This window comes from Pseudomonas sp. PA27(2017) (genome assembly GCF_001945445.1).
Classification (GTDB): domain Bacteria; phylum Pseudomonadota; class Gammaproteobacteria; order Pseudomonadales; family Pseudomonadaceae; genus Aquipseudomonas.
Window position 1 is genome coordinate 209,624 of record NZ_MSXW01000038.1, and the last position, 56,179, is coordinate 265,802.

The window sequence follows — 56,179 nt, forward strand, 5'->3', positions numbered from 1 at the left end:
TTTCCGGCGATGCCCTGGCGCAGCGCCAGGACGAGGAATTGCTGCTAGTCAGCCTGCCCCACAGCCAGCGCCGCGTGGCCCTGCCCTACGCACGCCTGAAACCCTTGCTGGCCGCACTGGGCGAGCTGTTCATCGGCGATGCCGACGAGATCGGTGCCCGCGTGCGCCTGGCGCGGGCCGATGCCGCTCGCCTGAATGCCCTGCAGCAGGGGCCGGCGTTGAACTGGCACGGCGGTATCGAGCTGCGCGAGTTCGCCAGGCGCCTGCAGCACACCAGCCAACAGGCGGTGAGTGCGCCCGACGATCTGGCCGCGCAGCTGCGCCCTTACCAGCTCCAGGGGCTGGGCTGGATGCAGGCGCTGGGGGAGCTGGAGGTCGGCGGCGTGCTGGCCGACGACATGGGCCTGGGCAAGACCTTGCAGACCTTGGCGCACATTCTCCTGGAGAAGCAGAGCGGTCGCCTGCAGCAGCCGGCGTTGATCGTCATGCCCACCAGCCTGATCCCCAACTGGCAGGACGAGGCTGCGCGTTTCGCGCCGACCCTCAAGGTGCTTGCCTTGCACGGCAGCAAACGGCGTAGCCAGTTCAAGCTGATCGCCGAGCACGATGTAGTGCTTACCACCTATGCGTTGCTGCCGCGCGACCTCAAGACGCTCACCGCCCAACGCTTCCACCTGCTGATTCTCGACGAAGCCCAGAGCATCAAGAACCCGCGCAGCAAGGCCGCCCTCGCCGCCGGTCAGATCAACGCCCGCCAGCGCCTGTGCCTGAGCGGCACGCCGCTGGAAAACAACCTGGGCGAGCTGTGGTCGCTGTTCAACTTCCTGATGCCCGGCTGGCTCGGCGACGCCAAGCGCTTCACCCGCGACTACCGCACACCTATCGAGAAGCACGGCAGCGAGCAACGCCTGGCGCACCTGCGTGGGCGAATCAAACCATTCGTGTTGCGCCGCAAGAAGGAACAGGTCGCCCGCGAGCTGCCGCCCAAGACCGAAATCACCCAGTGGGTGGAACTGACGCCTGCCCAGCGCGACCGCTACGAGATCCTGCGCCTGGCCATGGATCGCAAGGTGCGCGAGGAGATCACCCGCCAAGGCCTGGCGCGCAGCCAGATCGTGATCCTCGAAGCGCTGCTGCGCCTGCGCCAGGTGTGCTGCGACCTGCGCCTGCTCGACGATGCGCCAGCCGAACTGAGCAGCAGCGACTCCGGCAAGCTCAGCAGCCTCCTGGACATGCTCGAAGCACTGATCGGCGAAGGCCGCCGCGTGCTGCTGTTCTCGCAGTTCACCTCGATGCTGGCACTAATCGAAAGCGAGCTGCAGGCGCGCAGTATCGGCTACGCCAAACTGACCGGCAGCACCCGTGACCGGCGCACGCCCGTGGAACAGTTCCAGGCCGGGCAGTTTCCGGTCTTCCTGATCAGCCTCAAGGCCGGTGGCGCAGGCCTGAACCTGACCGCTGCCGACACGGTGATCCATTTCGATCCCTGGTGGAACCCGGCAGCCGAGGCCCAGGCCAGCGACCGCGCCTACCGCATCGGCCAGGACAAGCCGGTGTTCGTCTACAAGCTGATCGCCCGCGGCAGCGTGGAAGAAAAGATCCAGCACTTGCAGCAGGCCAAGGCCAACCTGGCCCACGGCCTGCTCGAAGAAGGCGGCAGCCAGAGCAGCTGGCAGCTCAGTGAAGACGACCTGCAGGCGTTGTTCGCGCCGCTGGCTGACTGAGCGCCCTCAGCGCTCGCTGTAGTTGTCGCCCACCACCTCGCCGGTGGAATCGATGGCCTTGCTGGACGGGAACTTGTACGACGCGAAACGCACCGCCAGCACCGACAACGCCAGGAAGAAGATGCCGCCGCACAGGTAGAGCAGGCCGATGTCCGGCGCCTTGTGATGGGATACGTCGCCAATCAGGTAGCGGGTCAGCGCGGTGATGGCGATATACAGCAAAAAGCGGATCGGCAAATGGTTGGTCTTGAAGTAGATGCCGACCATCGCCCCCAGCTCCAGATAGATGAACAGCAGCAGAATGTCATCCACGCTGGCACTGCCCTTTTCCACCATGCCGATGAACGCCGCGACCGACGCCCAGGCGGTCGCCGCGCCGATGGCGAACAGCCCCAGGTAATGAAAGCCCTCGACGAACAGATTACCGATCGAATTCGCGCCCCTGTGCATCCGCTTGCGGCTATCGTCCACCCACTTCATGGCATTCCCCTTTCCGATTGATGCAGCCTGGCGCCGTGATCATGACGCGCCCGCATGACATTCCCATGCAGGAACAAGACCAGCGAGCCGACTGCGATGGCATACAGAAGCCTGCTGGGGCGGAGAAGGCACATTGCCCCCGTTGAGCGAGACGGGATGCCGCGCACGTTCGGCATCTCAGGTTTACGCTGTTCAAACGCAGCGCAGTTGATTATGCTTGCCAAAACTGTATGTATGAACAGTATTTTTCGATTATCAGCGAAGGCGTAGAGGTGATGAATGGCCGTCGAAGTGGTGTACCGCAGCAGTCGCGACCCGGAGCGTTTGTTTATGGATAAGGCCGAAGCAGATCGTCATGACAAGATGCTGGAGCTGGCCGAACTGCTCAGCGATGTATTGCGCAACGCGGTACCGTCGCTCAGCGAGGATCAGGGCGAGGAGCTGGGTATCTACATGGCCAGAAATCGCGATGTATTCGCCAAGGCGTTCAAGAATCAGCCCGATGCTCTCGGTGAATTGAGCAGTCAACCGGAAGCGGAATGACCGCCCCGCACGCCCATTAACATCTCTTCGCTCTTGCGGGCTGGACGGCCGACGCGCGCGCAGCTACAACAGGCTCATCCCCCGGGAGGTGACCATGAGCGCGCGCGATCACTGCCTTGCCTGTCTGAACGGCGAACAGCCGGCGCTGTTCGAAGCCGCACTCTGGGTCGCGGCCGAGCATGACTCCTCGGTACAGCCCGAGCAGGTCATGCACGAACTCGAGAACCTCAGGCATCAGGTCAGTGCCGGCCTGCCCAACTTCCCGCCCCAGGAATTGGCGCAACCCTTGTTGCGACACCTCAGCGATCTGCACTTCCATGACGATGACGACAGCCCGGTGCGCCCGCAAGCCGCGCTGCTGCACAAGGTGCTGCAGCGACGTCGCGGCCAGCCGCTGAGCATCGCGCTGATCGCTCTGGAACTGGCGCGTCGGCTGCAGATTCCGCTACAGGGCGTCAGCTTTCCCGGCTACTTTCTGCTGCGTGTGCCTGGCGCCGATCACCTGCTCGACCCCTGCGGCGGGCGGCGTCTGTATACCCGCGATTGCCGAGAACTGCTGTTGCGCTACCTCGGCCCCCGTGCCCAATTGAGCGCCGAACACATGCTGAGCTGCGATGCCCGCAGCATGATCGTGCGTCTGTCGCGCAACCTGCGCCACCTGCATACACAGGCCGAGGATTACCTGAGCGCGCTGAAGGACGCCGAACGCGTGCTGCAACTGGCGCCTCCCAACGCCAACGACCACCTCGCCAGGGCCGATCTCTACGGGCATCTGGAGTGCTCCCATGCCGAGCGCTTCGACATACAGCGTGCCCTGCTCTTGTGCGAAGAGCCAGCTCTGCGCCTCAAGCTCAGCGAGCGCTTGCGCCAATCCAGTACGCAGCCCGCGTTTCATTGAGGCCCCCGCGGCGGGGGTAGCCGATCCCAGCCAACCGTACTGATTCCAATACGCCGTATCCAATACGACACACGCGTAGCCAAAGGCGACACACGGGGGGCCGCTGAGTGCTAGTGGTCCGGGCACGCAATATTCGTATCGAAATCAATACAGCCCTATGAGCACTCGATCAAAAAATATCCTAATTTATTGAATTTAAAAGATATTTTTAAATGGCACTGAGTTTGCTACGCAGTTTCCGATAATCGCGCCCACCCAGATGGGCACAAAGGCCAACAAGGGAGCCCCCATGAGCGAATTGCGTTTCACCGTCGAACACGAATGGCTGCGTCAGGAGGCCGATGGCCTGGTCACCGTAGGGATCACCGCCTACGCTCAAGACGCACTGGGTGACGTGGTGTTCGTGCAGTTGCCCGAACTGCAGGCTTATGCCGCCGGCGATGAGGTGGCGGTGCTGGAGTCCGTGAAAGCCGCCAGCAACATCGGCATGCCACTCGATGGTGAAGTGGTCGAAGTGAACCCCGATCTCGAGGCCAGCCCCGAGCTGGTCAATGCCGAGCCCTTGGGCCAGGGCTGGTTCTTCCGCTTCCGCCCAGCCGATGCCAGCGCCCTGGCTGGTCTGCTCGATCAGGACGCCTACGAGCGCCTGCTCAACGCCAAAGCCGACGCTTGAGAGAAAGCCATGACTGATCTGAATACCCGCAACGAATTCATCGCCCGGCATATCGGCCCCCGCGATCAAGACACCGCCGCGATGCTGGAAACCTTGGGCTACAGCGACCTGGAAGCGCTGACCGCCAGCGTCATCCCGGGCAGCATCAAGGGCACCAGCGTACTGCCAGCCGGCGACGGCCAGAGCGAAGCCGATGCCCTGGCCGCCATCAAGGCCATCGCTGCCAAGAACAAGCTGTTTCGCAACTACATTGGCCAGGGTTACTACGGCACCCACACACCCTCGCCGATCCTGCGCAACCTGCTGGAAAACCCGGCCTGGTACACCGCCTACACGCCTTACCAGCCGGAAATCTCCCAGGGCCGCCTGGAGTCGCTGCTCAACTTCCAGACCCTGATCAGCGACCTCACCGGCCTGCCGATCGCCAACGCTTCGCTGCTCGACGAAGGCACCGCCGCCGCCGAGGCGATGACCTTCTGCAAGCGCCTGTCGAAGAACAAGGCCGCCAACGCCTTCTTCGCCTCCCAGCATTGCCACCCGCAAACCCTCGACGTGCTGCGTACCCGGGCCGAACCCTTGGGCATCGAGGTAGTGGTCGGCGATGAGGCGGCCATCGACGATACCAGAGCCTTCTTCGGCGCCCTGCTGCAATACCCGGCGAGCAATGGTGACATCTTCGACTACCGCGAAGTGGTCGAGCGCTTCCACGCTGCCAATGCGCTGGTAGCCGTTGCCGCCGACCTGCTGGCCCTGACCCTGCTGCAGGCACCGGGCGAATTCGGCGCCGACGTTGCCTTGGGCAGCGCCCAGCGCTTCGGCGTGCCACTGGGCTTCGGCGGCCCGCACGCTGCCTACTTCGCCACCCGCGATGCGTTCAAGCGCGACATGCCGGGGCGCCTGGTCGGCATGTCGGTAGACCGCTTCGGCAACCCGGCCCTGCGCCTGGCCATGCAGACTCGCGAACAACACATCCGTCGCGAGAAGGCCACCAGCAACATCTGCACCGCCCAAGTGCTGCTCGCCAACATCGCCGCCATGTACGCCGTGTACCACGGCCCACAGGGGCTGACGCGGATCGCCGAGCGCGTCCACCAGTTGACCGTGATTTTCGCCCGCGGCATGCAGAGCCTCGGCCTTGCTGTCGAGCAGCAGACGTTCTTCGACACCGTCACTCTGCGCACCGGCGCGCAGACCACAACGCTGCACGACAAGGCCCGCGCCGCCGCCATCAACCTGCGTGAAGTGGATGCCGAGCGCCTCGGCCTGTCGTTCGACGAAACCACTACCCAGGCGGATATCGAGCAACTCTGGTCGCTGTTCGCAGACGGCAAGCCGGCGCCGGATTTCGCTGCGTTAGCTACTCAGGCCGACAACAGCCTGCCCGCCGGGCAACTGCGCCAGTCAGCGATTCTCGAACACCCGGTGTTCAATCGCTACCACTCGGAAACCGAGCTGATGCGCTATCTGCGCAAGCTCGCCGACAAGGACCTGGCGCTGGATCGCAGCATGATCCCGCTGGGCTCCTGCACCATGAAGCTCAACGCGGCCAGCGAGATGATCCCCGTCACCTGGGCCGAGTTCGGCAACCTGCACCCGTTCGCCCCCGCCGAGCAGAGCGCCGGTTATCAGCAACTGACCGACGAACTGGAAGCCATGCTCTGCGCCGCCACCGGCTACGACGCCGTGTCGTTGCAGCCCAACGCCGGCTCCCAGGGTGAATACGCCGGCCTGCTGGCGATTCGCGCTTATCACCACAGCCGCGGCGACGACAAACGCGACATCTGCCTGATCCCGCAATCGGCCCACGGCACCAACCCCGCCACTGCCCACATGGCCGGCATGCGCGTGGTGGTGACCGCCTGCGACGCCCGCGGCAACGTCGACATCGACGACCTGCGCGCCAAGGCCGAGCAGCATCGTGACCAGCTAGCCGCGATCATGATCACCTACCCGTCCACCCACGGCGTGTTCGAGGAAGGCATCCGCGAGATCTGCGCCATCGTCCACGACAATGGCGGCCAGGTGTACATCGACGGCGCCAATATGAACGCCATGGTCGGCCTCTGCGCACCGGGCAAGTTCGGCGGCGACGTTTCTCACCTGAACCTGCACAAGACATTCTGCATTCCCCACGGCGGTGGCGGCCCGGGCGTCGGCCCGATCGGCGTGAAGGCCCACCTGGCGCCGTTCCTGCCCGGCCACGGCCACATGGCCCGCAAGGAAGGTGCAGTCAGCGCCGCACCGTTCGGCAGCGCCAGCATCCTGCCGATCACCTGGATGTACATCCGCATGATGGGCGGTACTGGCCTGCGCCTGGCGTCGCAGATGGCGATCCTCAATGCCAACTACGTCGCCCGTCGCCTGGAAGAGCACTACCCGGTGCTGTACAGCGGTGAAGGCGGCCTGGTGGCTCACGAATGCATTCTCGACCTGCGCCCGCTGAAGGACAGCAGCGGCATCAGCGTCGACGACGTGGCCAAGCGCCTGATCGACTTCGGCTTCCATGCTCCGACCATGTCCTTTCCGGTGGCCGGTACGCTGATGATCGAGCCGACCGAGAGCGAGTCCAAACAGGAGCTGGATCGTTTCTGCGACGCCATGATCGCCATCCGCGAAGAAATTCGCGCGGTCGAGCGCGGCCAGCTGAATGCCGACGACAACCCGCTGAAGAATGCCCCCCACACCGCCGCCGAACTGGTGGGTGAGTGGACGCACCCGTACAGCCGCGAACAGGCGGTCTATCCGACCCGCAGCCTGATCGACGGCAAGTACTGGCCGCCCGTGGGCCGCGTCGACAACGTGTTCGGCGACCGCAACCTGGTCTGCGCCTGCCCGTCTATCGAAGCCTATCAGGACGCCTGATCGCGCCTGGGCTGCCAACTGCTTCGGCAGCCCTATCCCTCTATGCCCGCACGCGGTTGCGGGCCGCTCACGACCTATACAGGAGAGCGCAATGAGCTCTGAAATTCTGGCGAAAACTCCCCTCCACGCCTTGCACCTAGAGTTGGGTGCACGCATGGTGCCGTTCGCCGGTTACGAAATGCCGGTGCAGTACCCGCTCGGCGTGATGAAGGAACACCTGCATACCCGTGAAGCCGCCGGCCTGTTCGACGTTTCGCACATGGGCCAGATCATCCTGCGTGGCGCCGGTGCAGCCAAAGCGCTGGAGAGCCTGGTGCCGGTGGATATCGTCGACCTGCCAGTGGGCATGCAGCGCTACGCCATGTTCACCGACACCAACGGCGGCATCCTCGACGACCTTATGGTCGCCAATCTGGGCGATGACACTTTGTTCCTGGTGGTCAACGCCGCCTGCAAGCATCAGGATCTGATGCACCTGCAACAGCGCATCGCCAACCAGTGCGAGGTCGAGTCGCGCTTCGAGCGTGCCCTGCTCGCCCTGCAAGGCCCCAAGGCAGTCGAGGTGCTGACCCGCCTGGCGCCGGAAGTCGCCAAAATGACCTTCATGCAGTTCAAGCCCGTGCGCCTGCTCGGCGTCGATTGCTATGTGAGCCGTTCCGGCTACACCGGCGAGGATGGTTTCGAGATTTCCGTACCCGCCAGTCACGCCGAAGCACTGGCGCGCAGCCTGCTGGCCGAGCCGGAGGTGCAGCCCATCGGCCTCGGCGCTCGAGACTCCCTGCGCCTGGAAGCCGGCCTGTGCCTCTACGGCCACGACATGAGCGCCGACACCACGCCCATCGAAGCCAGCCTGCTGTGGGCGATATCCAAGGCACGCCGTGCCGACGGCGCTCGCCCCGGCGGCTTTCCGGGCGCGGAGCGGATCTTCGCCCAGCAGCGCGATGGCGTCGCTCGCAAGCGCGTTGGCCTGCTGCCCCAGGAGCGTACGCCAGTACGCGAAGGTGCCGAGCTGGTGAACGCCGAGGGCGAAGTCATCGGCCAGGTATGCAGTGGCGGCTTCGGACCGAGCCTGGGCGCTCCACTGGCCATGGGTTACGTGCCGAGCAGCCATGTCGCCGTGGATAGCGAGGTCTGGGCACTGGTGCGCGGCAAGCGTGTCGCCATGAAGGTCGCCAGGACACCATTCGTGGCCCAGCGCTACTACCGGGGTTAAGCCATGCGGGGCGGCAATCCCTGCCGCCCTTTTACGCTTAGCCAGCGTCCAGGCAGCTGCGGCGGTTACTGAACGCTTCGCGGCGCATGTCGCGTACATCTACCGACAGGCTTTGAACAGCCGGCAGGCGTTCCAGCAGCGCACGTACGATGGCCATGGACAGCGCTTTCTTCTGTTCGTCGGTACGACCGGCCAGCAGATAGGCGATCACGTGCACGAAATCCTCCTCGCTGCCGCCGACCGTGAAGTGATCGTAAAGGCTTAGTCGCACCTTCACCTCGCCCTCCTTGAACAGTCCGCTGCCCATGGCGGCAGCGTGAACCCTCGTTACCAATTCGCTACCGGTCACGCTTTGCAGCAAGGAGCGGGAACCTTCGATCAGGCAATGTGGCATGTCGCTTCTCTTGTTTTGATGTCGTCATCCGTTATCGCACAACATTGATCCACTGACGAGGGCGTCTGTAAATCATCCGCGCAGCGACGTGGGAAAGCCTTCCAGAGCGCGCCGCTATAACCTGAAAGCCACTATCCATAGGGATCCGGCTATAGGTGGCGAGCACCGACCTGGCTCAAATGGAAATATCAGGTGATCTTTTCATCGGCTTGCGTTGACAAGCCGATTGGGAGCTGTCGATAATCGCCGCCAATGTTGTATGACAACAAAGCCTTATAAAAACAAAAAAGGTCGCATCATGAAGCCAGCCTTCACGTCCCCTGCATACCGTCTTCCGGGCACCCGCGTCCGATCCGTCGCATTCATCTCGATACCTGCGCGCCACTTATTCGCCGATGGCTAGGGCCTGAGGCAGAGCCCTGCGCATCGCGCAGGTCTGCGCCCTGTAAGGGGCATTCCACACCGACCTCACGGCATGTCGATCAGCGATTGGCAGAGGGCGGGCTGTTCAAAAATCGGGAGCACAACAACAATGACCGCACGCAAAATCATCTCGCTGGGCCTGATCGGGGCCGGAACCATGGCCCTGGCCGTGCCGTTCGCCGCCCATGCCGAAGGCTTCGTAGACGATGCCAAGGTGTCGCTGAACCTGCGTAACTACTACTTCAACCGTAACTACCTCAACGGTACCGACCCGGTCATCAATGGCGAGCGGCAAGGCCAGGCAGAGGGCTGGACGCAGAGCTTCATTCTCGATGCTCGCTCCGGCTACACCGCAGGCCCCGTGGGCTTCGGCATCGATGTGCTGGGCCTCTACTCGGTCAAGCTGGACGGCAATGCCAACACCAGCAACAGCGGCCTGCTGCCAGAGCATGGCCCCGCTGGCAATCGCAACGTTCCTGACGACTTCGGCCGTACCGCGGTAGCCGCCAAGGCCAAGATCTCCAAGACCGAACTCAAGGTCGGCGAGTGGTTCGCCGTGCTGCCGATCCTGCGTGCCGACGACGGTCGCTCGCTGCCCCAGACCTTCCAGGGTGCCCAGATCACTTCCGCTGAAATCGACGGCCTGACTCTGTTCGGCGGCCAGTTCTGGAAGAACAGCCAGCGCAACGACGCCAGCCGTGAAGATATGTCCTACAGCGGCATTTCCGGGGGCGACTTCAACTTCGGCGGTGGCGAATTCAAGTTCAACGGCAACAACACCCTGATCGGCCTGTGGCATGCCCGCCTGGAAGACATCTACAAGCAGAGCTACCTGCAGCTGACCCACAGCCAGCCGGTTGGCGACTGGGTACTGGGTGCCAACCTCGGTTACGTCACCGGCAAGGACGAAGGTTCGGCCAAAGCCGGCGATCTGGACAACAAGGTCTATCAGGCCGCTCTGTCCGCCAAGCACGGCAACAATACGCTCCTCGTGGGCTATCAGCGCATGGGTGGCGATACCAAGTTCATGCGCGTGGACGGTGCCAGCGGCGGTACGCTGGTCAACGATGGTTTCACCACCAGCTTCGACAGCCCTGAAGAGCGCTCCTGGCAGGTTCGTCACGACTACAACTTCGCAGGCGTAGGCATCCCTGGTCTGGTGCTGATGAACCGCTACATGAGCGGCTCGAACATTCACACCTCGGGCCGCAGCGATGCTGAAGAGTGGGCTCGTGAATCCGAACTGGCTTACACCGTGCAGGATGGCACCTTCAAGAACCTGAGCATTCGCTGGCGTAACTCCAGCGTCCGCCGTGACGTCGGCCAGGACGCCAGTGAAAACCGCCTGATCTTCAACTACCCGTTGTCGATCCTGTAACACGCACATCGTATCGCTGACTCCAGTGGCATAGTTGGCCCGTCCTCGTGACGGGCTTTTTTATGCGCCACGAAGCGGCCCTCCCCCCATGAGCCACCGATAGCTTTGGTTTACACTGCCGCGCCCCGCCTGCCGATAACTGCGCACCATGAATGCCAACCACCTCGCCCTGCTCCAACAACATCTGAGCGACGCTCTGCTCAACCCGCCCAGGGAAACGCGGCGCCTGTTCCACGGCCGTGGCCGCTGCTGGGAGGGGCTGGAGCACATCACGGTCGACTGGCTGCAGGGGATCGTGCTGGTGTGCCTGTTTCGCCAACCCCAGGCCGATCAGTTGCAAGCCCTGCAGGACATGCTGCGGCAGTTGAGCGAATCGGATCAGTGGCGAGGCAGCAGTGCCCACAGCCTGCTGCTGCAGCAGCGCTATCTGCCCGACAGCCCGATGCAGTGCCTGGTCGGGGAGTTGCCTGAAGAATGGGTCATCGAGGAAAACGGGCTGCGCTTTCTACTCGACCTGGGCCGCAAGCAGAACACCGGCCTGTTTCTCGATATGCGCCTGGGAAGGCGCTGGGTGCGCGAACAGGCCAACGGCCAGCGGGTGCTCAACCTGTTCGCCTACACCTGTGGCTTCTCGGTGGCCGCGCTTGCCGGCGGTGCCGAGCATGTGGTGAACCTTGACATGGCCAAGGCCGCGCTGAGCCGCGGCCGCGACAACCACCGCCTCAACGAGCACGACCTGAGCCGGGTGAGTTTCCTCGGCCACGAGCTGTTCAAGTCATGGGGCAAGGTCAAGCGCCACGGCCCGTACGACCTGATCATCATCGACCCGCCCTCGTTCCAGAAAGGCAGCTTCGCCCTGACCCGCGACTACGGGAAGATTCTGCGCAGACTCCCCGAACTGCTCAGCGCCAAAGGCTGCGTGCTGGCGTGCGTCAACGACCCGGATACCGCCAGCGACTTCCTGGTCGCCGGCATGGCCAGCGAAGCACCCGAGCTGCGCTTCGAACGACGCCTGGAAAACCCGCCGGAGTTCCCCGATGCGAGCCCCGAAGGCGGGCTCAAGGTCCTGTTGTTCAGGCGCGGTTGAACCAGTCCCACAGCCCCAGGGAAAAGCCGGAGAACAGATTGATGCCCAATGCCGACTTGATCAGGTAGAGGAACAGCAGGCCGATCGCCAGGGAAATCATCAGGAACAGGCTGACGCCCAGCGCCTTGGCGGTCAGCGACAGCTCCTGCTGGGCGCGACTGAGGTCGCGCTTGTTACGCCCGGCCAGAAACACGAAATAGTAGCGCCAGCGCCACAGCTTGAGCGTGCCGCGCAGATCCACCGGGTGGCGGCCCCACTGCCGTGCGCCGAAGGCCACCTTGAGCGCGGCGAGCTGCTCGGCGGTGAAGGAATTCTTGAGATCCTCGGGCAGGCGATCCTTTAGGCCGGTGATGAAGGCGTCTTGCTCGTTCACGTCATTTCTCCAAATCGCTGGAAGCTTAGCAGCCCCCACAACGAAAACGGGCCCCGTCATCGGTGATGACGGGGCCCGCTCGATTCGCTCGTCAAGACTCAGCGCGAGGCAAATGCCGCACAGAAACCGCTGACGTTGTCGACGCCACAGATGTGGTTGACCGAAGTCATCAGCATCTGGCTCGGCGTGGCCTGGAAGTCCACCGACATCATCACGCTAAGCGCGGTGATGGTGACGATGGAGAACACGAACAGCTTGCGTGCCCAGACCTTGTCATCGACGGCCTTGTAACCCGACACCCCCATCCACAACCAGTAGGCGCCGCTGACTGCCGCTACCACGAAGTAGCTATAGCCCGCGTAACCACTGATGGTCAGCATTAGGGTGGCGACCAGGAACGCGGCGATGTACAGGACGATGCTGCGCTTGGCAGCGGGAACGCCCTTGATCACCGGCAACACCGGAATGTTGGCGGCCTGGTAGTCGTTGAAACGAAAGATGGCGATAGCGTACGAGTGGGGCATCTGCCAGAGGCTGAAGATCAGCAGCAGAATCGCTGCCCCCATGTCGAACTCGTTGCTTACAGCGCAATAGCCCACAACAGGCGGAGCGGCGCCCGACAGACTGCCAACCAGGGTTCCATAAACCGAATTGCGCTTGAGGTACAGGCTGTACAGCCCGACATAGACGACGAAGCCCATCAGGACCAAGGCGACTGCAAGCAGATTCGTGGCTTTATAGAGCAAGGCAACGCCTGCAATCCCGAGGATGCAGGCGTAAACGATGGCATGAGTCGGCGGAACCAGGCCTTTTACCAGCACCCTGTTCTTGGTCCGCTCCATCTTTTCATCGATGTCCATATCGATGTAGTTGTTGAACACGCAACCGGAAGCAATCACCAGAGCGACGCCGAATGCTGTTGCCAGGAACAGCATCAGGTCGATATCCCCCTTCGAAGCCAGGAAGAAGCCACCGGCCACGGAAATCATGTTCCCGAAGACGATGCCCGGCTTGGTCAGGAGCAGGTATTGCTTGAACATCAGGCTGCTCTCTTTTAATTGGCCATCATGTAGTAGTGCATGCTCCAGATGATCCAGATGGAGAGCGCTACGACGATGATGGTGATCAGGATGGTGAACACGAAGGCAACCGTGTTCCAACGCTGCTCGGACGAGGTGTTCATGTGCAGGAAGTACACCAGGTGCACGTAGATCTGCACGACCGCGAACGCGACGATGGTGAACAACGTGGCCGCTTTCGACATGACGGGGTTCATCACGATCGCGAACGGGATCACGGTGAGGATTACCGACAGCACGAAGCCGACGACGTAATCCTTGGTGCTGCCATGGCTCTCGCCAGCGACAGAGTGGTGATCATGAGCCATTACAGAGCCCCCATCAGATAAACAACGGTAAACACGCAGATCCAGACCACGTCGAGGAAGTGCCAGAACAGGCTCAGGCAGCTCAAGCGAGTCTGGGTGACCGGAGTCAGGCCACGGCTGGCGACCTGGTGCATCATCACAGCCATCCACACCAGGCCGGCACTGACGTGCAGACCGTGGGTGCCGACCAGGGTGAAGAACGCGGACCAGTAGGCGCTGACCTGCGGCGCGGCACCTTCGTGGATCAGGTGGTGGAACTCGTACAACTCGATCGAGATGAACACCACACCGAACAGGAAGGTCGCGGCAAGCCAGGACAGCACTTTGCCCTTGTCGCCACGGTACATGGCCAGCATGGCCATGCCGTAGGTGATACTGGAGAACAGCAGGGCGAAGGTTTCGACCAGAACCAGCTTCAGGTCGATCAGATCCTTCGGAGTAGGACCGCCGGCGTACGCGGTGCTGAGCACCGCGAAGCCTGCGAAGATACTCGCGAACAGGATGCAGTCGGTCATCAGGTAAATCCAGAACCCGAAGACCTTCATTTCACCCGCGTCGTGGTGATGCTCGTGCTCATGATCATCGTCATGAGCGGCGTGGTTGCTCAAAACTTCACTGGACATGGTTTACGCCTGCTTAGCCTTTGCTTGAATGTGTGCATTCTCGATGCGCTCGATCTCGTCGGGCTGCACGTAGTAGTCGACATCCGTGTTGTAGCTGTTACGGATCAGCACCACGAAGGTCGCGACGAAGCCCAGCGCAGCCAGCCACCAGATGTGCCAGATCAGGGCGAAGCCGAAGACCATTGCACCAATGGACATGATCAGGCCGACACCGGTGTTCTTCGGCATGTGGATCGGCGAGTACTTGCTCGGCGCAGGCTTGAGGCCGTCACGCTTCTGCTCGTGGAACTCGTCGATGCGATCACCACGCGGGGTGACGGCGAAGTTGTAGAACGGAGGCGGCGAGGAAGTCGACCACTCCAGGGTGCGAGCATCCCATGGGTCGCCAGTCACGTCGGCCAGTTCCTTGCGCTTGATGATCGATACAGCGAACTGGATCAGGGTGCACAGGATACCGATACCGATCATCACGGCGCCGACCACGGCCACGTACAGCCACGGTTCCCACTCGGGGTTGGTGGTGCTGTTCAGACGACGGGTCATGCCCATGAAGCCCAGTACGTACAGCGGCATGAAGGCGAAGTAGAAGCCGACGATCCAGAACCAGAAGGACGCCTTGCCCCAACCTTCGTGCAGCTTGAAGCCGAACGCTTTCGGGAACCAGAAGGTGATACCGGCCATGTAGCCGAATACCGCACCGCCGATGATCACGTTGTGGAAGTGGGCGATCAGGAACAGGCTGTTGTGCAGCAGGAAGTCAGCACCCGGAACGGCCAGCAGTACGCCGGTCATACCACCGATGGAGAAGGTGATGATGAAGCCCAGGGTCCACAGGATCGGCGAAGTGAACTCCAGGCGACCGCGGTACATGGTGAACAGCCAGGTGAAGATCTTCACACCGGTCGGGATGGCGATGATCATCGTCGCGATACCGAAGAAGGCGTTGACGCTGGCGCCAGAGCCCATGGTGAAGAAGTGGTGCAGCCATACGACGAACGACAGTACGGTGATCGCCACGGTAGCCCAGACCATCGAGGCATAACCGAACAAACGCTTGCGAGCGAATACCGCAGTGACTTCGGAGAACACGCCGAAAGCCGGCAGGATCAGGATGTACACCTCAGGGTGGCCCCAGGCCCACAGGAGGTTGACGTACATCATCGGGTTGCCACCTGCTTCGTTGGTGAAGAAGTGGAAATCCAGGTAACGGTCCAGAGTCAGCATGCCTAGCACGGCAGTCAGGATCGGGAACGCGCCGCAGATGATCACGCTGGTGCACAGGATGGTCCAGGTGAAGATCGGCATTTTCATCAGGGTCATGCCAGGGGCACGCATCTTGATGATGGTCACGAAGAAGTTGACACCGGTGAGCAGCGTACCGATACCGGATATCTGCAGCGCCCATATGTAGTAGTCGACCCCGACCCCCGGACTGTACTCGATGCCCGACAATGGCGGATACGCGACCCAGCCGGTCATGGCGAACTCACCCACGAACAGGGAGATGTTGGTCAGCAGCACGCCAACCACGAACAGCCAGAAGCTCAGCGAGTTCAGGAACGGGAAGGCAACGTCGCGCGCACCGATCTGCAGCGGCGTGACGATGTTCATCAGACCGACCACCAGTGGCATGGCCACGAAGAAGATCATGATCGTACCGTGAGCGGTGAAGATCTGATCGTAGTGGTGCGGTGGCAGATAGCCTTCGGAGCCACCCGTGGCGATCGCCAGCTGGGTACGCATCATGATCGCGTCAGCGAAGCCACGCAGCAGCATGACCAGGGCGACGAGAATGTACATCACGCCGATTTTCTTGTGGTCGACCGAAGTCAGCCACTCGGTCCACAGGTAGCCCCACTTCTTGAAGTAGGTCAGGGCGGCGACCACCCCGAGACCACCCAGCACGACTGCAATCATCGTGACGACGAGGATGGGCTCGTGCAGGGGTATTGCATCTAGTGTCAGCTTTCCGAACATCGTTTATTCCTCCGCACCTGAAGCGTGCGCGGCTTCGCTCACAGGGTTGCTCTTGTAATCGATGTACTGGCCGAGGATCTGCCGGAACAGACCTGGCTGAGCATTGAAGTACTCGACTGGGTTGTTTTCACTCGGTTTGGCGAGCATCTGGTAGCTGCCGTTGAAGTCCAGCGTGTTAGGCGACTGCTTGACCTTGGCCACCCACTGCTCGAACTCTTCCTGGCTGGTCGCGTGGGTCTGGAACTTCATGCCCGAGAAACCGTGACCGCTGTAGTTGCCCGAGACGCCGAAGAACTCGCCCGGCTCGTTGGCAATCAGGTGCAGCTGGGTGCGCATGCCGCCCATGGCGTAGACCATGCCGCCGAGCTGCGGGATGAAGAAGGTGTTCATCACGGTTTGCGAAGTGATCTGGAAGCTGATCGGCGTATTGGCCGGGATGTACAGTTCATTGACCGAGGCGATGCCTTGCTCCGGGTAGATGAACAGCCATTTCCAGTCTAGCGAAACCACTTCGACGGTCAGCGGCTTGTTCTCGTGCTCGATGGGCTTGTAGGGGTCGAGCGAGTGAGTGGTCTTCCAGGTGATCACCGCCAGCACGATGATGATCACGCAAGGGACGCCCCAGACGATGGCCTCGATCTTGTGCGAGTGAGCCCACTCAGGCGCGTAGGTCGCGTCCTTGTTCGAGGAGCGGTAGCGCCATGCGAACAGAATGGTCATGAAAATGACGGGTACCACCACGATCAGCATCAGCAGAGTGGCGGTAATGATCAGGTTGCGCTGCTCGATGCCGATTTGGCCTTTCGAATCGAAAAGAACCCAGTCGCAGCCACTCAGGGAGACGGCCACGACAATCGTCAGAAGCGTGCGGAACAAGCGGTGGTACTTCTCTTCTCTCATTTCACGACCTTCAGCAAAGTGATATCCCACATAGCGTTCTGTTCAGCCTGACGCCCAATACCGCAGGGCATGCCAGGAAAACGATGCGCCGAGGCACCGAAATCGTTTCAGCTTCGAAACTACTAAACGGAGGGGGCGACATTTTCGGTTAGGCGGCCAAAAAAACCAACCTCATAACGACGATGGGCCTACAAATAGTCGGGGTGTATTGCTCGCCCCGGCCTGCCCCGACCCAGCCAACCCAGCCGCTATCCGGCAGCTGGTCACAGCTCGCTCAACTCGCAAAGCCCCACATGACCGCAGCTGTAGCCCCAGAGCGAAGGATCGCTCGCAGGCAGAGCGCGAATCACCAGGAGAGTTGCGACTCATAATAGTGGCTCATATCCGCGCAATTGCGCGGCAATATGTCGCACAGCAATAACCACATATACCTCATGGATTACTGCGGTAAATCAACGACCCTTGTCCGCTTGCCAGTCGCAGTAGCAGCCCACCGCCATGGTGTTGGCGGCCGAGACGCTGCGGTTGGCCGACAGCGCATCGAGAATCGGCTCGACGAAGCTGTTCGAGGAGTTGCATACCAACCCCTCGCTATAGGGACCAGCGTAGGCCAGGTTCCCTTTCTGATCCCAGATGGCGATGGCCGGGCTGGCCGGAATCGACTCGATGCCCTCGATCGATTCCAGCTCCGTCAGCTTGCCTCGCAAGAACGGTAGCATTGCGCCAGTGCTGCCCGGTTTCTGCACGCTGTAGAACTCGACGCCGGAATAACGATAAAGACCGATCAGGTAATTGAGGTGCGCGTCGGTTTCCTTGTGGCATGGGCACTGCGGGTCCCAGAAATGAACCACGCGAATCTTGCCCGGCCCGGCCAGTTCGTCAGGCAGCTTGAGGCCTCCGCCCTGAAAGAACACCGCCTGCTGCTCCTGGTCGCCGAACGGCCGCAGATAAGACACTCCGAAACGGCTCCATGCCCAGGCTGCCATGGCTACGACGATAACCAGCACCAGCAGGCACAGAATCAGCAGAAAGCGCTTTGACGGCGCGGCCTGTTCCTGGCTCATCACTGGGGATCCCGGTCGTATTTGATGCGGAACTGCTTTTCCATCTCCTTGCAGCTGTCGGTGGCGAAGGCGCGCGACGTGGGCGTGGCGGACGGGTCGTTAGCCTTGACCCAGCAGGCCTGGATGGCGCGCTGCTCGTTGGCCTGCACATCGGCGGTCTGCTCACGGGTGATGGCGAAGATGATGATGCCGAACACCAGGACGATGAAGCCGAGCCCCAACAGGGTCAGCCACAGACAACCGCCGCGCTTGCCGTCGTCCGAGTGCTCGGGGGATCGAGTATGTGCCTTGTCGTCGCTCATGTTCTGGCCCTGCCTAAGAGGGTGCGCAACATAGCACTTTTGCCCCACCCAAGGCAGGGGCCAAAGAGCACACAGAAAACATAGGGCTTTGAGCCCTCCCCTCCCCTGCCGCTTCGCCGGGGCGCACGACTGCAGGGCTCTGCGTTCGTGACTGCCGACGCATTTCCAGCCTGGCTGGACATACCCCGTTACGACCCATCACCGCTCACCTGCGAGCATGGCGGCGCCCCGCCAGACGCGGCCTTGAACGCTGCGCCGCAGATCATGAAAAGACCGCACGCGCAGCAGCGTTGAATTTCTGGTCAAACCTATTGCGGTGAACTTCACTCATACCTGTGAGGGCTGAATTGAATGGCACTTGCCGCACAATCCAGGCTGATCAGCTCTCGGGGATCTCATGCCGGCGCGATGCTGGAGTCAGAGGAGAAGAGTCATGATCAATCACATTTGGGGGCTGCTGGCCAATCCGGGCCGCGAGTGGCGCAACATAGATCGGGAAAAGGAAAGCATCACCAACCTTTATGCCCGTCACGTTCTGCTGATGGCACTCATTCCCGTCGTCAGCGCTTTCATCGGTACCACCCAGATCGGCTGGCACCTGGGCGGCGAGGCATACAAGGTGGCGGTGCCGACGGCCGCGGCGCTGGGCATCGTGTTCTACATCCTGATGCTGATCGGCGTGGCCATCATGGGTAACGTCATCCACTGGATGTCCGACTCTTTCGCCAGCCGCCCGAGTCGTCGCCGCTGCATCGTCTTCGCCGGTTACGTGGCTACGCCGCTGTTCATTGCCGGTATCGCTCTGCTCTATCCGAAGGCCTGGCTACTGCTGATCGTCGGCCTCATCGCACTGGCCTACAGTGCGCGCCTGCTTTACGTGGGCATGCCAGCCTTCCTGCGCATCCCGGTCAACGAGGGGCTGACCATCTCTGGCGGTACCCTGGCCATCGGCGTGCTGGTGCTTGAGCTGCTGCTGGCGCTGACCGTGGCGCTGTGGGGCCTGGGCTTCAACGACTACGCAGTGAGCTGGTCGCTGTTCCGCTGATCCGGCGCAGTATGGAGAAAACCCGCCTTTTGGCGGGTTTTCCATTTTTGTCGCGAAGAAACTCACAGGAACCAGCGGTATTCGCGGGCGTTGATGTGCGCCATGAACGCCAGGTGATCCTGACGTTTGTTCTCGCAGTAGACCATCACGAACTCTTCGCCCAGCCCGACATTGACCGCCGGGTGATGGCGCATCTGCGCCACGGCACCGAGCATGTCCATGGGAAAGTCGATGCCGCTCTGACGATTCTCGTTCAACGGCGCGATGGGTTCGGCGCGCTGCTGCATGCCATCTTCCATGGCCGCCAGGATCGCTGCCAGGACCAGATATGGGTTGGCATCGGCGCCGGCCAGGCGATGCTCGATGCGCAGATTGCGGGCGTCGGAATCGGGAATCCGCACGCAGGCATCGCGATCCTCATAACCCCAGCTGGCGCGGCTGGCGGCGTTGACCCGCGAGCCGTAGCGGCGATAGGCATTGTGATGCGGCGCGAAAATCGGCATGCAGTGCGGCAGCCAGTCCAGGCAACCGGCCACTGCGTGGCGAAGCGGCTTGCCGTCGTCCGGCGCCAACAGGTTGTTGCCCTGCCGGTCATAGAGGCTCACGTGCACGTGCATGCCGCTGCCCGGCGCTTCCAGGTAAGGCTTGCTCATGAAACTCGCGCGGTGGCCGTGCTTGAGGGCCACACCGCGGGTCAGACGGGTGAACAGCGCGGCCCAGTCGGCTGCCTGCAGGCCGTCCTCGCAGTGGCCGAAATTGATCTCGAACTGCCCAGGACCGATCTCCGCGGTGATCACGTTGGCGTCGATACCCTGCTCATTGGCCACCTCGACGATCTCGTGAAGAACCGGGGAGAACCGCGACAGGCGCTCGATATGCAGGTTGGGCTGGTCGTCCTCGTCGCCGCACAACGGGTCGCGGGGGAATTGCGGTAAACCGTCCCTCAGCGCCCGGTCGAACAGATAGAACTCCAGCTCGAAGGCAACCACCGGATGAATGCCCTTGGCCGCCAGGCGCGCCAGCACGCGAGCCAGCACTTCCCGGGGCTCGAACTCGATGGGCGATTCGGTGCCGTCCGAGCTGATCAGCATCTGCCCAAGCGGCTGTTGCTCCCAGCGCACGGGTTTCAGCGTGCCGGGAATCAGCCGCCGCGTGGCATCCGGGTCACCGTCGTTGAAGCAATAATCGCCGATCTCGTGCAGGCCGCCCTGGGCACCCAGCAATACGCAGTTCTGCGGCAGCTTGAGCAGGCTGCCGGCGGCGACCTTCTCCAGCATGGAGATGGGGTAGCGCTTGCCATAGAAATGCCCGGGGATGTCCAGACAGATCAGGTCGACATAACGCACGTCGGGGTGAGCGGCGCGAAAGGCGCGGACTTCGTCGGACAGGCTGGTAAAGGTCATGTGTGATTTCCCGTGTCCGCCTAGCGGAACACCCAGAGTACCCGTGCGGGCTGGTCGGTAAGGTTGGCGTAGCGAAACTGGCTGTGCGCTGGCAACTGGAAGCTGTCATTGGGGCCGAGGGTCACCGGCTCAGGCTGATCGTCCAGCCAGATGCTCAGTTGGCCTTCGAGCACGAAGCCGCCCTGCTCCGAGCTGTCGGTCAGGTGGCCCTCGCCGCTGGTGGCGCCAGGCGCCAAGTGGCTTTCCAGCATGGAGAAGCCGGCTGACATGCTTGGCGAAGCCAGCACATCGGTGATGCCACCTGCGTAATAAAGGGTGCGACGCTCGCCCGGGCGGGTGACCCATGGCAGTGCCCTGGGTTTTTGCAGGCTGTAGAAATAGGTGGTCGATACGCCCAGGGTTTCGCTGATGGCGGTCAGATCCGCCACGGTCGGCTTGGACAGGCCGCGCTCGACCTGGGACAGGAAGCCCACCGAGCGCCCGATGCGCGCGGCCAGCTCGCCGAGCGTGAGGTTCTTGTGCTTGCGCAGGTCGCGGATCAGGATCGCGAGACCTTCGATTTCTTCCTGCATGTCCATGCCGGTCGAGCCCTTCATAGAAAGTCACGCAGCCGATACCAGGCTTTGCCTGCGGCCTCCAGCGGCGCCGCCAGCCAGCTGCCGCCGGGAAAACGGGGGTTGCCGATGCGCTGGTAGAGCGCCAGCAAGTGGTCGTCGCCGGCAATCGCATCGGTGACCGCCCGTGCCGCGGCCAGGGTCGGCAGCACGCCATGGCCGGAGAACCCCTGCAGCCAGTAACGCTGGCCGCTGCGCCCGACATCCGGGGTGCGCTTCATGGTGACGTCGATATGCCCGCCCCAGCCGTATTCGATGGCCACGCCCTTGAGCTGGGGAAATACGCGCTCCAGATACGGGCGGGTCGCCGTGGGCACGTCTTTCGGCAAGCCGCCGAGATAGGTGCAGCCACCGCCGAACAACAGGCGGTTGTCCGGGGTCAGGCGCAAGTAATCGGGAACGAACTGGTTGTCGATCACGCAACTGTTGTGCGGCAGCAGCGAACGCCCCAATTGTGGGTCGAGCGCTTGGGTGGCCACCTGATAGGAGCCGACCGGTAGCACGCGCCGGGATAGCGACTCGTCCAGCGTGTCGAGGTAGGCATTGCAGGCCAGAACCAATACATCAGCGCGCACCTCGCCATGCGCGGTGCGCACGCGGTAGCCTTCCGGCAGCGTTTCGTAGGCCAGGGCTCGGGTCTGCTCGTAGATACGGCCGCCGGCCTTCTCGATAGCAGCCGCCAACCCCTGGGCCAGCTTGAGCGGGTCGAGGTGGGCACCCCTGGCGTCATGCAGCGCCGCCACGTAACGCGGGCTGTCGATCCATTCGCGCAGCTCCGCGCCTTCGATCAGCCGCAGATCGTGGTAGCCCCATTTTTGCAGCGCCTCATGCTGCGCCTCACGAAGCTGCCCGACCCGGCGCGGCAGTACCGCCGTCCACAGGCTGCCGACACGGTAATCCACCTCGAAACCATGGCGCGCCGGCAACTCGCGAAGCTCATCGGCGGCCCAGCACATGCTGTCCCAAAGCTGCCGGGCACCGTCGAGGCCAAGGGCCTTTTCCAACGGCGGCATATCGCATGACCAACCCAGCAGCGCCTGCCCACCGTTGCGCCCCGAGGCCGCCCAGGCCACGCGGCTGGCCTCCAGCATGATCACCCGTTTGCCGGCCTCCGCCAGGCGCAGGGCACAATGCAAACCGCTGAAGCCGCCTCCGACGATCATCACGTCGCAGTCCAGGTCCTTTTCGAGGCGAGCACGCTCGGGGATAGGGCCTGGATAACAGCCTGCATAGTAGGTGGCGAGATGCCGAGGGGACTGCCGGAACATGGAATGAAATTATCGAGCGATTATTTCATGAAAAAATACACGATTAATTTCACACAACCAAGCAGCATCGTTCACCGGCTGGCGAACGGTTTGCCGACCAGCAGGTCGAACCTCGACAATAATCGCAGCACCGACGGCTCTCGACATGAGGCGCAAGCCGTCCTTCCCGGAGCCCAAGCATGACCCCACTGTCCGTATTCACCACGCCGTTGCTGCTCGCCAGCGTTCTCGCCCTGCTTGCCGGTTGCGCCAACCACCACCAGCCCCAGGCGCCTGCGAATCAGAGCCCAACAGGCGCGGCGTCCCCCGAGCAGCAGGCCGCCGAAGGTGACTTCCAGCGCCTGACCGCCCTGGCACAACGCGGCGACCTGGACAGCCAGTTCAAACTGGGCAGTTTCTATTTCGTCGGCAAGCCGCAAAAGGACCTCAAGCAGGCCGAATACTGGTGGAAACAGGCAGCCGACCGCGGCCACGCCGAGGCCGCCGTCAGCCTGGCTTACCTCTACACCGGCCGGGACAACCCGGAGTTTCGCAACCCACCCGCCATGCTCAAGTACCTCAACCAGTCCGCCAGTAGCGGCAACCCCATGGCGCAGCATATTCTCGGCAACCTATACATGCGCGGCATCGACGGCGTTCAGCGCGACCCAGACCAGGCCCGCCGCCTGTTCCAAAGCGCCTGCAAACAGAACTATGCGGCCAGCTGCAAGGCCTTGGATAGCAAACCCGGCGCCTGAGCCCCGTTTTATGACATGGATGTAATTAAAAGATGAGCCGCGACGAAACCAGCAAATTCCTCAGCTACGTGCTGCGTCATGAGCCCCAAGCCATAGGTCTGCAGCTGGACAGCGAAGGCTGGGCCGACATCGACGCACTGATCGAAGGCGCAGCACAAAGCGGTCGCGCGCTGGATATCGAAACCATCGAAGACGTGGTTGCCAGCAGCGACAAGAAGCGCTTCAGCTTGTCCGCTGACGGCCGCAGGATCCGCGCTGCCCAGGGTCATTCGACCGCCCAGGTGCAACTGCAGCACGTTCGGAAAAAGCCGCCCGAACGCCTCTACCACGGCACCGCCAGTCGCTTTCTGGAATCCATCGAAGGCCAGGGCCTGATCGCCGGAGCGCGCCATCATGTGCACCTGTCTCGGGATATGGAAACTGCCCAGCAGGTCGGCCAGCGCTACGGCAGCCCGGTGATCCTCGAGATCGACGCGCTACGCATGCACGAGCAGGGCTTCGCGTTCTTCCAGGCCGACAACGGCGTCTGGCTGACCGAAGCGGTGCCCGCCGAATTCCTTCGGCGGGCCTGAGCGGCTCACACCAAGGCCTGCAAGGCCTCATCCAATGCATCGATCAGCAAATCCGCATGCGCCTGCTCGAACGCCAGCAACGGCCGAATCTTCAGGATGTTCTCCAAGGGCCCGGCCGCGCTGATCAGCACGCCGCGCTCGCGCATGCCGTTGACCACCCGCTTGGCCTGCTCGGCCGCCGGCGCCTTGCTGGCCCGATCACTGACCAACTCGACGCCGATGAACATCCCCGCCCCGCGCACATCGCCGATCAGCTCGTGGCGCCCGGCCAGGCGGCGTATACCCGCCAGCAGGTAATCGCCGACCTGCGCCGAGCGCTGCAGCAGCCCCTCGTCGCGGATCACGTCGAGCACGGCCTGGCCGGCGGCGCAGGACACCGGGTTGCCGCCAAAAGTATTGAAGTAGCGCATGCTGCGACCAAAGGGTTCGAGTACCTCGGGGCGCACGACCACGCCCGCGATCGGCTGGCCATTGCCCATGGGTTTACCGAGACTGACCAGATCCGGCTGCACGCCATGACGCTGAAACCCCCACATGTGCGAACCGGTGCGAGCGAAGCCGCACTGCACTTCATCGGCGATGTACAGCAACCCCTCTGCCTGGGCGACCGCAACCGCTTCGGCGATACAGCCTTCGGGCCCTGCGAAGATGCCATCGCTGGCGAAGATGCCGTCGATCAGCAGCGCCGCCGGCTTGATGCCGTGGGCGCGCAGATCGGCGATGGCGGCCCGCACGTCTTCAGCGAACAGCTTGCCCGCCTCGGGCCCGAGGCGATAGACATCCGGGGGGCGCACGGTACGGGCATGGCCGGGAAGCTGGATACTGGCGCCCAGCGATGGCGACAGCGCGGAAATATCGCCGGTCACCCCGTGGTAGGCGAAACGGGTGATGATCACTCCGGTGCCGCCGGTGTAGTGGCGGGCGATGCGCAGCGCCAGGTCATTGGCCTCGCTGCCGGTGCAGGTGAACATCACCTGTTCGAGCCCGGCCGGGAAGGTCGCCAGCAGCTGCTCGGCATAATCGAGAATGCCTTCCTGCAGGTACCGGGTGTGGGTATTGAGCACCGCCGCCTGCTCGGCAATCGCCTGCACCACGCGCGGGTGACAATGGCCGATGGATGCCACGTTGTTGTAGGCATCCAGGTAACGCCGCCCCGCAGCGTCGTAGAGCCATACACCCTCGCCGCGCACGGTGTGCAGCGGGCGCTCGTAGAACAACCGGTAGGCCGGGCCGAGCAGCCGTTCGCGGCGCTCGATGAGGCTGCGCTCCCTTTCACTCAGCCGTTCGGCATCCGCCGCACTGAAGCCGTTGATCATGCTCATGGCTGCAAGGCTCCCCGGCAGGCTTGATGGATTCGTTGGCGCACCAGCGCCGGTTCGCTGGCCGCCAGACCGCGCAGGCTGGCGCTGGCCTGGGGTACGTTGCGCAGGATGTAATCGCGATTTTCCGGGTGCAGGCTGGCGCGCCAGGCGGTGATGGCGATGGTCATCACCAACCGCGTGGCGATCAGCTCACCGAGGATATCCAGTTCCTCGTCACGCAGCGGGTTGCGTCGGTGATAGGCGGCCACGAAGTCCAGGGCCGGCGCCAGCACGTCTCCCCCATGGCCAAGCTGGTACGCCGCGGCGACGCCGACCTCGTTGATCAGCGGCGCCTCGACCATATCGCCGAAATCGAGGATGTTCAGCACACACTCGGGCCGCTGGGGGTCGACGATGACGTTATGCGGGTTGAGGTCGTTGTGGATCACCTGACGACGCAGCGCTGGAAAACGTGGCAAGGCCTGAGCCTCGAAGGCGTCCAGTGCCTTGCCCACCAGCGTTCGCAACGGCTGGTCATCGATATGCGCCAGCAGCGGCCGCAGCCGGGCGGCTTGCTGCATGTCCCAGAGCAACTCGTGTTCAGATGCGGGATGTCGGAAGTCGGCCAGCGCCCTGTCGAGCCGCGCCATAGCGTCGCCCAGGTTATGGCGCAACCGGGCGTTGCGCGCGCTGACCTGATGCAAAGGCAGCCCATCGACGAACGACAGCAGACGCACCAGCATGGTCTGGCCATCGATATCGACCGCGGCCTGATAGCGACCGTCACGCGCGGCATACACACGCTGCACCGGCAGCTCGGGATCGGCGCGCTGGATCTGCAGCAGCGCCTGGTTCTGGAAATCCACCACCTGAGGGTTTTCCAGCGGATGGGAAATCTTCAGCAGATAGGACGTACCGTCCGCGCAGGCGAGCTGGAAATTCAGGTCGCGTTCACCGGCCAACGGGCGAACGCCGCCCAGCACGCCAAAGCACTCGCTGGCGATGATACCGGCGCGCACCGCGCTGACCTGCGCCGGCTGCGCCTGCAATAAGGGGTCATGCACAACCTGGGTATTCAGCGACACATCCATACACTCCGCCAGGATCTGGCCCTCGTTAAATTCACGTACTGCCTGTTGTGACAAAACAAGACCCCAAGGAGCAATCCGGCCGTACCCGAATTTTGCGGCATGGCCCGCTGCCACTCCTGGGGCCTGTTACCTCTTTTATTTGCTGGCCCAGGCGTTGAAACGCTGCTCCAGGTCTTCGCCATGGTCGATCCAGAACTCGATATCCATGGCGCGGGCGTTCTTGAGGTTCTGCGGCGCCGTCGGCAGGCTGCCCTGTATGGTCGGGTCGATCAGCGCCATGGTATGGGTGTTGGTCGGGCCATAGGGAATGCCCTCGGCATAGACCTTCTGCAACTCGGGCGTGCTGGCCATGGCGATGAACTTCTCGGCCAGTTCCTTGTTCTTGCTGCCTTTGACGATGGCCCAGTGATCGAGGTCGTAGAGGCTGCCGTTCCATTGCATGACGAAGTCGCGGCCTTCCTTCTGCGCCGTGGTCACGCGGCCGTTGTAGGCCGAGGTCATCACCACGTCACCGGCGGCCAGCCATTGCAGCGGCTGCGCGCCGGCTTCCCACCACTGGATGTTGGGCTTGAGCTGATCGAGCTTGCGGAACGCCCGCTCGACGCCTTCTTCGGTGCCCAGCACCTTGTACAGATCGGCCTGCGCCACGCCGTCGGCAAGCAGGGCGAACTCCAGGGTGAACTTGGCGCCACGACGCAGGCCGCGCTTGCCCGGGAATTTCTGCACATCCCAGAAATCCGCCCAGCCCGCGGGGGCGCCTTTGAGCTTGCTGCCGTCGTAGGTCAGTACCGTCGACCAGATGAAGATCCCGGCGCCGCAATCGCTCACCGCCTCGGGAATGAAATCCTCACGCTTGCCGATCTTCGCCCAGTCCAGCGGCTCGAACAGCCCTTCACTGCAACCACGGATCAGTTCCGGGGTCTCCACTTCGACGACGTCCCAGGAAACCTGCCCGGTATCGGCCATGACCTTGATCTTGGCCATCTCGCCGTTATACGCGGAGGCTTCGATGCGCACCTTCTCGCGCGCCTCGAAGGGTTTGTAGAACGCTGATTCCTGAACCACCTTGTTGTCACCGCCAAAGGAAACCACGGCGAGTTTTTCAGCCGCTTGCGACATGGCGGCGCTGCTGGCGAGGGCGATCAGTAGTGCGGTTTTCTTGAACATTGAGGGTTGCTCCTGGCAGGGCCGAGGCTCTGGTTGGGTAAGGGCAGCTTCAAGGAAGAAACACCGGTGCTTTACCGACAAGAACCATTGGCACGGCGCTGGGGAGCTGAGCAGGTCCACTAGGCCATCTATTTGTTGTTATTGGCGTGCACGGCGGAATCATTAAAGCATCCTGAAATTTATGATGCATCATATTTTTCATTGAGCGATGATTTGCCCAGCTACAGTGCTTGCGCAAGCCCCACCACTGCGGAGAAATGCCATGAGCGATCAGAAAACCCTGCTGCTGACCGGCGCCAGCCGGGGCATCGGCCATGCGACGGTCAAACACTTCAACGCGGCGGGCTGGCGCATCTTCACCGCCTCGCGCCATGACTGGGTCGCCGAATGCCCCTGGGCCGAGGGCAAGCTCAACCATATTCATCTGGACCTCGAGGACATCGAGCACTTGCAGGAGAGCCTGCCGCTGATCCGCGAGAAGCTCGGCTGGCGGCTGGATGCACTGGTCAACAACGCCGGCGTGTCGCCCAAAGGCAGCGAGGGCGAACGCCTGGGCGTGCTGGGCAGCGACTACGCCACCTGGACCAAAGTGTTCAACGTCAACCTGTTCTCCACCGCCCTGCTCGCCCGCGGGCTGTTCGAGGAACTGAAGGCAGCCCAGGGCAGCATCATCAACGTCACCTCCATCGCCGGCTCACGGGTGCATCCTTTCGCCGGCTCCGCCTATGCCGCCTCCAAGGCGGGGCTGGCGGCACTGACCCGCGAGATGGCCCACGAATTCGGTTGCCACGGGGTGCGCGTGAACGCCATTGCGCCGGGCGAAATCGACACCTCGATCCTGTCGTCGGGTACCGAGCAGATCGTCGAGCGTGATATTCCCATGCATCGCCTGGGCAAACCCGAGGAAGTCGCCTCGCTGGTGTATTTTCTCTGCACGTCCGGGGCGACTTACGTCAATGGCGCAGAAATTCACGTCAACGGTGGCCAGCACGTATGAAGCCTCGCAAGGTAGAATCGCCTGGCCTGCGCCCTGGAAGTCACCACCATGAAATACCCCATCGACGGTCTCAGCCACACCTACCTGGGTAGTGGCGTTTACGCCTTGCTGCGCGAGGCCTTGATCACCGGCCGTTTCCAGCCGGACGACCGCCTGCGCATCCGCGACCTGGCCGAGCAGTTGGGCACCAGCGTCACCCCGGTACGCGACGCGATCCTGCAGCTGGCGAAGGAAAAGGCGCTGATCCTGAAGACCCCGCGCGACATCCGAGTGCCGGTGCTGACCTTGGAGCAGTACGCGGAAATCCGCAGCATTCGCCTGGCGCTCGAAGGCCTGGCCGCCGAAACCGCGGCCGGCAAGGTAAGCGCCGAACAGTTGCAGATGCTCGAGCGCAACATCCGCGACAACCTGGAGGCGGTGCACGACGGCGACCTGATCGCGGCACTGAAGCTCAACCAGGCATTTCACTTCGCCCTGGCCGATATCGCCGGCATGCCACTGCTGCGCGACGTACTCGACAGCCTGTGGATGCGCACCGGGCCGCTGATCGCCCGTGCCTATGGCGACTTCAGCGAACGCATGGCGATCGAGCATCACTGGGAGGTTTTTCATGCCCTGCAGAAGGGTGATGGCGCGGCGGCGCGCCAGGCGATCTGCACCGACATTCTCGATGGCAACCAGCTGATGGCGGCATTCATTGCAAGGCGTGAGGCCACGGAGGCCTAGAGAACCGGTGCGCTTGTGGCGCACCGGGTGTCGCTCGAGGGTAGAAACCGCGTTCGGGCTTGTGGCCCGGCGCGTATAAGCGAAGCCGCTTGCGCGGCTCGCCTATTCGGTTCGAACATGCTCACGATCTAGCGAGCTAGAGCCATGCAAGGCAAAAGCAGGCGAGGACGCGGAGTTTACGAGCTGTAAATGAGCAGTCCGAGCGGGCTTTTAACGCCGCAGGGCCGACGCGCAGCAGATCGTGAGCATGTTCTCAGAGCGGGGTGATCAGCTCACCACGCTCAATAAAGGCATCGAGATTATCGAACACCAGGTTCTCCATGGCCAGCCGGGTTTCCTCGGTGGCGCTGCCTACGTGGGGCAACAGCACCACATTGGGCATGGCGAACAGCACCTCGGGCACCCGCGGCTCGTCCTCGAAAACGTCCAGCCCTGCGCCGCCGAGCGTACCGGCCTGCAGCGCGGCGACCAGCGCCTGCTCGTCCACCACGCTACCGCGGGAAATGTTGACCAAAATGCCGTCAGCGCCCAGGGCAGCGAGCACCTCGGCGTCGATCAGGTGATGGGTGGACGCACCGCCAGGGCAGGCCAGCACCAGAAAGTCGGCCCAGCTTGCCAGTGCCTTGAGGTCGGCCTCGTAACCGTAAGTGGTGCTCGGGTCAGGCCGGCGGTTGTGGTAGCGGATGTCCAGGTCGAACCCCGCGGCGCGCTTGGCGATTTCCTTGCCGATCCGCCCGAAGCCGACGATGCCCAGCTTCTTGCCACTGACCTTGCGGGTCAGCGGGTACTGGCCCTTGAGCCATTTACCCTGGCGCACGTGCTGGTCGGATGCAGCGAACTGCCGGGCGGTGTCGATCACCAGGCCAATGGCCGTGTCGGCCACGCATTCGTTGAGCACGTCCGGCGTGGTGCTGATGACGATGCCACGGGCCTTGGCCTCATCGACGGCAATCGAATCATGGCCGACACCGAAACTGCAGATGGCCTTGAGGTTGGGCATCTGCGCCAGTTGCTCGGCCGAGCAGCCGTAGCGCGCCGAGGTCACGACGATATCGATCTCGGCACCGCGCTCGGCGAGAAACTCCTTCTGCTCCCACAGGCGGATCAGTTGATAGTCGCGCTGCAGGCGCTCATTGAAACGTGGCGGGAAACGACCGACCTGAAGCACGGTGGGACGACTCATGCAGCTCTCCTATCGTGGATATCGAAGTGCGGATGATACCTGCCTCGGCACGGGCGAAAGCGAGGCGGCTCGGGATCTCTTCAGAAAAGAACCCGCTTCAAGTCTTGCGAGCTAGAGCCCTGCAAGGCAAAAACAGGCGAGGAAGCGGAGTGTACTGGTGTACATGAGCATTCCGAGCCTGTTTTTAACGCCGCAGGGCCGACGCGCAGCTGACTTGGGGCGGGTTCTCAGGTGACTGGGGCGGGATTGAATAGCACCAGATCGTTATGCAGGCGATGCTTCTCGGCCCAGGTCTGCTGCTTGCCGCTGGCGATGTCCAGGTAGAGCTGGAAGATGTGCCAGCCCATTTCCTCGAGGGACATGCGCCCCGAGGTGATCTGCCCGGCGTCGACATCAATCAGGTCCGGCCAGCGTTCGGCCAGCTGGGTGCGGGTGGCCACCTTGATCACCGGCACCATGGACAGACCGTAGGGCGTGCCGCGGCCGGTGGTGAAGATGTGCAGGTTCATGCCGGCGGCCAGTTGCAGGGTGCCGCAGATGAAGTCGCTGGCCGGGGTGGCGCAGAACCACAGGCCCTTGCCGCGAATCCGCTCGCCGGGCGAGACCACGCCGACGATCGGGCTGTTGCCGGACTTGGCGATCGAGCCCATGGCCTTTTCGACGATGTTGTTGAGGCCGCCCTTCTTGTTGCCCGGCGTGGTGTTGGCGCTGCGATCAGCCATGCCACGCTCGAGATAGCGGTCATACCAGTCCATTTCGCGGATCAGCGCATCGGCCACTTCGACGCTGGCGGCGCGCGGAGTCAGCAGATGGATTCCATCACGCACCTCGGTGTTCTCGGAGAACATCACGGTGGCGCCGGCCCGTACCAGCAGGTCGGCCGCTACGCCCAGCGCCGGGTTGGCGGTGATGCCGGAGAAGGCGTCGCTGCCGCCGCACTGCATGCCCACCACCAGCTCGGAAGCCGGCACGGTTTCGCGGCGACGCTGATCGAGCACCTTCAGGCGATCTTCGATCATGCCCATGATCTGCTCGATCATGCCGGCGAAACCGGTGCCCGAATCCTGCAGGCGGAACAGCCACTCTTCCTCGTCCTGGCCGCAGGTCAGGGCGTCACCGTCCATCAGCTGGTTGGCCTGCAGTTTCTCGCAGCCCAGGCTGATCACCAGCGCCTGGCCGCCCAGGTTGGGGTTGCGGCTGATGTTGTAGAGCGTGCGGATCGGCACCACGGCGTCCGGTGCGTTGATCGCCACGCCACAGCCGTAACTGTGCGACAGCGGCACCACGTCATCGACATTCGGGTACTTGGGGAGGATTTCCTTGCGCACGCGCTCGACGCAGTGGTCGAGCACGCCGACCACGCACTGCACCGTGGTGGTGACGCCAAGGATGTTGCGTGTGCCGACGGTGCCATCGGCATTGCGGAAGCCTTCGAAGGTGTAGCCGTCCAGCGGTTCGGGCGTCGGTGCCTTGATGGTCGCCTTGGGCAGGTTGTCCAGCACCGGCGGCTCGGGCATGCGCAACAGCGCCTCGGTCACCCAGGTGCCGGCAGGAATAGGATTCAGGGCGTAGCCGATCACTTCCCCGTAGCGCACCACGTTGCCGCCTTCGGCAATCGCCACCAGCGACACCTTGTGGCTCTGGGGAATGCCCTCCAACGCCTCCAGGCCGTCGGCAAAACGGCCACCGGCCGCCACCCCCTGTTCGTTGACCACCACGCCGACGTTGTCATCGGGATGCAGGCGGATGTATCGCGGGGAGTCCTGATGTTGAATGAGATCCATGGGGCTAATCCTTTTCTTGTTGTAAAAGCACGGTCATGGCCTCGCCTGCCGGTGCCAGACGAGGCCGCGAGCGGTCAGGTTGCCGGAGCGGGCGAAGCCTGTTCGCCAAGCGCCTGGCCATTTTCATCCTTCAGCACCACGCGCTGAATGCGACCGACGATGAACAGGTAGCTGAACACCGCGACCAGGGCGTTGGCGCCAACGTACACCAGTGCCCACTTGAACGAGCCGGTGGCGCTGATGATGTAGCCGATGACGATGGGCGTGGTGATCGAGGCGATGTTGCCGAAGGTGTTGAACAGGCCGCCGGACAGGCCCGCGATCTGCTTGGGCGAGGTGTCCGAGACCACGGCCCAGCCAAGGGCGCCGAGACCTTTGCCGAAGAAGGCCAGGGTCATGAAACCGACCACCATCCATTCGGCCGACACGTAGTTGCACAGCACCATGCTGGTCGACAGCATCAGGCCGCAGACGATAGGCAGCTTGCGCGCCAGGGTCAGGCTATTGCCACGGCGCAGCAGCCAGTCGGAGATCACCCCGCCGAGCACGCCGCCGACGAAACCCATGATCGCCGGCAAGGAGGCGATGAAGCCGGCCTTGAGGATGGTCATGCCACGCTCCTGCACCAGGTAAACCGGGAACCAGGTGAGGAAGAAGTAGGTGATGGCGTTGATGCAGTACTGGCCCAGGTACACGCCGACCATCATGCGGTTGGTCAGCAATTGGGTGATGTAGTGCCACTTCGGCCCACCGCTGCCCTTGGTCTGATCCATGTCGACCAGGCCGCCATTGCTGGCGATGTGCTCGACCTCGGCAGCGCTGATACGCGGGTGTTCCTTGGGGTTGTAGATGGTCTTCATCCAGATGCCGGCGAAGACGATGCCCAGTACGCCCATGACCACGAACACGTGCTCCCAGCCGAAGGAATAGACGATCCAGCCCATCAGCGGCGCGAACAGTGCGGTGGCGAAGTACTGCGCCGAGTTGAAGATCGCCGATGCGGTACCGCGCTCGGCCGTCGGGAACCAGGCCGCGACGATACGGGCGTTACCCGGGAACGACGGCGCTTCGGCGAAGCCGACCATGAAGCGCAGCACGAACAGGGTCACCACCGCCCAGGCCACCGGCATCATGCCGACAAAGCCCTGCAGCAGGGTGAACAGCGACCAGATGAAAATGCCGGCGGCATATACGCGCTTGGAACCGAAGCGGTCGAGCAGCCAGCCACCCGGGATCTGCCCGATCACGTAGGCCCAGCCGAAGGCGGAGAAGATGTAGCCGAGGGTTACCGCATCGATACCCAGATCCTTCTGCATGCTGGAGCCTGCGATGGAAATGGTGGCGCGGTCGGCGTAGTTGATGGTGGTTACCAGAAACAGCATCAGCAGTATCAGGTAACGGACGTGGGTTTTCTTTGTGTCTCCCATGGAGATCTCACCTCGATGTTATTTTTATTGCTGACAGGCGCGTACGGACGCGCCAGCCGCCCAAGGGCGGGGTCATGAAGTTTGAAAACGGAGTTGTATCTGGCCGGTTAGCTCGTGGCAGGAGGCGTCGCGACACCCGGGTAGGGTTTCGAAGCGTTGGACGCAGACAGGGACGAACGGAAACTGCCCGTGTTGGGGCATGGAGAGGACGTGCGGATACTGTTTTTCACGGTTTTATTATCCTTATTGGCTGACGGCGCCTGGCTGGCAGATCGGCAATCGATGATTGCGCAATCAATGCAGCATTCGATACGGCACTACGCAGTTCGCTACACAGCCGACTTTACTATGATTGCGCAATCATTCAAGCAATTTCTTGTTACGTTGTCAGTTGTCTGATGAGAGGTTGATTCGGGTCAGGTGGTTTCGCGGTCGATCAGCGTGAAACCGGTGTCCAGCCGCACCGGCTGCTGCTCGTCACCGTCGCGAAAACGCTGCAGCAGCGCACTGGCGACGTGCTTGCCCATGCGCCGACCATCGATGTTGACCGTCGACAGTGCCGGATGAAGATGGGCAGCACTGGACAGATCCCCGAAGCCCATGACGGCCAGCTGACCCGGCACCTCGATGCCCCGGCTCGCCGCCTCTGCCAGGATGCCCTGAGCCACGGTATCCGAACTGCAGACGATCACCTGCGGGGCGTGCCCGTCGGCAAGCAGCTGGCGCAGCCCTTCCCTGCCGCTCTGCAGGGTGGCAGGCGCGGCGAGCACCGCCATGGGCACCTCGTCGATGCCCAGCGCCTTGAGCTGGTCGATCACGCTGCCGCCGCGCTTGAGCGCCCGGGAGTCATCGACCGAAACGATGGCGAAGCGGCGGTAGCCCTTGCCGTGCAGGTGATCGGCAATCGCCTGGCCGACCTTCTCATGGGAGAACCCCACCTGCATGTCGATGGGCGATGCGCCCAGGTCCCAGGCCTCGACCACCGGAATGCCCGCCGCCTGCAAACGCAGCCGGCTTTCCTCGGTGTGCAGGGTGCCGGTCAGCACGATGCCATCGGGGCGCCGACCAAGCACCGCGCCGAGCAGCCGCTCTTCCTGCTCGGCCGAGTAGCCAGTCAGGCCGATCATCGTCTGGTAGCCCGCGGTGGTCAGGTGATCCATCAGCGATTGTACGGTTTCGGCGAAGATCGAGTGGGCGATGGTCGGCACGAAAATCGCCACCAGCCGGCTCTTGTTCGAGGCCAGTCCGCCAGCCAGCATGTTCGGCACATAGCCGGTCACCCGCACGGCTTCGAGCACCTTCTTGCGGGCGCTTTCGCTGACCACGTCGGGCCGGTGCAGAGCGCGGGACACGGTGATCGGCGAAACGCCGGCCACCTTGGCCACGTCGATCAGCGTCACGCTCGCGCCCTTGCTCGCAGGCGTGGAGGAAGATGAAGCGCGAGATTTCTTTGCCATGACGGGCCGCTGGCTGCGTGAAGGATCGCGCATCTTAACCAGCCGGCCGGGCAGTAACCAGAGATCCCGCGGTAATCGGATGGCGCCTGGCAGAACGAAAAAACCCGGGCACGAGGCCCGGGCTTGTGGAGCGGCAGCGTCGCCGACTGGCCGACGCGCAGCCAGTCGTGGATGACCGTTACTGCGCGCCCTGGGCGTCGATCAGCGCCGCAAGCTGCTCGTACTCGCCTGGCAGCAGCTCGGTCAGCGGGGCGCGGACCGGGCCGGCGTCGTAGCCGGAGATCTTGGCGCCCGCCTTGACGATGCTCACCGCGTAGCCGGATTTACGGTTACGGATGTCCAGGTACGGCAGGAAGAAATCGTCGATGATCTTGCCGACGGTGGCGTGATCTTCGCGGGCAATGGCGTGGTAGAAGTCCATCGCGGTTTTCGGGATGAAGTTGAATACCGCCGAGGAATAGACCGGCACGCCCAGGGCCTTGTAGGCGGCGGCGTAGACTTCGGCGGTCGGCAGGCCGCCCAGGTAGGTCAGGCGCTCGCCCAGACGGCGACGGATGGAAACCATCAGCTCGATATCACCCAGGCCGTCCTTGTAGCCGATCAGGTTCGGGCAACGCTCGGCCAGCTGTTCGAGCAGATCGGCATTCAGACGGCAAACGTTACGGTTGTAGACTACCACACCGATCTTCACCGATTTGCAGACCTGCTCGACGTGAGCCGCGACGCCTTCCTGGGAGGCTTCGGTCAGGTAGTGCGGCAGCAGCAGCAGGCCCTTGGCACCCAGGCGCTCGGCTTCCTGTGCGTACTGGATGGCCTGGCGGGTGGAGCCACCGACGCCGGCGAGAATCGGCACGCTGCCTGCGCAGGTATCGACGGCAGTCTTGATCACCGACGAATACTCGTCAGCGGCCAGGGAGAAGAACTCACCGGTGCCGCCGGCGGCGAACAGCGCGGTGGCGCCGTACGGGGCCAGCCACTCCAGGCGGCGGATGTAACCTGCCGGGTTGAATTCACCGGCAGCGTCGAAGTCGGTCAGCGGGAACGACAGGAGGCCGGAGGAGAGGACGGTTTTTAATTCTTGTGGAGTCATTCTTCTTACACCCTTGGATGAGGACATGGAGGCCGTTACCGGCAACTGAAGTCATACGTTATCGTACAACTATAAAAAATCCAAGCATCTCGATGCATTTTTCTTTGTAAGCAATGCCATCGACCGGCTCGGTGTACGACCCCCCGAATTGTCCAAAAATTAGCCAAAACCTTAATAATTCTCCAATTACATGGCTAATTGCATGCTTTAGATTGAAGAAAAGTCGCTTTCCAGCCTGCGGGAAAGGTTGCCGCAGATGTGAATCGCTTCGTACGACTAGCAACCAAGTCGTACGACGACATCTCTTGGTTTGCCTCGACATTCGAACAATCAAAACGGTGCGCTACATGACGGCACTCGCTTCCCGCCCCATTCAGCCACTGCCCTCTCCTACGCAACCCCGAGTGGCCGCATTTGCCTTGCAACAACCACCCAAAAACGCAAAAGCCCAGGCACAAGGCCTGGGCTCTTTCGTATCGCCGCTCGCGCGTGAAGCTTACTGAGCGCCTTGCTTCTTGATCAGCGCAGCCAGCTTCTCGTACTCGTCCGGCAGCAGATCGGTCAGCGGGGCGCGGACCGGGCCGGCGTCGTAGCCGGAGATCTTGGCGCCGGCCTTGACGATGCTCACGGCATAGCCGGCCTTGCGGTTACGGATGTCCAGGTAAGGCAGGAAGAAGTCGTCGATGATCTTGGCGACGGTAGCGTGATCGTCCTTGGCGATGGCGTGGTAGAAATCCATCGCGGTTTTCGGGATGAAGTTGAACACCGCCGAGGAGTATACCGGCACGCCCAGGGCCTTGTAGGCCGCAGCGTAGACTTCAGCGGTCGGCAGACCGCCCAGGTAGCTGAAGCGATCACCCAGACGACGACGGATGGAAACCATCAGCTCGATATCACCCAGGCCGTCCTTGTAGCCGATCAGATTCGGGCACCGCTCGGCCAGTTGCTCGAGCAGCGGCGCGTTCAGGCGGCAGACGTTGCGGTTGTAGACCACCACACCGATCTTCACCGATTTGCACACCTGCTCGACGTGAGCAGCAACGCCTTCCTGGGAAGCTTCGGTCAGGTAGTGCGGCAGCAGCAGCAGGCCCTTGGCGCCCAGGCGCTCGGCTTCCTGTGCGTACTGGATGGCCTGCCGGGTGGAGCCACCGACGCCGGCGAGAATCGGCACGCTGCCTGCGCAGGTATCGACGGCGGTCTTGATCACCGACGAATACTCGTCAGCGGCCAGGGAGAAGAATTCACCGGTGCCGCCGGCAGCGAACAGCGCGGTGGCGCCGTACGGGGCCAGCCACTCGAGGCGGCGCACGTAGCCTTCAGGATTGAATTCGCCTTGGGCATCGAAATCGGTCAGCGGGAAAGACAGCAGACCGGAGGAGAGGACGGATTTTAATTCTTGTGGGGTCATTCTTCGAACACCTGTAGCGCATGTGGAAAGAGGCAGCCGCTGGCTGTAGAGATACGTTATCGTACGACAATAACTAAAACCATCCCCCTCTGCGACCTTTTATACGCCAAGGGTTCGCAAAAGTCGTCGCTCGAAGCACCGCTGACTGCCGATAAATGCCCGTGACCAACCAGTCATTTCCTGGCTGTCGACATTGCGCAAAACCATGCGCAAACGCACCACGTCTGCGGTTTCTGGCATACCAGATGGATTGCCGAGGTTTTTTACGGCGTCGCGTTGACAGCGCAATCGGAGGCTGTTGATAATCCTCTCACGTCATACGACAACCGATAACAAGCTCTCCATAAAAACAAACCAGAGACCGCTTCCGCCATGACTACCTCTTCCAATGCGCAACCGCCCTTCCATCGCCTGCTGCTCACTGGCGCGGCAGGCGGATTGGGCAAGGCGCTGCGTGAGCGCCTGCAGCCACTGACCGAGATCCTGCGTCTTTCCGACATCGCCGAAATGGCGCCGGCCGAAGGCCCGCACATCGAGGTGCAGATCTGCGATCTGGCCGACAAACAGGCCGTTCACCAGTTGGTCGAAGGCGTCGACGCCATCCTGCACTTCGGTGGCGTATCGGTGGAGCGTCCGTTCGAGGAAATCCTCGGCCCGAACATCAGTGGCGTGTTCCATATCTACGAAGCGGCGCGTCGCCATGGCGTCAAACGCGTGATCTTCGCCAGCTCCAACCATGTCATCGGCTTCCACAAGCAGACCGACACCATCGACGCCGACGCGCCACGTCGCCCGGATGGCTACTACGGCCTGTCGAAGTCCTACGGCGAGGACATGGCCAGCTTCTACTTCGATCGCTACGGCATCGAGACCGTCAGCATCCGCATCGGCTCCTCGTTCACCGAGCCGCTGAACCGCCGCATGATGAGCACCTGGCTGAGCTACGACGATCTGGTACAGCTGATCGAACGCAGCCTCACCACGCCTAACGTCGGCCACACCGTGGTCTACGGCGCCTCGGCGAACAAGACCCTGTGGTGGGACAACAGCAAGGCCGCCCACCTGGGCTTCGCACCCAAGGACACATCGGAAGTCTTCCGCGACAAGGTCGAGGCCCAGCCCCCAGTGCCGGCGGATGACCCGAATGCGCTCTATCACGGCGGCGCCTTCACGGCAGCCGGCCCGTTCGGCGACGACTGAGACCGCACCCTCCCCCGACAACAATAACAAGAGGTCGGACATGCCCAAGCAAGCCGAACTGATTCTCGATGCCCGTAATGCCGTGGGCGAAAGCCCGGTGTGGAGCGAGCGGGATCAGGCCCTGTACTGGGCCGACATTCCCAACAAGCGCCTGTACCGCTGGAACTTGGCGGACGCCAGCACGCAAAGCTGGGAAGCCGACGAAATGCTCGCCTGCATCGCCCAGCGTGCCGATGGCAGCTGGGTCGCTGGCATGCAGAGCGGCATCTTTCAGCTCACCGCTGGCGACGACGGGCGCCTGAACGGCGAGCGCCTGGTCGAGGTCAGCCATGCCCGCGAGCAGATGCGTTTCAATGACGGCCGCTGCGACCGCCAGGGGCGCTTCTGGGCCGGCAGTATGCTGATGGACATGGGTGCGGGCGCCAACGTCGGCGCGCTGTATCGTTACGATGGCGCCAGCCAGGCCAGCCTGCCGGTGCTGCTCGACGACCTGATCGTGCCCAACGGCCTGGGCTTCAGCCCGGACGGCCGCATCATGTACCTTTCCGACTCGCATCCTTCGGTGCAGGCCATCTGGGCGTTCGACTACGACATCGACAGCGGCACCCCGCACAGCCGGCGCCTGTTCGTCGACATGAACGACTACCCCGGCCGCCCCGATGGCGCCGCGGTGGACGCCGATGGCTGCTACTGGATCTGCGGCAACGATGCCGGCCTGATTCACCGTTTCACCCCGGCCGGGCGCCTCGACCGCTCCCTGGAAGTGCCGGTGAAAAAGCCGACCATGTGCGCCTTTGGCGGCCCCAACCTCGACACCCTGTTCGTCACCTCGATTCGCCCGGGCGGCAACCTGGACGATCAACCACTGGCCGGGGGCGTGTTCGCCCTGCAACCGGGTGTCAGTGGTCTGGCAGAAACCCCGTTCGGGCACTGATAACAACCCTGGCCCCGGCGATTCGCGGGGCGCCAGCCGTTACACAACGCTGCAAACCAACAACAACAAAACGGAGCTTCACATGAACTTCAAGCGCAAGTTGCTCATCGCCGCACTCCCGCTGGCATTCGGCCTGTCCAGCCTGGCTCAGGCGGACATCACCCTGAAGATCGCTGAAATCCACCCGGCCGGCTACCCGACCGTGGTGGCCATGGAAAACCTCGGCAAGAAACTCGATACCGCCACCAACGGCGAGATCAAATCGCGCATGTTCGCCGGTGGCGTACTGGGCTCCGAGAAGGAAGTGATCGAACAGACCCAGATCGGCGCCGTACAGCTGACCCGCGTCAGCCTCGGCTCGGTCGGCTCGGTGGTACCGGCCACCAACGTCTTCAACATGCCGTTCGTGTTCCGCGACATCGACCACATGCGCAAGGTGGTGGACGGTGAAATCGGCCAGGAAATTCTCGACTCCATCACCAACTCCGACTTCAACATGGTCGGCCTGGCGTGGATGGAAGCCGGCAGCCGCAGCCTCTACACCAAGAAGCCGGTACGCAAGATCGAAGACCTCAAGGGCATGAAGATCCGCGTGATCGGCAACCCGCTGTTCATCGACACCCTCAACGCCATGGGCGGCAACGGCATCGCCATGGACACCGGTGAAATCTTCAGCGCCCTGCAGAGCGGCGTGATCGACGGCGCCGAGAACAACTCGCCGACCCTGCTCGAGCACAACCACTTCCGCGAAGCCAAGTACTACACCCAGACGCACCACCTGATCCTGCCCGAGCCGCTGCTGATGTCCAAGGCCACCTGGGAGAAGCTGACCCCGGAGCAGCAGACCCTGGTCAAGAAGCTGGCCAAGGAAGCGCAACTGGAAGAGCGTGATCTGTGGGTCGCCAAGGAAAACGCGTCCAACGAGAAGCTCAAGGCCGAAGGCGTCGAGTTCATCGAAATCGACACCAAGCCTTTCTACGACGCGACCGCTCCGGTACGTGAGAAGTACGGCGCCCAGTACGCCGATCTGATCAAGCGCATCGAAGCCGTCAAGTAACAGGTCTTGAAAAGCCAGCTGCGTTGCCGCTGACGCTTTTCAATGACCTGATAAAAATCTCGCGCAAGCGTACGGAGCCGGCGTTCTGCCGGCTCCACACCTTCCGGTGAAGTCTCATGAAAAATCTGGTTCTGGGCGTCAATGACGCCATTTATCGTGCCTGCATCATCGTCACAGGTCTCGCGATCGTGATCATGGCCACGATCATCCCCTGGGGCGTCTTCAGCCGTTATGTGCTGGGGCAAGGATTGGGCTGGCCCGAGCCCATCTCCGTCATGTTGATGGTGGTGTTCACCTTTATCGGTGCCGCTGCCAGCTACCGTGCCGGAGCTCACATGGCCGTGACTTCGCTGACCGACCGCATGCCGCAAGGCGCGCAGCCCGTCATCACCCTGTTCGTACGCCTGATGATGGGCGCCGTCGCCCTGTTCATGCTGATCTGGGGCTACAAACTGTGCATGGCTACCTGGAACCAGTTCCTCAGCACCCTGCCTTCGGTTCGCGTCGGCATCAGCTACATGCCGATTCCGGTCGGTGGTTTCATCACCCTGTTGTTCGTGATCGAACAGATCCTCTACGGCGACCAGCACAAACGCCGCGCCGTCAACTTCGAAGCCGCTGAAGAAGCCAAGGAGGCCGTGTAATGGATGCCCTCATTCTGGTGGGCAGCTTCATTGCCCTGATCATGCTGCGCGTCCCCGTGGCCTATTCGCTTGGCATCGCGGCGCTGATCGGCGCCTGGTGGATCGAGATCCCCCTGCATGCCGTGATGATCCAGGTCGCCGGTGGCGTCAACAAGTTCTCCCTGCTGGCCATTCCGTTCTTCGTGCTGGCTGGCGCGATCATGGCCGAAGGCGGCATGGCGCGTCGCCTGGTGGCGTTCGCCGGTGTGCTGGTGGGCTTCGTGCGCGGCGGCCTGTCGCTGGTGAACATCACCGCGTCCACCTTCTTCGGCGCGATCTCCGGTTCGTCCCTGGCCGACACCGCCTCGGTGGGTTCGGTGCTGATCCCGGAGATGGAAAAGAAAGGCTACCCCCGTGAATTCGCCACCGCCGTGACCGTTTCCGGTTCGGTGCAGGCGCTGCTCACTCCGCCCAGCCACAACTCGGTGATCTACTCCCTGGCAGCCGGCGGCACGGTGTCCATCGCCGCGCTGTTCATGGCCGGTATCGGCCCGGGTCTGCTGATGAGCGCCACCATGGCCACGCTGTGCCTGTGGTTCGCCAAGAAGCGCAACTACCCGAAAGGCGAAGTGATCCCGCTGCGTCAGGCCATCAAGATCTGCGTCGAAGCCCTGTGGGGCCTGATGACCATGGTCATCATCCTCGGCGGCATCCTCTCCGGCGTGTTCACCGCCACCGAGTCGGCTGCCGTGGCGGTGATCTGGGCGTTCTTCGTGACCATGTTCATCTACCGCGACTACAAGTGGCGTGAACTGCCGAAGATGATGCACCGCACCGTGCGCACGCTGTCGATCGTGATGATCCTCATCGCCTTCGCCGCCGCGTTCGGCTACATCATGACCCTGATGCAGATCCCGTCGAAGATCACCACCGCGTTCCTGACCCTGTCGGATAACCGCTACGTGATCCTGATGTGCGTGAACATCATGCTGCTGGCCCTGGGCACCATCATGGACATGGCGCCGCTGATCCTGATCCTGACCCCGATCCTGCTGCCGGTGGTGACCTCCTTCGGTGTCGACCCGGTACACTTCGGCATGATCATGCTGGTCAACCTGGGCATCGGCCTGATCACCCCGCCGGTCGGCGCGGTGCTGTTCGTCGGCGCCGCCATCGGCAAGGTGACCATCGAAGCCACCGTGAAGGCGCTGCTGCCGTTCTATCTGGCCCTGTTCATGGTGCTGATGGCCGTGACCTACATCCCGGCAATCTCGCTGTGGCTGCCTAGCGTCGTACTCTGATACCGCTCCACCCGCGGCGGGTCATGCCTTGGCATGACCCGCCGTTTTTTTAGCGCAGCGAGAACGGTGATCAAACCGTCAGGCGCTCAAGGCTCAACTCGATACGGAAATTGTTTATGACTGCCCCTGCCCTGTTTCCCCGCCACATCGCCGTCATGATCCTGGCGTTGCTGGCCTGCTCCTTTGCCGGCAACCACATTGCCGCGCGTATCGCCTTCGACAACGAAACAGGCCTGCTGCTGGCGATCCTCTGTCGCTCCGGCGTGACCATGCTGGTGCTGCTCGGCATCGTGCTGTGGCAACGCCAGGCCCTGCAGATGCCGCCTGGGGCCTGGCGCTGGCAATTGCTGCTGGGCCTGTTGATCGCCACCCAGAGCATCTGCCTGTACTCGGCCGTGGCGCGTATTCCCGTGGCGCTGGCCCTGCTGATCGGCAACACCTTCCCGATCCTCCTCGCCCTGCTCACCTGGGCACTGGGCGGCTCGGCGCCGACACGCCGTACGGTGATGCTGATGGGCCTGATTCTGCTGGGCCTGGTTTTCGCCCTGGATTTGCCAGCGCGCCTGGGCGCCAGCGAGCAGATCGGCCCCGAGTGGATCGTCGGCGTGAGCGCGTCATTCCTGGCCGCCTGCGTATTCGCCTGCGCGCTGTGGATAACTGACCACAAGCTCTCCAGCCTGCGCGGCTCGGTGCGCAGCATGCTGACCCTGATGATCGTGTTCAGCAGCATGGCACTGGCCGGCAGCGCCGACCTGATTCCTGGCGGCATGAACCTGCCGGCCAATTCCACTGGCTGGACCGCCCTGGGAACGCTGGTGCTGCTTTACGGCATCGCCTTCTGCATGCTGTTCGTCACCGTGCCGCGCCTCAACATGGCCAAGAACGCCCCGGTGATGAACATGGAGCCCATCGCCACCCTGCTGTTCGGCTGGCTGCTGCTGGATCAGGTACTGAGTGGCATGCAGATGATCGGCGGCGCGATCGTGCTGGCGGGAATCGTGTTGCTGACCTACCGCAAGGACGCCTGAGCACCGATATGCGATCAGCCGTGCCTCCGCCTCGCGGCAACGAAAAAGGGCTTGGGTGCCGATCTACGCAGGTAGATTCGGCACCCAAGCCCTCTGGGGGTCTACGGGATTCAGGCCTGCTTGGCCGCCACCTCGGCGGACTCGTGGGCCTGACGCAGGCGCTCCCGGCTGTTGGTCAGGTGCAGGCGCATGGCGGCACGGGCGGCATCGGAATCCTGGCGAGCGATGGCCTCAAAGATCTGCTCGTGCTCGCGCTCAAGACGCGCCATGTAATGGGCATGGTCGTCATGGGCGATACGCGCCGAGTTGAGCCGGGTACGTGGAATGATGCTGGTGCCCAGGTGGCTCATGATATCGGTGAAGTAGCGGTTGCCCGTGGCATGGGCGATCTGCAGGTGAAATTGGAAATCAGACGACACCGCATCGCTTTCGTGGGCAGCGCCCTCGTTGAGCGCATCCAGCGCCTGGCGCATGGAAGCCAGTTGCTCGGGCGTGCGACGCTGGGCGGCCAGACCAGCGGATTCCACTTCCAGGCTGATCCGCAGCTCGAGCACGGCCAGCACTTCACGCAGGGTGACGATGGTCGCCGGGTCGATGCGAAAACCGCCGGGATTGGGCGTATCCAGCACGAAGGTGCCGATGCCGTGGCGGGTTTCCACCAGGCCAGACGCCTGCAGACGCGACAACGCTTCACGCACCACGGTGCGGCTGACGCCCTGCTCTTCCATGATCGCCGACTCGGTCGGCAATTTGTCACCACGCTTGATCACCCCGTCGCGAATGCGCTGGGACAACTCTGCGACCAGTTCCTGTGCCAGGCTGCGATGCTTGCGCCGCGCACGTGGCTGCGTGTTCTGAGTTTCCATAGAGATCGTTATCGTCTGGATGGCCAAAGCGCATCATATCTCAGAGAGTTGTATGATGACACGTTCTTCGTTTATCTCCGCCTAACGGCTCGATAACTGCACAGGTACTGCCCTATGTCGACCGACACTCTACACCTGCACGACGGTATTACCCAGCTCACTCTGTTACCGGGAGTTGGCGGGGCTATCGCCAACTGGGCGGTGGTCTCCACTGGCCAGCCGCTGTTGCGCCCTGCCGACGAGCAGGCGCTCAAGGCCGGTACGCCGCGCCAGCTCGGCTGCTACCCACTGGCGCCGTGGTCGAACCGCATCACCGAAGGCGGTTTCGACAACCCCGAGGGCTGGCTGGCCCTGGCTGCCAACGCCGACAATTCGCCTCTGCCGATTCACGGCAGCGCCTGGCAGCAACCCTGGCAGGTGATCGAGCACAGTGAGCGCTCGGCGCTGCTGCGCCTCGAGAGCCAGACGCCTTTCGCCTACACCGCCGAGCAGCGCTTCGAGCTGGATGACGGTCGCCTGACGATTCACCTGCAGGTCACCCATCGCGGCACATCCCCCACCTGGCATGGCCTGGGCCTGCATCCGTATTTTCCGCGTACGCCCCATACGCGCCTGCAGGCCAGCGCCGGACAGGTCTGGCAATGCGATGCCAACAGCCTGCCCACTGGCTTGAGCTCACTACCTGAGCACTGGAATTTCGCCGAGGAGCGGCAATTGCCGGCAGTCCATACCGACAACGCCTTCATCGGCTGGAACGGCCAGGCGCGAATCGTCGAACCAGACGCTGGATACAGCCTGGAGATCGCTAGCGATCAGGGCATCTACCTGCTGTTCTGCCCCGAAGGCAAACCCTTCTTCTGCTTCGAACCGGTCAGCCATCCGGTCAACGCCCACCACCTGCCCGGCAAACCCGGCCTGGTGCTACTGAGCGAAAATCAGCGCCTAGGTCTCACCTTCACCTTGCAATACCGGCCCCTGAATTGAGCCGAGTGGTTCACGCCGCGGGCTGCCGTGCTGGACTTTCCGCGCGGGTTGATGATAATCACCAGCTTGCCCCGTGTTCGGTCGCAGCTGCGAATAACCTGAACTATCGAAGGGGTATAGGCTTCATAAAGATGTGGTGACCGTATCAGTGAGACCGCCTGGTCTTACGTTGTTGCCCATCTCTCCATCAGAAACCATGGGTACTATCGTGACGAAAGACGAACTGCGCGCCGAACTCGAGCGCCAGGCGCAGCGTTACAAGGATGTATACGGCGGTGAAGTGATCACCTATGCCGCCCAACCGGATCCGGAACGCAAGCCGTGGCGCAAGAAGGCCAGCCTGCTGGACCAGGCCTTCGACAAAGAAATCGAAAAGATCGAAAAAGATCTGTCCAGCAAGGCCGAGGCCAGAGCCGAAAGCGCCTGATGGCGTAACGGCTCCCGGGCTGCGCCAGGCAGCCCACGAACCGGCTCAGCGCCGCCTGGAACCTGACTTGCCGCCCAACAGCGATCCCAGTACGCCCCGTACCAACTGCCGACCGAGTTGATTGGCGACTTGGCGCATGGCGCTTTTCACCGCCTGGCTCGCCAGGCCGCCGAGAAACTCGCCCGCCACGCTGACGGTCGACGGCGCCTGCTTGCCTGCCTGTACCTGCTCGCTCGCCTGGGTCGCGCGGGCAGTGAGAATCTCGTATGCGGATTCTCGGTCGAAGGGTTTGTCGTACTGCCCGGCCAAGGGCGATTGGCGGATCAGCGCAGCGCGCTCGCCATCCGACAGGGGCCCTATGCGCGATTGCGGCGGCGCGATAGCGACACGCTGGACCATGGCTGGCGTGCCCTTGTCCTCCAGCGTACCCACTAGTGCCTCGCCGATACCCAGCTCGGTGAGCACGCTCAGGCAATCGAACGCCGGATTGGGCCGAAAGCCTTCGGCCACGGCGCGCAAGGCCTTCTGCTCACGGGTGGTGAACGCCCGCAGCCCATGCTGGATGCGCAAGCCGAGCTGGGCCAGCACATCGTCGGGCAGATCGCCCGGCGACTGGGTGACGAAGTACACGCCCACGCCCTTGGAACGAATCAGCCGTACCACTTGCTCCAGGCGCGCCTGCAGCGCCTTCGGGGTGTCGGCGAACAGCAGATGGGCTTCATCGAAGAACAGCGCCAGCACTGGCTTGTCGGCATCGCCGCGCTCGGGCAGTTGCTCGAACAACTCGGCCAGCAGCCAGAGCAGGAAGGTCGCGTAGACCTTCGGCGCCTCGTGAACCAGGCGGCTGGCGTCGAGCAGGTGAATGCGCCCACGGCCATCGCGATCCGGCTGCAGAATGTCTTCGAGCTGCAACGCCGGCTCGCCGAACAGCGCCTCGCCGCCTTGCTGCTCGAGGCTGGCCAGGCGGCGCAACAGCGCCTGGGCCGAACCGCTGGTGAACAGCGCGCTGTCGGCGCCCAGCACCTCGGGCTGTTCCTTGAGATGATTCAGCAGCGCCTTGAGATCCTTCAGGTCGAGCAGCAGCAGGCCTTCACGGTCGGCGACCTTGAACGCCGCGTACAACGCCGCCTGCTGGCTGTCGGTGAGTTCCAGCAGCGCGCCAAGCAGCAGAGGCCCCATTTCGCTCAACGTAGTGCGCAGCGGATGGCCGCTCTGCCCGTGCACATCCCACAGGCTGACCGGGTAGGCCGTTGGGCTGTGCGCCAACCACGGCATGCTGGCGATACGCTCGGCAACCTTGCCTTGTGGCGTGCCGGCTGCGCCCAGGCCGCACAGGTCGCCCTTTACGTCCGCCGCGAATACGGCGACCCCGGCATCACTGAAATTCTCGATCAGACGCTGCAGGGTGACCGTCTTGCCGGTGCCCGTGGCACCGGCGATCAAGCCGTGCCGATTGGCCAGGCGCAGCGACTGGCCGACGGCTTCGCCATCAATGCCAGCGCCCAGAACGAATTGCTGATTCAACGCCATACCACCGTCCTCTGGATTAAAGCTTTAGGGTGCTGCTGCCGACATAACCGCCAGGTTACGACCGATTCAGCCTGCGCCGGATCGCACGCCCTGCCCCACTCGCCACCTGGCGACGCCCCACAAGACTGGTTCCAGTGATTATCGGACGCAAGATGCCATGACGAGAAACCTGCAGTTCAGCCACAAGATCCTGCTGGCCGCCACCCTGGTGGTCACGGTCGCCTTCGCTCTGTTCAGCCTCTACAACGACAGCCGCCAGCGTAGCAGCATTCAGGCATCGCTCCAGAGTAACCTGAGCCAGGCCAGCAACGCCGCCGCCGGCAATATCGAAAGCTGGTTGTCCGGGCGTATTCTGCTGGTCGAGAGCCTGGCCCAGAACCTGGAGCTGGCCGTTGCGGGCGGCAACCTGCAAGACGTCATTTCCCGACCGGTGTACAAGGGCGCGTTCCTCTCCACTTATATCGGTGTGCAGAGCGATGGCCGCTTCCTGTCCAGCCCGCCGACCCAAATGGCCGCCGGCTACGACCCGCGCACTCGCCCCTGGTACAAGGACACCGCCCAGGCCAACCGCACCATCCTCACCGCGCCCTACGTCGACCAGATCACCAACTCCCTGGTGATTTCGCCGATCGCTCCGGTGCGTGGCCCGGATGGCAAGCCGTTCGGCATGACCGGCGGCGACGTCAGCCTGGACACGCTGGTGAAGATCATCAACTCCATCGAACTGGGCGACCTGGGCTATGCGTTTCTGGTCAGCAAGGACGGCACCGTACTGGTTCACCCCCAGGGCGACCTGGTGATGAAGAACCTGCGCGACCTCTACCCGAGTACCACCATCGGCCTGGACAGCAAGCTCACCGAGGTCACCCAGGACGGCCAGGAACGCCTGCTGACCTTCTCGCCGGTAAAAGGCCTGCCGGACGTGCAGTGGTACGTGGGCCTGTCCATCGACAAGAACCTGGCCTACGCGGCGCTGGATGAATTCCGCCTATCGGCTGCCATCGCCACGCTGATCGCCGTAGTCCTGATCATCGCCCTGCTCGGTGTGCTGATCCACGTGCTGATGCAGCCGCTGACCACCATGGGCAAGGCCATGGAAGACATCGCCCGCGGTGAGGGCGACCTGACCAAACGCCTGGCCATCCAGTCCCAGGACGAATTCGGTGCGCTGGCCAGCTCGTTCAACCGTTTCGTCGAGCGCATCCACGCCTCGATCCGCGAAGTGTCCTCGGCCACCGCCCAGGTCAACGAAGTTGCCAAGCTGGTGGTCAACGCCTCCAACTCCTCGATCGTCAATTCCGACGAGCAGGCCAGCCGCACCAACAGCGTGGCCGCGGCGATCAACGAACTGGGCGCCGCCGCTCAGGAAATCGCCCGCAACGCCGCGGACGCCTCCAGCCAGGCCTCCGACGCCCGCCATCAGGCCGAGGACGGCGGCAAGGTTGTGCAGCAAGCGATCAACGCCATGACCGACCTCTCGGCCAAGGTCGTCGATGCCCGCGGCAAGATCGAGATGCTCGCCGGCAAGACCGCGGACATCGGGCAGATTCTCGAGGTGATCAAGAGCATTTCCCAGCAGACCAACCTGCTGGCCCTCAACGCCGCCATCGAAGCCGCGCGCGCTGGCGAGGCGGGCCGCGGTTTCGCGGTGGTGGCCGATGAAGTGCGCAACCTGGCTCACCGCACCCAGGAGTCGGCCCAGGAAATCGAGAAGATGATCGAGGAGCTGCAGATCGGCTCCCGCGAGTCGGTCACCACCATGACCGAAAGCCAGCACTACAGCGAGCAGAGCGTGGAAGTCGCCAACCAGGCCGGCGAACGCCTGGGCAGCGTGACCCTGCGCATCGGGGAGATCGACGGCATGAACCAGTCGGTGGCAACTGCCACCGAGGAGCAGACCTCGGTGATCGAGGCACTGAACATGGACATCACCGAGATCAACACCCTCAATCAGGAAGGCGTGGAAAACCTGCAGGCCACCCTGCGCGCCTGCGCCGACCTGGAGCAGCAGGCCGCGCGCCTCAAGCATCTGGTCGACAGTTTCCGGATCTGAGAGCCTGTTCATAATCTTTAAGCCCAGGTTCGTCGACTTTGGCGGCTAAGTGGCGGGAGCGGCCGTTATCCGATCCATTGTGGGCCGCGACCTCGCGGCGAATCGCTCAGGCACCGCCGAAATAGGCAGTCAGGCTGCAATCGTTTCGCCCCGAGGTCGGGGCTCCCACAGGTTGGTTTGAGTGTCTGCTCCTGCCTTGTAGTTGCCTCTTCATGCGCATACAAGACTTTGAACAGGCTCTGAGACCGGGGCAAACAAAAAGGGCGCCGCTGGCGCCCTTCTTTCATTTATCCGAGCGCTGCTGCTCGCGCTGGGTGCGTTGCCACAAGGCCTCGGCACCTTCGAACGCGGTGCCGTCCTCCTCGCTCAACGCCTCGGGATCGAAACGCTGCACGCAGCCCTGGCCGATCACCCGGGGAGCCGTGGCCGTACCTGGTGCATCCGGTTCGTCGTCAGCCATGGCGATCAGCCCCGTGGGCGGCCTTGCTCATGCTGGGCGAATTCCTTCACCGCCAGCAGCACGTCGTGGCGGCTGATCTGACCGACCAGCTTGCCCCCTTCGACCACCGGGAAACGCCGGCGACGGCCTTTGAGAAAGCGCTCCGCCACTTCGATGATGTCCGCCTCGGGCGAGGTGGTTTCCACGTTGGTGGTCATGTACGAAGCGATGGTGCCGCCAGTGGCTTCGTAATAGGCGCCCTGCAGGATGCCCCGCAGACAGTCGCCCTCCGACAGCAGGCCAACCAGGCGCCCCTGGCCATCGACCACCGGCGCTCCGGAAATGCGATGCTCGAGCAATCGATTGATTGCAGTGAACAGATCGGTATCGGCATGAAAGGTCACCAGGTGACGAGTCATGTAATCACGCACTTTTACGGACTTGAGCATGAACGCGAACTCCTTGTTCGAGCATCGGGCCAGACGGCTCAGTCGAATACCACCGTCTTGTTGTTGTGCACCAGCACTCGGTCTTCCAAGTGATAGCGCAGACCACGGGAAAGCACCATCTTTTCCACGTCCTTGCCGAGACGCACCATCTCCTCGATGGACTCGCGGTGGCTGACGCGGACCACGTCCTGCTCGATGATCGGGCCGGCATCAAGCTCTTCGGTCACGTAGTGAGAGGTCGCGCCAATCAGCTTGACGCCGCGCAGCGAGGCTTGGTGGTAAGGCTTGGCGCCGACGAACGACGGCAGGAAGCTGTGGTGGATGTTGATCACGCGCTGCGCATAGTCCTGACACAATTTGGGCGGCAGAATCTGCATGTAGCGCGCCAGCACGATGACATCCGCCTGGTGCTCTTCGACCAGTCGCGCGACCTCGTCGAACGCCGGCTGCTTGTTCTGCGGATCCACCGGCACATGGATGAACGGAATGCCATGCCACTCGACCATGCTGCGCAGGTCATCGTGGTTGGAGATCACGCAGGGAATGTCGCAGTCGAGCTCGTTGCTGTGCCAACGGTGCAGCAGATCGGCCAGGCAGTGGGATTCGCGACTGGCCATCAGCACCACGCGTTTCTTTTGCGCCGAGTCGGTGATGCGCCACTCCATGGAGAATTCCCGGGCGATCGGCGAGAACGCCTGGTTGAAACCGTCCAGGTCGAAAGGCAACGAATCGGCACGAATTTCATGGCGCATGAAAAACCAGCCGCTCTGCGTGTCCGAATGATGGCTCGCTTCGGTGATCCAGCCGTTGTAGGTCGCCAGGAAGTTACTGACCTTGGCCACGATGCCGGTACGATCAGGGCAGGCGATTACCAGCCGAAAAGTGCGCATGAACAACTCCAGAGAATTAGCGAAGGCGCGCATTTTAGCCAGACTAACGAAAAACTGCAGTATCTCGTGCAGGCCTCCGCCCGCCACGCCATGGCCCCAGCCAGGCCCTGAAAAACAACTGGCTTAATTGACACAGCGGCCCGTGCTGTAACCGGTTAAATGGCCTTGTTTTTAAGTGGCAATTAAATCTGATGAATTGTTGCTGCCTCTGCAACTTCTGTTGTTCTAATGCGTCTGTTTACTACAAAGCGGTTTACTTAAAACCAGCCGCTGTCTACTATAAGCAACACTTGGTCACACCTCCCTTGCATTGTATTAAAGGTACGCACATGTCTCTGATCACCGAATACCGCAGCCTCGAAGAAAACATCAAAGAACTGCAAGAACGCCTGAAAAGCCTGTCGCAAGACGACAAGCTGAAAAAGGAACTGGAATTCGAAGGCAAACTGCGCACGCTGATGGGTGAATATCAGAAGTCGCTGCGCGACATTATCGCCCTGCTCGATCCTGAAGCCAAAGTTGGCAAGGCACCGCGCACTGCAGGTAAAGCAGCGGCAACCGGCAGCAAGCGTGCTCGCAAAGTTAAGCAGTACAAGAACCCGAACACCGGTGAAGTGATCGAAACCAAAGGCGGCAACCACAAGACCCTGAAAGAGTGGAAAGCCAAGTGGGGCGCCGACGTCGTCGAAGGCTGGGCTACCCTGCTGGGCTGATGCCAGACCGGGGCGGTGAGTCCATGAAGAACGCCAGCATTGCTGGCGTTTTTTATGGGCGTTTATTCAAGTCGATTCAATAGTGAGACTTCGCTGACCCGCCACGTGACCAACACGTGGCGCTCGCTCTTATATCCCTTCGTTTTGTAATCCATATCGCTGACGCAACTGCTGCGCGTGCTCGATCCAGGCTTGCAATATCAGGCGCTGGCTATCTGTGGCCTGGTTCAAATAAGCCGCCATGTCCGCCTCGAAGCTCGCCAAGGTATTGGGCGCACCCAATTCGCTTTGGGTAAGACGCTGACGGCAGAAGGCGTGCCAGCGCTGTTGCTCTTCACTGTCGAGCGTCGTCGGGAAGTTGCGAGCCCGGTAACGAAACAGCAACTCGGGCAAACGCGCATCATCGAACGGCCAGGACTGAGCCATCAATTGCATCGGGTCACAATTGCGTACCTGCTCGCACAGTCGACGGTCACGGTCACCAATAAAGCCGTCGTATAACTGCTGCTCGGGATCGACGGTCGCTGCGAAACTTTCTTCTGCATAAACCTGCGGCAATTTGTCTCGCCATTGTTCCTGGCTGTCTGCCAGGCGCTGCGCTCGCGCCAGGAACTCGGCCTTGTCCAATTGCAGGCGCTGACAATCCTCCTCACGCAACACTCCGAGCGGCGCGACTACCGGGCAACGGTTGATATGGATGAGTTTGAGCGGCACCGGCAGCTCGTCGCCCAACTCATCGCGCCGGGTGTACAGGCGACGGCGCAAGGTGTCGGCATCCTCGTTCAGCAAGGGCGCAGCATCGAGGTGCAGATCGCAAACGATCAGGGCATTACGGTTGCGCGGATGCCAAGCCAGCGGCAGCACGATCGCCAAGTAATGACGAGCCCCCGAAAAACGCCCGGACACATGCACCAGGGGTTGCAGCAGGCGGACCTGGTCGAGCACCTGTTGCTTGCTGCGCAACCCGTACAGGTAGTCGTAGAGTTTGGGCTGGCGCTCCCGGATCAGACGCGCCAGGGCGATGGTCGCGCGCACATCGGACAGCGCATCGTGGGCCTGGCCGTGGTCGATGCCATTGGCGGCGGTGAGCCGCTCGAGCTTGAGGCTGACGCCGTGTTCATCCTGCGGCCATTCGATGCCTTCGGGGCGCAGCGCATAAGCGGTGCGCACCATATCGATCAGGTCCCAACGGCTGTTGCCGCCCTGCCACTCGCGGGCATAGGGGTCGAAGAAGTTGCGGTACAGGCTATAGCGCGTCACCTCATCATCGAAACGCAGGCTGTTGTAGCCCACGCCACAGGTACCGGGCCTCACCAACTCGGCGTGCACGCGGGTCATGAACTCGGCTTCACCCAGGCCTTCGCGCGCCAGACGATCCGGGCCGATGCCGGTGATCATGCAGGCCGCCGGGTGCGGCAGGATGTCGTCGCTGGGCTGGCAGTACAGGTTGATCGGCGCGTCGATCTCGTTGAGCTGCTCATCGGTGCGGATACCGGCGACCTGCAGCGGCCGGTCACGGCGCGGGTTGATACCGGTGGTTTCGTAGTCGTACCAGAACAGGCTGGAAGGCACGGCGGACTCCTGTGGGGCACCTCTGAAAACGCAGCGATGGCAACGCAGATAGTTCTAGAGATGCCCTATTGCGAATGAGCGTCGCAGTCTAGGTGGGTTGCTGAGCGATCACAAACCACGACGGTGTCGCAAAAACTTGATGGCCGTCACGGGCTTCGCCATAGGCTGGCAAACGAGCCCTTGTTCGGGATTTGCTCCGCCATTAATATCAGGAAACAATCTTATTACCGCTCGCCAAGGATGAATCATGAGTGACGTCACTTCCAATCCCTATGCCGTTCCCACCAGCCAGTTGCAGGATGTACCCACTGGCGATCAGGCACCGAGTGTCGAACAGGCCCTGAGCCGCGGTTACGACTTCACCATTGGCGGCCTGCTCAGCGAAGCCTGGCAACTCACCAAGGGCACCAAAGGCATCATCATCGGCGGTTTCCTGATCTTCTACGTGGCGATCCTGGTGGCCTCGTTCGTGGTCGGCGCCGTACTGGGCATCTTCAGCCTGTTCAGCGATAGCCTGGTACTGATCATCATCGGCCAGTTGCTGACCACCATCATCGCTTCCGCGGTGAGCTACCCGTTCTTCGCCGGCCTGAACATGGTCGGCATTCGCCGCGCCGCTGGCCAGCCGTTCAGCTTCAACGAGATTTTCAGCCACTTCGGTAGCCTGGTGCCACTGCTGATCGCCGCCGTACTGATGATGGTGCTGATCTATCTCGGCATGATCCTGCTGCTGATCCCCGGCATCTACCTGGCCGTGGCCTACATGTTGGCGATTCCGCTGATCGTCGAGCGCGGTCTGTCGCCCTGGCAGGCCATGGAAGCCTCGCGCAAGGCCATCACTCAGCACTGGTTCAAGGTCTTCGGCCTGTTCCTGCTGCTTGGTCTGATCGTCATCGTCAGCGCCATCCCGCTGGGCATCGGCCTGATCTGGAGCATCCCGCTGTTCGTGATGGCCATGGGTGTGCTGTACCGCACCATTTTCGGCGTTCTGCCCGTCGCTCGCTAATACAGCACCTGCAGCCTGGGCCGCGTTCGCGCGGCCTGGTTGCTTCCCGCCCCGCTGCTGGCTAGCATCGGGCTTTGCTCCGTACGACGTGACGATGCCGCCTTCCTCTTCTTCCACCGTTCCTCGATCTCAGCAGACGGTGCTGGACACGCGCTATCAGGTGGAAACCCCGGAAGGGATCGACCTCGCGCTGCGTCCCGCCGGCCTGGTGCCCCGCGCATTGGCCTTCACCATCGACCTGCTGATCCGCGGCGCCATCCTCGCCATCGTCTACCTGACGCTGGGCCTGTTCGGCCAACTGGGCATGGGCCTGGCGACCATTGCGCTATTCCTGGTGACCTGGTGGTACATGGTGCTGTTCGAGGTGCTCAACCAGGGCCGCTCGCCGGGCAAGCAGCTGCTTGGCCTGCGCGTGGTGCATGACGACGGTACGCCGATCGGCTGGCCGGCATCGCTGACTCGCAACCTGCTGCGCTTCGTCGACCTGCTGCCGTTCGCCTACACCCTGGGCATCATCAGTTGCCTGAGCAGCCGCGGCTTCAAGCGTCTCGGCGACATCGCCGCCGGCACCTTGGTGGTCTATCGCGAGCACCCCATCGAACGGCCCAACCTGCCCGAGGCCGAGGCCCTGGCGGCGCCCTTCGTGCTGGATTTCGCCGAGCAGCGCGCCGTATTGGCCTTCGCCGAGCGTGGCGAAGGGCTGTCGACCGCACGCCGCGCCGAGCTGGCGAGCATTCTCGCCGAACCGCTGCAAGTCGACGCCAGCCAGGCGGAAGGCCGCATCAACGGCATCGCCCGCGGCTTGTTGGGCCCTACATGAAACAGAGCGTTTTCGAAAACCGTCATCAGCCCCAGTGGCAGGCCTTCGCCGAGCAGCTTACGCGCCTCGAGGCCGGTGGCCGTGACGCGGAAAAGAGCCGCACCTTCGCCGCCGAGTACCGCCGCCTCTGCCAGCATCTGGCGCTGGCCCGGGCGCGGGGTTACAGCAACCACCTGATCGAGGAATTGCAGCACCTGGCCCTGCGCGGCCACCAGCAGTTCTATCGGCATCGCAGCGCCATCGGCCCGCAGCTGATCGGCTTCGTGCTAGCCGGCTTCCCGCGTCTGGTGCGCGAAGAGTGGCGCCTGGTGAGCATCGCCAGCCTACTGTTCTTCGGCAGCCTGGCGCTGATGGGCAGCCTCGTCTACCTGTTTCCCGACCTGGTCTACAGCGTCATGGATCCGGCCCGCGTCAGCGAGATGGAGAGCATGTACGACCCCGACACCACGCGCCTGGGCCGCTTTGGCGAGCGTGACTCGGGCGATGACTGGATGATGTTCGGCTTCTACATCATGAACAACATCGGCATCGCCTTCCAGACCTTCGCCAGCGGCCTGCTGTTCGGCGTCGGCAGCCTGTTCTTCCTGCTGTTCAACGGGCTGATGATCGGCGCGGTGGCCGGCTATCTGACGCAACTCGGTTACAGCGAAACCTTCTGGTCGTTCGTGATCGGCCACGGCGCCTTCGAGCTGACCGCCATCGCCCTGGCGGGCGCA

Annotated in this window: 55 protein-coding genes (2 of these 55 cut by a window edge); 27 read left to right on the forward strand and 28 right to left on the reverse strand. The window is 62.6% G+C overall.

Annotation, left to right across the window (positions count from 1 at the left end; translation table 11 throughout):
• Positions 1-1,724: the 3' portion of a DEAD/DEAH box helicase gene (locus BVH06_RS17685; RefSeq protein WP_075934939.1), read on the forward strand. The gene continues 910 nt to the left of window position 1, outside the view; only the last 1,724 of its 2,634 coding nucleotides appear in the window; its start codon lies beyond the left edge, outside the window; it ends in the stop codon at positions 1,722-1,724.
• Positions 1,725-1,730: 6 nt separating this feature from the next.
• Here BVH06_RS17685 and BVH06_RS17690 read toward each other — a convergent pair whose 3' ends face one another.
• Positions 1,731-2,204 (reverse strand): phosphate-starvation-inducible protein PsiE, encoded by a 474-nt coding sequence (locus BVH06_RS17690; protein ID WP_075931731.1) that lies wholly within the window; start codon positions 2,202-2,204, stop codon positions 1,731-1,733.
• Positions 2,205-2,483: 279 nt separating this feature from the next.
• On the opposite strand from BVH06_RS17690, the gene BVH06_RS17695 reads away from it, so the two are divergent.
• The 5 genes from BVH06_RS17695 to gcvT all read left to right on the forward strand — a co-directional run bounded on the left by BVH06_RS17695 (position 2,484) and on the right by gcvT (position 8,393).
• Entirely contained in the window at positions 2,484-2,747 is a 264-nt protein-coding gene (locus BVH06_RS17695; protein WP_075934940.1) for a YebG family protein, read from the forward strand.
• A 94-nt stretch (positions 2,748-2,841) separates the two neighbouring features.
• Positions 2,842-3,645, forward strand: a complete 804-nt coding sequence (locus tag BVH06_RS17700; protein WP_075934941.1) for a SirB1 family protein — start codon at positions 2,842-2,844, stop codon at positions 3,643-3,645.
• Positions 3,646-3,934: 289 nt separating this feature from the next.
• Positions 3,935-4,318 (forward strand): glycine cleavage system protein GcvH, encoded by a 384-nt coding sequence (gene gcvH / locus BVH06_RS17705; protein ID WP_075931734.1) that lies wholly within the window; start codon positions 3,935-3,937, stop codon positions 4,316-4,318.
• A gap of 9 nt (positions 4,319-4,327) precedes the next feature.
• Complete coding sequence (gene gcvP, locus BVH06_RS17710; RefSeq protein WP_075934942.1) at positions 4,328-7,180, forward strand: aminomethyl-transferring glycine dehydrogenase; 2,853 nt, start codon at positions 4,328-4,330, stop codon at positions 7,178-7,180.
• A 91-nt stretch (positions 7,181-7,271) separates the two neighbouring features.
• A complete protein-coding gene (gcvT, locus tag BVH06_RS17715; RefSeq protein WP_075934943.1) occupies positions 7,272-8,393 on the forward strand; it encodes a glycine cleavage system aminomethyltransferase GcvT in 1,122 nt (373 codons plus the stop codon).
• A 37-nt stretch (positions 8,394-8,430) separates the two neighbouring features.
• Here gcvT and BVH06_RS17720 read toward each other — a convergent pair whose 3' ends face one another.
• On the reverse strand, positions 8,431-8,787 hold the full coding sequence (locus BVH06_RS17720; RefSeq protein WP_075931737.1) for a 5-carboxymethyl-2-hydroxymuconate Delta-isomerase: 357 nt from the start codon (positions 8,785-8,787) through the stop codon (positions 8,431-8,433).
• 532 nt (positions 8,788-9,319) lie between these two features.
• Here BVH06_RS17720 and BVH06_RS17725 point away from each other — a divergent pair.
• Entirely contained in the window at positions 9,320-10,588 is a 1,269-nt protein-coding gene (locus tag BVH06_RS17725) for an OprD family porin (RefSeq protein WP_075934944.1), read from the forward strand.
• Positions 10,589-10,736: 148 nt separating this feature from the next.
• Entirely contained in the window at positions 10,737-11,675 is a 939-nt protein-coding gene (locus BVH06_RS17730; protein ID WP_075934945.1) for a class I SAM-dependent methyltransferase, read from the forward strand.
• On the opposite strand, the gene BVH06_RS17735 is transcribed toward BVH06_RS17730, so the two are convergent.
• The 8 genes from BVH06_RS17735 to BVH06_RS17770 form a co-directional block, all read right to left on the reverse strand.
• Entirely contained in the window at positions 11,662-12,108 is a 447-nt protein-coding gene (locus BVH06_RS17735) for a 3-phosphoshikimate 1-carboxyvinyltransferase (protein WP_075931740.1), read from the reverse strand. The two genes, BVH06_RS17730 and BVH06_RS17735, sit on opposite strands and share 14 nt — an antisense overlap.
• 38 nt (positions 12,109-12,146) lie before the next feature.
• Positions 12,147-13,091 (reverse strand): heme o synthase, encoded by a 945-nt coding sequence (gene cyoE, locus BVH06_RS17740; RefSeq protein ID WP_208604546.1) that lies wholly within the window; start codon positions 13,089-13,091, stop codon positions 12,147-12,149.
• A gap of 11 nt (positions 13,092-13,102) precedes the next feature.
• On the reverse strand, positions 13,103-13,435 hold the full coding sequence (locus tag BVH06_RS17745) for a cytochrome o ubiquinol oxidase subunit IV (protein WP_075931741.1): 333 nt from the start codon (positions 13,433-13,435) through the stop codon (positions 13,103-13,105).
• Complete coding sequence (gene cyoC / locus BVH06_RS17750) at positions 13,435-14,058, reverse strand: cytochrome o ubiquinol oxidase subunit III (RefSeq protein ID WP_075931742.1); 624 nt, start codon at positions 14,056-14,058, stop codon at positions 13,435-13,437. The genes BVH06_RS17745 and cyoC overlap by 1 nt, the downstream gene beginning before the upstream one ends.
• A gap of 3 nt (positions 14,059-14,061) precedes the next feature.
• Complete coding sequence (cyoB, locus tag BVH06_RS17755; RefSeq protein WP_075934947.1) at positions 14,062-16,035, reverse strand: cytochrome o ubiquinol oxidase subunit I; 1,974 nt, start codon at positions 16,033-16,035, stop codon at positions 14,062-14,064.
• Positions 16,036-16,038: 3 nt separating this feature from the next.
• Complete coding sequence (cyoA, locus tag BVH06_RS17760) at positions 16,039-16,935, reverse strand: ubiquinol oxidase subunit II (protein WP_075931744.1); 897 nt, start codon at positions 16,933-16,935, stop codon at positions 16,039-16,041.
• 452 nt (positions 16,936-17,387) lie between these two features.
• A complete protein-coding gene (locus tag BVH06_RS17765; RefSeq protein WP_075934948.1) occupies positions 17,388-17,999 on the reverse strand; it encodes a DUF6436 domain-containing protein in 612 nt (203 codons plus the stop codon).
• Positions 17,999-18,301, reverse strand: coding sequence for a hypothetical protein (locus tag BVH06_RS17770; RefSeq protein ID WP_075934949.1), 303 nt, complete (start codon positions 18,299-18,301; stop codon positions 17,999-18,001). The genes BVH06_RS17765 and BVH06_RS17770 overlap by 1 nt, the downstream gene beginning before the upstream one ends.
• Positions 18,302-18,734: 433 nt before the next feature.
• On the opposite strand from BVH06_RS17770, the gene BVH06_RS17775 reads away from it, so the two are divergent.
• A complete protein-coding gene (locus tag BVH06_RS17775; protein WP_075931747.1) occupies positions 18,735-19,346 on the forward strand; it encodes a Yip1 family protein in 612 nt (203 codons plus the stop codon).
• Positions 19,347-19,408: 62 nt separating this feature from the next.
• On the opposite strand, the gene BVH06_RS17780 is transcribed toward BVH06_RS17775, so the two are convergent.
• Genes BVH06_RS17780 through BVH06_RS17790 form a run of 3 tightly spaced genes read right to left on the reverse strand, consistent with a single transcriptional unit; the run spans position 19,409 to position 22,631 of the window.
• Complete coding sequence (locus BVH06_RS17780; RefSeq protein ID WP_075934950.1) at positions 19,409-20,749, reverse strand: glutamine synthetase family protein; 1,341 nt, start codon at positions 20,747-20,749, stop codon at positions 19,409-19,411.
• A gap of 20 nt (positions 20,750-20,769) precedes the next feature.
• Positions 20,770-21,327 (reverse strand): helix-turn-helix domain-containing protein, encoded by a 558-nt coding sequence (locus BVH06_RS17785; protein WP_075934984.1) that lies wholly within the window; start codon positions 21,325-21,327, stop codon positions 20,770-20,772.
• Positions 21,328-21,341: 14 nt separating this feature from the next.
• Complete coding sequence (locus BVH06_RS17790; protein WP_075934951.1) at positions 21,342-22,631, reverse strand: FAD-binding oxidoreductase; 1,290 nt, start codon at positions 22,629-22,631, stop codon at positions 21,342-21,344.
• Between the two features lie 3 nt (positions 22,632-22,634).
• Between BVH06_RS17790 and BVH06_RS25910 the strand changes: the two genes are divergently transcribed.
• Genes BVH06_RS25910 through BVH06_RS17800 form a run of 3 tightly spaced genes read left to right on the forward strand, consistent with a single transcriptional unit; the run spans position 22,635 to position 23,940 of the window.
• Positions 22,635-22,814, forward strand: coding sequence for a hypothetical protein (locus tag BVH06_RS25910; RefSeq protein WP_218189499.1), 180 nt, complete (start codon positions 22,635-22,637; stop codon positions 22,812-22,814).
• The gene (locus BVH06_RS17795; RefSeq protein ID WP_075934952.1) at positions 22,811-23,368 is read left to right on the forward strand and encodes a tetratricopeptide repeat protein; all 558 of its coding nucleotides are present in this window, start codon (positions 22,811-22,813) and stop codon (positions 23,366-23,368) included. The genes BVH06_RS25910 and BVH06_RS17795 overlap by 4 nt, the downstream gene beginning before the upstream one ends.
• 32 nt (positions 23,369-23,400) lie before the next feature.
• On the forward strand, positions 23,401-23,940 hold the full coding sequence (locus BVH06_RS17800; RefSeq protein ID WP_075934953.1) for an RNA 2'-phosphotransferase: 540 nt from the start codon (positions 23,401-23,403) through the stop codon (positions 23,938-23,940).
• Between the two features lie 5 nt (positions 23,941-23,945).
• On the opposite strand, the gene BVH06_RS17805 is transcribed toward BVH06_RS17800, so the two are convergent.
• The 3 genes from BVH06_RS17805 to BVH06_RS17815 all read right to left on the reverse strand — a co-directional run bounded on the left by BVH06_RS17805 (position 23,946) and on the right by BVH06_RS17815 (position 27,499).
• Positions 23,946-25,262, reverse strand: coding sequence for an aspartate aminotransferase family protein (locus BVH06_RS17805; RefSeq protein WP_075934954.1), 1,317 nt, complete (start codon positions 25,260-25,262; stop codon positions 23,946-23,948).
• Positions 25,259-26,326 (reverse strand): phosphotransferase, encoded by a 1,068-nt coding sequence (locus tag BVH06_RS17810; RefSeq protein WP_083652093.1) that lies wholly within the window; start codon positions 26,324-26,326, stop codon positions 25,259-25,261. Before BVH06_RS17810 ends, BVH06_RS17805 begins: the two co-directional genes overlap by 4 nt.
• Before the next feature lie 141 nt (positions 26,327-26,467).
• Positions 26,468-27,499 (reverse strand): ABC transporter substrate-binding protein, encoded by a 1,032-nt coding sequence (locus tag BVH06_RS17815; RefSeq protein ID WP_075934956.1) that lies wholly within the window; start codon positions 27,497-27,499, stop codon positions 26,468-26,470.
• Between the two features lie 262 nt (positions 27,500-27,761).
• Between BVH06_RS17815 and BVH06_RS17820 the strand changes: the two genes are divergently transcribed.
• The gene (locus BVH06_RS17820) at positions 27,762-28,496 is read left to right on the forward strand and encodes an SDR family NAD(P)-dependent oxidoreductase (protein ID WP_075934957.1); all 735 of its coding nucleotides are present in this window, start codon (positions 27,762-27,764) and stop codon (positions 28,494-28,496) included.
• 48 nt (positions 28,497-28,544) lie between these two features.
• On the forward strand, positions 28,545-29,222 hold the full coding sequence (locus tag BVH06_RS17825; RefSeq protein WP_075934958.1) for a GntR family transcriptional regulator: 678 nt from the start codon (positions 28,545-28,547) through the stop codon (positions 29,220-29,222).
• Between the two features lie 253 nt (positions 29,223-29,475).
• Here the strand turns inward: BVH06_RS17825 and BVH06_RS17830 are convergent, their stop codons facing one another.
• The 6 genes from BVH06_RS17830 to kdgD (BVH06_RS17860) form a co-directional block, all read right to left on the reverse strand.
• A complete protein-coding gene (locus BVH06_RS17830) occupies positions 29,476-30,405 on the reverse strand; it encodes a 2-hydroxyacid dehydrogenase (protein WP_075934959.1) in 930 nt (309 codons plus the stop codon).
• Positions 30,406-30,632: 227 nt separating this feature from the next.
• The gene (garD, locus tag BVH06_RS17835) at positions 30,633-32,189 is read right to left on the reverse strand and encodes a galactarate dehydratase (protein WP_075931758.1); all 1,557 of its coding nucleotides are present in this window, start codon (positions 32,187-32,189) and stop codon (positions 30,633-30,635) included.
• Between the two features lie 74 nt (positions 32,190-32,263).
• The gene (locus BVH06_RS17840) at positions 32,264-33,616 is read right to left on the reverse strand and encodes an MFS transporter (protein WP_075934960.1); all 1,353 of its coding nucleotides are present in this window, start codon (positions 33,614-33,616) and stop codon (positions 32,264-32,266) included.
• Between the two features lie 416 nt (positions 33,617-34,032).
• Positions 34,033-35,073, reverse strand: coding sequence for a LacI family DNA-binding transcriptional regulator (locus BVH06_RS17850; protein WP_075934962.1), 1,041 nt, complete (start codon positions 35,071-35,073; stop codon positions 34,033-34,035).
• Between the two features lie 178 nt (positions 35,074-35,251).
• Positions 35,252-36,163 carry a 5-dehydro-4-deoxyglucarate dehydratase gene (kdgD, locus tag BVH06_RS17855; protein ID WP_075934963.1) on the reverse strand — a complete coding sequence of 304 codons (912 nt, stop codon included), beginning with the start codon at positions 36,161-36,163 and terminating at the stop codon, positions 35,252-35,254.
• Between the two features lie 496 nt (positions 36,164-36,659).
• Entirely contained in the window at positions 36,660-37,571 is a 912-nt protein-coding gene (gene kdgD / locus BVH06_RS17860; RefSeq protein ID WP_075931766.1) for a 5-dehydro-4-deoxyglucarate dehydratase, read from the reverse strand.
• 372 nt (positions 37,572-37,943) lie between these two features.
• Between kdgD (BVH06_RS17860) and BVH06_RS17865 the strand changes: the two genes are divergently transcribed.
• From BVH06_RS17865 to BVH06_RS17890, 6 genes are all read left to right on the forward strand, one after another.
• Positions 37,944-38,771: an NAD(P)-dependent oxidoreductase gene (locus BVH06_RS17865; protein WP_075934964.1), complete on the forward strand. Its 828-nt coding sequence runs from the start codon at positions 37,944-37,946 to the stop codon at positions 38,769-38,771.
• 40 nt (positions 38,772-38,811) lie between these two features.
• Entirely contained in the window at positions 38,812-39,705 is an 894-nt protein-coding gene (locus tag BVH06_RS17870; protein WP_075934965.1) for an SMP-30/gluconolactonase/LRE family protein, read from the forward strand.
• 82 nt (positions 39,706-39,787) lie between these two features.
• Complete coding sequence (locus tag BVH06_RS17875) at positions 39,788-40,762, forward strand: TRAP transporter substrate-binding protein (RefSeq protein ID WP_075934966.1); 975 nt, start codon at positions 39,788-39,790, stop codon at positions 40,760-40,762.
• 116 nt (positions 40,763-40,878) lie between these two features.
• Positions 40,879-41,406, forward strand: a complete 528-nt coding sequence (locus BVH06_RS17880; protein WP_075931770.1) for a TRAP transporter small permease — start codon at positions 40,879-40,881, stop codon at positions 41,404-41,406.
• Positions 41,406-42,686, forward strand: coding sequence for a TRAP transporter large permease (locus tag BVH06_RS17885; protein WP_075931771.1), 1,281 nt, complete (start codon positions 41,406-41,408; stop codon positions 42,684-42,686). Before BVH06_RS17880 ends, BVH06_RS17885 begins: the two co-directional genes overlap by 1 nt.
• Positions 42,687-42,802: 116 nt before the next feature.
• Positions 42,803-43,714 carry an EamA family transporter gene (locus BVH06_RS17890; protein ID WP_075931772.1) on the forward strand — a complete coding sequence of 304 codons (912 nt, stop codon included), beginning with the start codon at positions 42,803-42,805 and terminating at the stop codon, positions 43,712-43,714.
• A 110-nt stretch (positions 43,715-43,824) separates the two neighbouring features.
• Here BVH06_RS17890 and BVH06_RS17895 read toward each other — a convergent pair whose 3' ends face one another.
• Positions 43,825-44,580 (reverse strand): FadR/GntR family transcriptional regulator, encoded by a 756-nt coding sequence (locus tag BVH06_RS17895; protein ID WP_070887592.1) that lies wholly within the window; start codon positions 44,578-44,580, stop codon positions 43,825-43,827.
• Positions 44,581-44,694: 114 nt separating this feature from the next.
• Here BVH06_RS17895 and BVH06_RS17900 point away from each other — a divergent pair, with 114 nt between their 5' ends.
• Together BVH06_RS17900 and BVH06_RS17905 are read left to right on the forward strand one after the other, a co-directional pair.
• Positions 44,695-45,564 (forward strand): aldose 1-epimerase, encoded by an 870-nt coding sequence (locus tag BVH06_RS17900; protein ID WP_075934967.1) that lies wholly within the window; start codon positions 44,695-44,697, stop codon positions 45,562-45,564.
• A 208-nt stretch (positions 45,565-45,772) separates the two neighbouring features.
• Positions 45,773-45,991 (forward strand): hypothetical protein, encoded by a 219-nt coding sequence (locus BVH06_RS17905; RefSeq protein WP_027906000.1) that lies wholly within the window; start codon positions 45,773-45,775, stop codon positions 45,989-45,991.
• Positions 45,992-46,036: 45 nt separating this feature from the next.
• On the opposite strand, the gene BVH06_RS17910 is transcribed toward BVH06_RS17905, so the two are convergent.
• Positions 46,037-47,521, reverse strand: a complete 1,485-nt coding sequence (locus BVH06_RS17910) for a helicase HerA-like domain-containing protein (protein WP_075931774.1) — start codon at positions 47,519-47,521, stop codon at positions 46,037-46,039.
• Positions 47,522-47,678: 157 nt separating this feature from the next.
• Between BVH06_RS17910 and BVH06_RS17915 the strand changes: the two genes are divergently transcribed.
• Positions 47,679-49,574: a methyl-accepting chemotaxis protein gene (locus BVH06_RS17915; RefSeq protein WP_075934968.1), complete on the forward strand. Its 1,896-nt coding sequence runs from the start codon at positions 47,679-47,681 to the stop codon at positions 49,572-49,574.
• A gap of 283 nt (positions 49,575-49,857) precedes the next feature.
• On the opposite strand, the gene BVH06_RS25765 is transcribed toward BVH06_RS17915, so the two are convergent.
• The 3 genes from BVH06_RS25765 to purU are packed head-to-tail and all read right to left on the reverse strand — an operon-like array spanning position 49,858 to position 51,352.
• A complete protein-coding gene (locus BVH06_RS25765; RefSeq protein WP_168172925.1) occupies positions 49,858-50,034 on the reverse strand; it encodes a hypothetical protein in 177 nt (58 codons plus the stop codon).
• A gap of 5 nt (positions 50,035-50,039) precedes the next feature.
• On the reverse strand, positions 50,040-50,462 hold the full coding sequence (locus tag BVH06_RS17920; protein WP_075931776.1) for a CBS domain-containing protein: 423 nt from the start codon (positions 50,460-50,462) through the stop codon (positions 50,040-50,042).
• 38 nt (positions 50,463-50,500) lie between these two features.
• Positions 50,501-51,352: a formyltetrahydrofolate deformylase gene (gene purU / locus BVH06_RS17925; protein WP_075931777.1), complete on the reverse strand. Its 852-nt coding sequence runs from the start codon at positions 51,350-51,352 to the stop codon at positions 50,501-50,503.
• 329 nt (positions 51,353-51,681) lie between these two features.
• On the opposite strand from purU, the gene mvaT reads away from it, so the two are divergent.
• On the forward strand, positions 51,682-52,065 hold the full coding sequence (mvaT, locus tag BVH06_RS17930) for a histone-like nucleoid-structuring protein MvaT (protein ID WP_075931778.1): 384 nt from the start codon (positions 51,682-51,684) through the stop codon (positions 52,063-52,065).
• A 129-nt stretch (positions 52,066-52,194) separates the two neighbouring features.
• Here the strand turns inward: mvaT and sbcB are convergent, their stop codons facing one another.
• A complete protein-coding gene (sbcB, locus tag BVH06_RS17935) occupies positions 52,195-53,637 on the reverse strand; it encodes an exodeoxyribonuclease I (protein WP_075934969.1) in 1,443 nt (480 codons plus the stop codon).
• Between the two features lie 247 nt (positions 53,638-53,884).
• On the opposite strand from sbcB, the gene BVH06_RS17940 reads away from it, so the two are divergent.
• From BVH06_RS17940 to BVH06_RS17950, 3 genes are all read left to right on the forward strand, one after another.
• The gene (locus tag BVH06_RS17940; protein ID WP_075934970.1) at positions 53,885-54,643 is read left to right on the forward strand and encodes a hypothetical protein; all 759 of its coding nucleotides are present in this window, start codon (positions 53,885-53,887) and stop codon (positions 54,641-54,643) included.
• Positions 54,644-54,737: 94 nt separating this feature from the next.
• Positions 54,738-55,463, forward strand: a complete 726-nt coding sequence (locus BVH06_RS17945; RefSeq protein WP_075934971.1) for an RDD family protein — start codon at positions 54,738-54,740, stop codon at positions 55,461-55,463.
• Positions 55,460-56,179, forward strand: partial view of a stage II sporulation protein M gene (locus BVH06_RS17950; protein ID WP_075934972.1) — the 5' portion only. 261 nt of this gene lie beyond the right edge of the window; the window shows 720 of its 981 coding nt (coding positions 1-720); the start codon lies at positions 55,460-55,462; its stop codon lies off the right edge, out of view. The genes BVH06_RS17945 and BVH06_RS17950 overlap by 4 nt, the downstream gene beginning before the upstream one ends.

Excerpts from the sequence above, each read along its gene's own strand:
- cyoA (WP_075931744.1), bottom strand. The coding sequence starts at position 16,935 with ATGAGAGAAGAGAAGTACCACCGCTTGTTCCGCACGCTTCTGACGATT.
- BVH06_RS17920 (WP_075931776.1), bottom strand. The coding sequence starts at position 50,462 with ATGCTCAAGTCCGTAAAAGTGCGTGATTACATGACTCGTCACCTGGTG.
- BVH06_RS17735 (WP_075931740.1), bottom strand. The coding sequence starts at position 12,108 with ATGACGGGGCCCGTTTTCGTTGTGGGGGCTGCTAAGCTTCCAGCGATT.
- BVH06_RS17830 (WP_075934959.1), bottom strand. The coding sequence starts at position 30,405 with ATGAGTCGTCCCACCGTGCTTCAGGTCGGTCGTTTCCCGCCACGTTTC.
- BVH06_RS17890 (WP_075931772.1), top strand. The coding sequence starts at position 42,803 with ATGACTGCCCCTGCCCTGTTTCCCCGCCACATCGCCGTCATGATCCTG.
- gcvT (WP_075934943.1), top strand. The coding sequence starts at position 7,272 with ATGAGCTCTGAAATTCTGGCGAAAACTCCCCTCCACGCCTTGCACCTA.
- BVH06_RS17725 (WP_075934944.1), top strand. The coding sequence starts at position 9,320 with ATGACCGCACGCAAAATCATCTCGCTGGGCCTGATCGGGGCCGGAACC.
- BVH06_RS17840 (WP_075934960.1), bottom strand. The coding sequence starts at position 33,616 with ATGGGAGACACAAAGAAAACCCACGTCCGTTACCTGATACTGCTGATG.
- BVH06_RS25765 (WP_168172925.1), bottom strand. The coding sequence starts at position 50,034 with ATGGCTGACGACGAACCGGATGCACCAGGTACGGCCACGGCTCCCCGG.
- BVH06_RS17800 (WP_075934953.1), top strand. The coding sequence starts at position 23,401 with ATGAGCCGCGACGAAACCAGCAAATTCCTCAGCTACGTGCTGCGTCAT.
- BVH06_RS25910 (WP_218189499.1), top strand. The coding sequence starts at position 22,635 with ATGAAATTATCGAGCGATTATTTCATGAAAAAATACACGATTAATTTC.
- purU (WP_075931777.1), bottom strand. The coding sequence starts at position 51,352 with ATGCGCACTTTTCGGCTGGTAATCGCCTGCCCTGATCGTACCGGCATC.
- BVH06_RS17915 (WP_075934968.1), top strand. The coding sequence starts at position 47,679 with ATGACGAGAAACCTGCAGTTCAGCCACAAGATCCTGCTGGCCGCCACC.
- BVH06_RS17730 (WP_075934945.1), top strand. The coding sequence starts at position 10,737 with ATGAATGCCAACCACCTCGCCCTGCTCCAACAACATCTGAGCGACGCT.
- BVH06_RS17690 (WP_075931731.1), bottom strand. The coding sequence starts at position 2,204 with ATGAAGTGGGTGGACGATAGCCGCAAGCGGATGCACAGGGGCGCGAAT.
- BVH06_RS17820 (WP_075934957.1), top strand. The coding sequence starts at position 27,762 with ATGAGCGATCAGAAAACCCTGCTGCTGACCGGCGCCAGCCGGGGCATC.
- BVH06_RS17785 (WP_075934984.1), bottom strand. The coding sequence starts at position 21,327 with ATGGACATGCAGGAAGAAATCGAAGGTCTCGCGATCCTGATCCGCGAC.
- BVH06_RS17945 (WP_075934971.1), top strand. The coding sequence starts at position 54,738 with ATGCCGCCTTCCTCTTCTTCCACCGTTCCTCGATCTCAGCAGACGGTG.
- BVH06_RS17805 (WP_075934954.1), bottom strand. The coding sequence starts at position 25,262 with ATGAGCATGATCAACGGCTTCAGTGCGGCGGATGCCGAACGGCTGAGT.
- BVH06_RS17880 (WP_075931770.1), top strand. The coding sequence starts at position 40,879 with ATGAAAAATCTGGTTCTGGGCGTCAATGACGCCATTTATCGTGCCTGC.
- BVH06_RS17720 (WP_075931737.1), bottom strand. The coding sequence starts at position 8,787 with ATGCCACATTGCCTGATCGAAGGTTCCCGCTCCTTGCTGCAAAGCGTG.
- gcvP (WP_075934942.1), top strand. The coding sequence starts at position 4,328 with ATGACTGATCTGAATACCCGCAACGAATTCATCGCCCGGCATATCGGC.
- BVH06_RS17940 (WP_075934970.1), top strand. The coding sequence starts at position 53,885 with ATGAGTGACGTCACTTCCAATCCCTATGCCGTTCCCACCAGCCAGTTG.
- BVH06_RS17850 (WP_075934962.1), bottom strand. The coding sequence starts at position 35,073 with ATGGCAAAGAAATCTCGCGCTTCATCTTCCTCCACGCCTGCGAGCAAG.
- gcvH (WP_075931734.1), top strand. The coding sequence starts at position 3,935 with ATGAGCGAATTGCGTTTCACCGTCGAACACGAATGGCTGCGTCAGGAG.
- BVH06_RS17780 (WP_075934950.1), bottom strand. The coding sequence starts at position 20,749 with ATGACCTTTACCAGCCTGTCCGACGAAGTCCGCGCCTTTCGCGCCGCT.
- BVH06_RS17765 (WP_075934948.1), bottom strand. The coding sequence starts at position 17,999 with ATGAGCCAGGAACAGGCCGCGCCGTCAAAGCGCTTTCTGCTGATTCTG.
- kdgD (WP_075934963.1), bottom strand. The coding sequence starts at position 36,163 with ATGACTCCACAAGAATTAAAAACCGTCCTCTCCTCCGGCCTCCTGTCG.
- BVH06_RS17885 (WP_075931771.1), top strand. The coding sequence starts at position 41,406 with ATGGATGCCCTCATTCTGGTGGGCAGCTTCATTGCCCTGATCATGCTG.
- BVH06_RS17700 (WP_075934941.1), top strand. The coding sequence starts at position 2,842 with ATGAGCGCGCGCGATCACTGCCTTGCCTGTCTGAACGGCGAACAGCCG.
- cyoC (WP_075931742.1), bottom strand. The coding sequence starts at position 14,058 with ATGTCCAGTGAAGTTTTGAGCAACCACGCCGCTCATGACGATGATCAT.
- BVH06_RS17910 (WP_075931774.1), bottom strand. The coding sequence starts at position 47,521 with ATGGCGTTGAATCAGCAATTCGTTCTGGGCGCTGGCATTGATGGCGAA.
- BVH06_RS17825 (WP_075934958.1), top strand. The coding sequence starts at position 28,545 with ATGAAATACCCCATCGACGGTCTCAGCCACACCTACCTGGGTAGTGGC.
- BVH06_RS17815 (WP_075934956.1), bottom strand. The coding sequence starts at position 27,499 with ATGTTCAAGAAAACCGCACTACTGATCGCCCTCGCCAGCAGCGCCGCC.
- garD (WP_075931758.1), bottom strand. The coding sequence starts at position 32,189 with ATGGATCTCATTCAACATCAGGACTCCCCGCGATACATCCGCCTGCAT.
- BVH06_RS17695 (WP_075934940.1), top strand. The coding sequence starts at position 2,484 with ATGGCCGTCGAAGTGGTGTACCGCAGCAGTCGCGACCCGGAGCGTTTG.
- BVH06_RS17900 (WP_075934967.1), top strand. The coding sequence starts at position 44,695 with ATGTCGACCGACACTCTACACCTGCACGACGGTATTACCCAGCTCACT.
- cyoB (WP_075934947.1), bottom strand. The coding sequence starts at position 16,035 with ATGTTCGGAAAGCTGACACTAGATGCAATACCCCTGCACGAGCCCATC.
- BVH06_RS17790 (WP_075934951.1), bottom strand. The coding sequence starts at position 22,631 with ATGTTCCGGCAGTCCCCTCGGCATCTCGCCACCTACTATGCAGGCTGT.
- BVH06_RS17875 (WP_075934966.1), top strand. The coding sequence starts at position 39,788 with ATGAACTTCAAGCGCAAGTTGCTCATCGCCGCACTCCCGCTGGCATTC.
- BVH06_RS17795 (WP_075934952.1), top strand. The coding sequence starts at position 22,811 with ATGACCCCACTGTCCGTATTCACCACGCCGTTGCTGCTCGCCAGCGTT.
- kdgD (WP_075931766.1), bottom strand. The coding sequence starts at position 37,571 with ATGACCCCACAAGAATTAAAATCCGTCCTCTCCTCCGGTCTGCTGTCT.
- BVH06_RS17775 (WP_075931747.1), top strand. The coding sequence starts at position 18,735 with ATGATCAATCACATTTGGGGGCTGCTGGCCAATCCGGGCCGCGAGTGG.
- BVH06_RS17745 (WP_075931741.1), bottom strand. The coding sequence starts at position 13,435 with ATGGCTCATGATCACCACTCTGTCGCTGGCGAGAGCCATGGCAGCACC.
- BVH06_RS17895 (WP_070887592.1), bottom strand. The coding sequence starts at position 44,580 with ATGGAAACTCAGAACACGCAGCCACGTGCGCGGCGCAAGCATCGCAGC.
- BVH06_RS17770 (WP_075934949.1), bottom strand. The coding sequence starts at position 18,301 with ATGAGCGACGACAAGGCACATACTCGATCCCCCGAGCACTCGGACGAC.
- BVH06_RS17870 (WP_075934965.1), top strand. The coding sequence starts at position 38,812 with ATGCCCAAGCAAGCCGAACTGATTCTCGATGCCCGTAATGCCGTGGGC.
- mvaT (WP_075931778.1), top strand. The coding sequence starts at position 51,682 with ATGTCTCTGATCACCGAATACCGCAGCCTCGAAGAAAACATCAAAGAA.
- BVH06_RS17865 (WP_075934964.1), top strand. The coding sequence starts at position 37,944 with ATGACTACCTCTTCCAATGCGCAACCGCCCTTCCATCGCCTGCTGCTC.